This is a genomic window from Nocardia sp. NPDC051900, assembly GCF_044452545.1.
Classification (GTDB): Bacteria; Actinomycetota; Actinomycetes; order Mycobacteriales; family Mycobacteriaceae; genus Nocardia; species Nocardia sichangensis.
Window position 1 is genome coordinate 1 of the sequence record NZ_JBITBU010000025.1, and the last position, 55,821, is coordinate 55,821.

General features: G+C 66.6%; 54 protein-coding genes and 2 pseudogenes. 27 read left to right on the forward strand and 29 right to left on the reverse strand.

Annotated features, from left to right (window positions below; genetic code table 11):
- Positions 1–65: 65 nt before the first annotated feature.
- Genes ACIA5H_RS32525 through ACIA5H_RS32535 form a run of 3 tightly spaced genes read right to left on the reverse strand, consistent with a single transcriptional unit; the run spans position 66 to position 2,540 of the window.
- Positions 66–920, reverse strand: coding sequence for an FAD/NAD(P)-binding protein (locus ACIA5H_RS32525; RefSeq protein ID WP_397079647.1), 855 nt, complete (start codon positions 918–920; stop codon positions 66–68).
- The gene (locus ACIA5H_RS32530) at positions 917–1,426 is read right to left on the reverse strand and encodes a Crp/Fnr family transcriptional regulator (protein WP_379252233.1); all 510 of its coding nucleotides are present in this window, start codon (positions 1,424–1,426) and stop codon (positions 917–919) included. The genes ACIA5H_RS32525 and ACIA5H_RS32530 overlap by 4 nt, the downstream gene beginning before the upstream one ends.
- Entirely contained in the window at positions 1,413–2,540 is a 1,128-nt protein-coding gene (locus tag ACIA5H_RS32535; protein ID WP_379252234.1) for a 4Fe-4S dicluster domain-containing protein, read from the reverse strand. Before ACIA5H_RS32535 ends, ACIA5H_RS32530 begins: the two co-directional genes overlap by 14 nt.
- 272 nt (positions 2,541–2,812) lie before the next feature.
- Here ACIA5H_RS32535 and ACIA5H_RS32540 point away from each other — a divergent pair, with 272 nt between their 5' ends.
- The 3 genes from ACIA5H_RS32540 (at position 2,813) to ACIA5H_RS32550 (ending at position 5,966) form a co-directional block, all read left to right on the forward strand.
- Entirely contained in the window at positions 2,813–3,730 is a 918-nt protein-coding gene (locus tag ACIA5H_RS32540; RefSeq protein ID WP_397079650.1) for a universal stress protein, read from the forward strand.
- A 100-nt stretch (positions 3,731–3,830) separates the two neighbouring features.
- Entirely contained in the window at positions 3,831–4,316 is a 486-nt protein-coding gene (locus ACIA5H_RS32545; protein WP_397079652.1) for a DoxX family protein, read from the forward strand.
- A gap of 192 nt (positions 4,317–4,508) precedes the next feature.
- A complete protein-coding gene (locus ACIA5H_RS32550; protein ID WP_397079654.1) occupies positions 4,509–5,966 on the forward strand; it encodes an amidase in 1,458 nt (485 codons plus the stop codon).
- Between the two features lie 223 nt (positions 5,967–6,189).
- Here ACIA5H_RS32550 and ACIA5H_RS32555 read toward each other — a convergent pair whose 3' ends face one another.
- Positions 6,190–6,915: a class I SAM-dependent methyltransferase gene (locus ACIA5H_RS32555; protein WP_397079656.1), complete on the reverse strand. Its 726-nt coding sequence runs from the start codon at positions 6,913–6,915 to the stop codon at positions 6,190–6,192.
- A gap of 368 nt (positions 6,916–7,283) precedes the next feature.
- Between ACIA5H_RS32555 and ACIA5H_RS32560 the strand changes: the two genes are divergently transcribed.
- Complete coding sequence (locus ACIA5H_RS32560; protein ID WP_397079658.1) at positions 7,284–11,216, forward strand: TIR domain-containing protein; 3,933 nt, start codon at positions 7,284–7,286, stop codon at positions 11,214–11,216.
- Positions 11,217–11,407: 191 nt separating this feature from the next.
- Here ACIA5H_RS32560 and ACIA5H_RS32565 read toward each other — a convergent pair whose 3' ends face one another.
- The 4 genes from ACIA5H_RS32565 to ACIA5H_RS32580 form a co-directional block, all read right to left on the reverse strand.
- Positions 11,408–12,349 (reverse strand): hypothetical protein, encoded by a 942-nt coding sequence (locus ACIA5H_RS32565; RefSeq protein WP_397079660.1) that lies wholly within the window; start codon positions 12,347–12,349, stop codon positions 11,408–11,410.
- A gap of 2 nt (positions 12,350–12,351) precedes the next feature.
- Positions 12,352–13,296, reverse strand: coding sequence for a hypothetical protein (locus ACIA5H_RS32570; RefSeq protein ID WP_379252241.1), 945 nt, complete (start codon positions 13,294–13,296; stop codon positions 12,352–12,354).
- Positions 13,277–13,879, reverse strand: a complete 603-nt coding sequence (locus tag ACIA5H_RS32575) for a hypothetical protein (protein ID WP_379252242.1) — start codon at positions 13,877–13,879, stop codon at positions 13,277–13,279. The genes ACIA5H_RS32570 and ACIA5H_RS32575 overlap by 20 nt, the downstream gene beginning before the upstream one ends.
- Before the next feature lie 264 nt (positions 13,880–14,143).
- Entirely contained in the window at positions 14,144–14,821 is a 678-nt protein-coding gene (locus ACIA5H_RS32580) for a hemerythrin domain-containing protein (RefSeq protein WP_397079662.1), read from the reverse strand.
- 104 nt (positions 14,822–14,925) lie between these two features.
- Here ACIA5H_RS32580 and ACIA5H_RS32585 point away from each other — a divergent pair, with 104 nt between their 5' ends.
- Positions 14,926–18,219 (forward strand): BTAD domain-containing putative transcriptional regulator, encoded by a 3,294-nt coding sequence (locus ACIA5H_RS32585; RefSeq protein ID WP_397079664.1) that lies wholly within the window; start codon positions 14,926–14,928, stop codon positions 18,217–18,219.
- Positions 18,220–18,292: 73 nt separating this feature from the next.
- Entirely contained in the window at positions 18,293–18,748 is a 456-nt protein-coding gene (locus tag ACIA5H_RS32590; RefSeq protein ID WP_379252246.1) for a nitroreductase family deazaflavin-dependent oxidoreductase, read from the forward strand.
- Here the strand turns inward: ACIA5H_RS32590 and ACIA5H_RS32595 are convergent.
- From ACIA5H_RS32595 to ACIA5H_RS32615, 5 genes are all read right to left on the reverse strand, one after another.
- Positions 18,712–19,428: an SRPBCC family protein gene (locus ACIA5H_RS32595; protein WP_397079666.1), complete on the reverse strand. Its 717-nt coding sequence runs from the start codon at positions 19,426–19,428 to the stop codon at positions 18,712–18,714. The two genes, ACIA5H_RS32590 and ACIA5H_RS32595, sit on opposite strands and share 37 nt — an antisense overlap.
- Positions 19,429–19,547: 119 nt before the next feature.
- Positions 19,548–20,546: an Acg family FMN-binding oxidoreductase gene (locus tag ACIA5H_RS32600; protein WP_397079668.1), complete on the reverse strand. Its 999-nt coding sequence runs from the start codon at positions 20,544–20,546 to the stop codon at positions 19,548–19,550.
- 146 nt (positions 20,547–20,692) lie between these two features.
- Positions 20,693–21,466 carry a hypothetical protein gene (locus ACIA5H_RS32605; RefSeq protein ID WP_397079670.1) on the reverse strand — a complete coding sequence of 258 codons (774 nt, stop codon included), beginning with the start codon at positions 21,464–21,466 and terminating at the stop codon, positions 20,693–20,695.
- A gap of 119 nt (positions 21,467–21,585) precedes the next feature.
- The gene (locus ACIA5H_RS32610) at positions 21,586–22,233 is read right to left on the reverse strand and encodes a response regulator transcription factor (RefSeq protein WP_364425703.1); all 648 of its coding nucleotides are present in this window, start codon (positions 22,231–22,233) and stop codon (positions 21,586–21,588) included.
- A 155-nt stretch (positions 22,234–22,388) separates the two neighbouring features.
- Positions 22,389–22,916 (reverse strand): flavodoxin family protein, encoded by a 528-nt coding sequence (locus ACIA5H_RS32615; RefSeq protein ID WP_379252252.1) that lies wholly within the window; start codon positions 22,914–22,916, stop codon positions 22,389–22,391.
- Positions 22,917–23,168: 252 nt separating this feature from the next.
- Between ACIA5H_RS32615 and ACIA5H_RS32620 the strand changes: the two genes are divergently transcribed.
- The gene (locus ACIA5H_RS32620; RefSeq protein WP_397079672.1) at positions 23,169–23,504 is read left to right on the forward strand and encodes a spore germination protein GerW family protein; all 336 of its coding nucleotides are present in this window, start codon (positions 23,169–23,171) and stop codon (positions 23,502–23,504) included.
- Between the two features lie 150 nt (positions 23,505–23,654).
- Here the strand turns inward: ACIA5H_RS32620 and ACIA5H_RS32625 are convergent, their stop codons facing one another.
- The 4 genes from ACIA5H_RS32625 to ACIA5H_RS32640 form a co-directional block, all read right to left on the reverse strand.
- On the reverse strand, positions 23,655–25,307 hold the full coding sequence (locus tag ACIA5H_RS32625) for a SulP family inorganic anion transporter (RefSeq protein WP_397079674.1): 1,653 nt from the start codon (positions 25,305–25,307) through the stop codon (positions 23,655–23,657).
- Complete coding sequence (locus ACIA5H_RS32630) at positions 25,304–27,130, reverse strand: phosphoenolpyruvate carboxykinase (GTP) (protein WP_397079676.1); 1,827 nt, start codon at positions 27,128–27,130, stop codon at positions 25,304–25,306. Before ACIA5H_RS32630 ends, ACIA5H_RS32625 begins: the two co-directional genes overlap by 4 nt.
- A gap of 93 nt (positions 27,131–27,223) precedes the next feature.
- Entirely contained in the window at positions 27,224–27,544 is a 321-nt protein-coding gene (locus ACIA5H_RS32635; RefSeq protein ID WP_379252256.1) for an ArsR/SmtB family transcription factor, read from the reverse strand.
- Between the two features lie 554 nt (positions 27,545–28,098).
- The gene (locus ACIA5H_RS32640) at positions 28,099–29,028 is read right to left on the reverse strand and encodes a universal stress protein (protein ID WP_379252258.1); all 930 of its coding nucleotides are present in this window, start codon (positions 29,026–29,028) and stop codon (positions 28,099–28,101) included.
- Between the two features lie 443 nt (positions 29,029–29,471).
- Between ACIA5H_RS32640 and ACIA5H_RS32645 the strand changes: the two genes are divergently transcribed.
- Both ACIA5H_RS32645 and ACIA5H_RS32650 read left to right on the forward strand, forming a co-directional pair.
- Complete coding sequence (locus ACIA5H_RS32645; protein WP_397079760.1) at positions 29,472–30,227, forward strand: alpha/beta hydrolase; 756 nt, start codon at positions 29,472–29,474, stop codon at positions 30,225–30,227.
- Between the two features lie 188 nt (positions 30,228–30,415).
- Entirely contained in the window at positions 30,416–30,832 is a 417-nt protein-coding gene (locus ACIA5H_RS32650; protein ID WP_397079679.1) for a VOC family protein, read from the forward strand.
- A 274-nt stretch (positions 30,833–31,106) separates the two neighbouring features.
- Here the strand turns inward: ACIA5H_RS32650 and ACIA5H_RS32655 are convergent, their stop codons facing one another.
- Complete coding sequence (locus ACIA5H_RS32655; protein WP_379252260.1) at positions 31,107–31,559, reverse strand: MarR family winged helix-turn-helix transcriptional regulator; 453 nt, start codon at positions 31,557–31,559, stop codon at positions 31,107–31,109.
- An 88-nt stretch (positions 31,560–31,647) separates the two neighbouring features.
- On the opposite strand from ACIA5H_RS32655, the gene ACIA5H_RS32660 reads away from it, so the two are divergent.
- Positions 31,648–32,595, forward strand: coding sequence for a zinc-binding alcohol dehydrogenase family protein (locus ACIA5H_RS32660; RefSeq protein WP_397079681.1), 948 nt, complete (start codon positions 31,648–31,650; stop codon positions 32,593–32,595).
- Between the two features lie 74 nt (positions 32,596–32,669).
- Here ACIA5H_RS32660 and ACIA5H_RS32665 read toward each other — a convergent pair whose 3' ends face one another.
- Positions 32,670–33,866 (reverse strand): Ig-like domain-containing protein, encoded by a 1,197-nt coding sequence (locus ACIA5H_RS32665; protein ID WP_397079683.1) that lies wholly within the window; start codon positions 33,864–33,866, stop codon positions 32,670–32,672.
- 213 nt (positions 33,867–34,079) lie between these two features.
- Here ACIA5H_RS32665 and ACIA5H_RS32670 point away from each other — a divergent pair, with 213 nt between their 5' ends.
- The 4 genes from ACIA5H_RS32670 (at position 34,080) to ACIA5H_RS32685 (ending at position 37,823) form a co-directional block, all read left to right on the forward strand.
- Positions 34,080–34,628: an AAA family ATPase gene (locus ACIA5H_RS32670; protein WP_397079685.1), complete on the forward strand. Its 549-nt coding sequence runs from the start codon at positions 34,080–34,082 to the stop codon at positions 34,626–34,628.
- A 24-nt stretch (positions 34,629–34,652) separates the two neighbouring features.
- Complete coding sequence (locus ACIA5H_RS32675) at positions 34,653–35,870, forward strand: NAD(P)/FAD-dependent oxidoreductase (protein WP_379252530.1); 1,218 nt, start codon at positions 34,653–34,655, stop codon at positions 35,868–35,870.
- Between the two features lie 265 nt (positions 35,871–36,135).
- A complete protein-coding gene (locus tag ACIA5H_RS32680; RefSeq protein WP_397079687.1) occupies positions 36,136–36,981 on the forward strand; it encodes a helix-turn-helix transcriptional regulator in 846 nt (281 codons plus the stop codon).
- Positions 36,982–37,058: 77 nt separating this feature from the next.
- The gene (locus ACIA5H_RS32685; RefSeq protein WP_397079689.1) at positions 37,059–37,823 is read left to right on the forward strand and encodes a glucose 1-dehydrogenase; all 765 of its coding nucleotides are present in this window, start codon (positions 37,059–37,061) and stop codon (positions 37,821–37,823) included.
- Positions 37,824–37,888: 65 nt separating this feature from the next.
- Here the strand turns inward: ACIA5H_RS32685 and ACIA5H_RS32690 are convergent, their stop codons facing one another.
- A complete protein-coding gene (locus ACIA5H_RS32690; RefSeq protein ID WP_397079691.1) occupies positions 37,889–38,770 on the reverse strand; it encodes an alpha/beta fold hydrolase in 882 nt (293 codons plus the stop codon).
- Positions 38,771–38,784: 14 nt separating this feature from the next.
- Positions 38,785–39,360, reverse strand: coding sequence for a TetR/AcrR family transcriptional regulator (locus ACIA5H_RS32695; protein WP_397079693.1), 576 nt, complete (start codon positions 39,358–39,360; stop codon positions 38,785–38,787).
- 378 nt (positions 39,361–39,738) lie between these two features.
- Between ACIA5H_RS32695 and ACIA5H_RS32700 the strand changes: the two genes are divergently transcribed.
- From ACIA5H_RS32700 to ACIA5H_RS32740, 9 genes and pseudogenes are all read left to right on the forward strand, one after another.
- A complete protein-coding gene (locus tag ACIA5H_RS32700; protein WP_397079695.1) occupies positions 39,739–40,659 on the forward strand; it encodes an NADP-dependent oxidoreductase in 921 nt (306 codons plus the stop codon).
- A gap of 66 nt (positions 40,660–40,725) precedes the next feature.
- On the forward strand, positions 40,726–41,718 hold the full coding sequence (locus ACIA5H_RS32705; protein ID WP_397079697.1) for a D-alanyl-D-alanine carboxypeptidase family protein: 993 nt from the start codon (positions 40,726–40,728) through the stop codon (positions 41,716–41,718).
- Positions 41,719–41,941: 223 nt separating this feature from the next.
- Entirely contained in the window at positions 41,942–42,565 is a 624-nt protein-coding gene (locus ACIA5H_RS32710) for a TetR/AcrR family transcriptional regulator (protein ID WP_379252270.1), read from the forward strand.
- Between the two features lie 55 nt (positions 42,566–42,620).
- Positions 42,621–42,713, forward strand: a pseudogene (locus ACIA5H_RS32715) (SDR family NAD(P)-dependent oxidoreductase); the annotation flags it as partial.
- A gap of 19 nt (positions 42,714–42,732) precedes the next feature.
- Positions 42,733–42,958: pseudogene (locus tag ACIA5H_RS32720) on the forward strand (hypothetical protein); the annotation flags it as partial.
- Between the two features lie 22 nt (positions 42,959–42,980).
- Positions 42,981–43,433 carry a MaoC family dehydratase gene (locus ACIA5H_RS32725; protein ID WP_356964160.1) on the forward strand — a complete coding sequence of 151 codons (453 nt, stop codon included), beginning with the start codon at positions 42,981–42,983 and terminating at the stop codon, positions 43,431–43,433.
- Positions 43,433–44,458 carry a phosphotransferase family protein gene (locus ACIA5H_RS32730; RefSeq protein WP_397079762.1) on the forward strand — a complete coding sequence of 342 codons (1,026 nt, stop codon included), beginning with the start codon at positions 43,433–43,435 and terminating at the stop codon, positions 44,456–44,458. Before ACIA5H_RS32725 ends, ACIA5H_RS32730 begins: the two co-directional genes overlap by 1 nt.
- Positions 44,459–44,650: 192 nt before the next feature.
- The gene (locus ACIA5H_RS32735) at positions 44,651–45,874 is read left to right on the forward strand and encodes an acyl-CoA dehydrogenase family protein (RefSeq protein WP_355078148.1); all 1,224 of its coding nucleotides are present in this window, start codon (positions 44,651–44,653) and stop codon (positions 45,872–45,874) included.
- 45 nt (positions 45,875–45,919) lie between these two features.
- Entirely contained in the window at positions 45,920–46,243 is a 324-nt protein-coding gene (locus ACIA5H_RS32740; protein WP_379252272.1) for a putative quinol monooxygenase, read from the forward strand.
- Between the two features lie 186 nt (positions 46,244–46,429).
- Here the strand turns inward: ACIA5H_RS32740 and ACIA5H_RS32745 are convergent, their stop codons facing one another.
- A complete protein-coding gene (locus tag ACIA5H_RS32745; RefSeq protein WP_355078146.1) occupies positions 46,430–47,077 on the reverse strand; it encodes an HAD family phosphatase in 648 nt (215 codons plus the stop codon).
- A 286-nt stretch (positions 47,078–47,363) separates the two neighbouring features.
- Here ACIA5H_RS32745 and ACIA5H_RS32750 point away from each other — a divergent pair, with 286 nt between their 5' ends.
- Positions 47,364–47,876: a hypothetical protein gene (locus ACIA5H_RS32750; RefSeq protein WP_397079701.1), complete on the forward strand. Its 513-nt coding sequence runs from the start codon at positions 47,364–47,366 to the stop codon at positions 47,874–47,876.
- Positions 47,873–48,397, forward strand: a complete 525-nt coding sequence (locus ACIA5H_RS32755) for a thioesterase family protein (RefSeq protein ID WP_379252274.1) — start codon at positions 47,873–47,875, stop codon at positions 48,395–48,397. Before ACIA5H_RS32750 ends, ACIA5H_RS32755 begins: the two co-directional genes overlap by 4 nt.
- Positions 48,398–48,453: 56 nt before the next feature.
- Here ACIA5H_RS32755 and ACIA5H_RS32760 read toward each other — a convergent pair whose 3' ends face one another.
- From ACIA5H_RS32760 to ACIA5H_RS32770, 3 genes are all read right to left on the reverse strand, one after another.
- Positions 48,454–49,377, reverse strand: a complete 924-nt coding sequence (locus tag ACIA5H_RS32760; protein ID WP_397079703.1) for an alpha/beta fold hydrolase — start codon at positions 49,375–49,377, stop codon at positions 48,454–48,456.
- 179 nt (positions 49,378–49,556) lie between these two features.
- A complete protein-coding gene (locus ACIA5H_RS32765; protein ID WP_379252276.1) occupies positions 49,557–50,213 on the reverse strand; it encodes a maleylpyruvate isomerase N-terminal domain-containing protein in 657 nt (218 codons plus the stop codon).
- Between the two features lie 19 nt (positions 50,214–50,232).
- Positions 50,233–50,598 carry a hypothetical protein gene (locus ACIA5H_RS32770; RefSeq protein ID WP_397079705.1) on the reverse strand — a complete coding sequence of 122 codons (366 nt, stop codon included), beginning with the start codon at positions 50,596–50,598 and terminating at the stop codon, positions 50,233–50,235.
- An 84-nt stretch (positions 50,599–50,682) separates the two neighbouring features.
- Between ACIA5H_RS32770 and ACIA5H_RS32775 the strand changes: the two genes are divergently transcribed.
- Complete coding sequence (locus tag ACIA5H_RS32775; protein ID WP_355078141.1) at positions 50,683–51,273, forward strand: TetR family transcriptional regulator; 591 nt, start codon at positions 50,683–50,685, stop codon at positions 51,271–51,273.
- A gap of 308 nt (positions 51,274–51,581) precedes the next feature.
- Here the strand turns inward: ACIA5H_RS32775 and ACIA5H_RS32780 are convergent, their stop codons facing one another.
- Positions 51,582–52,361, reverse strand: a complete 780-nt coding sequence (locus ACIA5H_RS32780; RefSeq protein ID WP_397079708.1) for an NAD(P)H-dependent oxidoreductase — start codon at positions 52,359–52,361, stop codon at positions 51,582–51,584.
- Between the two features lie 138 nt (positions 52,362–52,499).
- On the opposite strand from ACIA5H_RS32780, the gene ACIA5H_RS32785 reads away from it, so the two are divergent.
- A complete protein-coding gene (locus ACIA5H_RS32785; protein WP_355078139.1) occupies positions 52,500–53,348 on the forward strand; it encodes a helix-turn-helix transcriptional regulator in 849 nt (282 codons plus the stop codon).
- Between the two features lie 199 nt (positions 53,349–53,547).
- On the opposite strand, the gene ACIA5H_RS32790 is transcribed toward ACIA5H_RS32785, so the two are convergent.
- From ACIA5H_RS32790 to ACIA5H_RS32800, 3 genes are all read right to left on the reverse strand, one after another.
- The gene (locus tag ACIA5H_RS32790; RefSeq protein WP_397079711.1) at positions 53,548–54,279 is read right to left on the reverse strand and encodes an alpha/beta hydrolase; all 732 of its coding nucleotides are present in this window, start codon (positions 54,277–54,279) and stop codon (positions 53,548–53,550) included.
- Between the two features lie 259 nt (positions 54,280–54,538).
- Positions 54,539–55,090 (reverse strand): dihydrofolate reductase family protein, encoded by a 552-nt coding sequence (locus tag ACIA5H_RS32795; protein ID WP_397079713.1) that lies wholly within the window; start codon positions 55,088–55,090, stop codon positions 54,539–54,541.
- Positions 55,091–55,197: 107 nt separating this feature from the next.
- Positions 55,198–55,635 (reverse strand): DoxX family protein, encoded by a 438-nt coding sequence (locus ACIA5H_RS32800; RefSeq protein WP_379252281.1) that lies wholly within the window; start codon positions 55,633–55,635, stop codon positions 55,198–55,200.
- Positions 55,636–55,821 lie beyond the last annotated feature (186 nt).

The window sequence follows — 55,821 nt, forward strand, 5'->3', positions numbered from 1 at the left end:
GAGCAAGGTGAGCTGACAACCATCGCAGGAAGTGAACTTCCACACCGCGAGTGTCGGTGTCTTCGTCATAGTTCACGCACCGCCAGCAATGGTTCGGCAGTCGCGTAGTCCACGATGGGGCCATCTCGGCACAGCAGCAGCGGACCGAGCTGGCAGTGCCCGCATCGCGCGACACCGCACTGCATGTTGCGCTCCAACGACACTTGGATGTCGCTGGCGGGAACGCCCTTGCGCAGCAGTGATCCCGCGCAAAATCGCATCATCGGTTCGGGGCCGCAGAGCAGGGCGGTGGTCTTGCCGGGTTCCACGGTCAGGTGGGCCAGGGGCTCGGTGACGAACCCGACGCGGCCGTCCCAATCCGGTGCGGGGTGATCGACGGTCTGATGGAGTTCGATCGCCCCGGCCGCCGGCCACAGTCGCTGGTCGTGCCGGAACAGGATGTCCGCAGGGGTCCGGGCTCCGGTGATCAGCACGACCCGCCGGTAGTCGTCGCGCGCGGCGAGCGCGGCGAGTATGGCGGAGCGCAGCGGCGCCAGCCCGACGCCGCCGCCCACGATGACGAGATCCCCTCCGGCCGCCGACGTCAGGTCCCATCCTGTGCCGAATGGTCCGCGGACACCGATCAGGCCGCCGACACCTGTGTCGTGCAGCGCCGCGCTCACCGCGCCTACCGCCCGGATAGTGTGTTCGAGGTTGTCGCCGACGGCCGTGGGATCTCCGCTGATCGAGATCGCGATCTCGCCCACGCCGAAGCTGTAGAGCATCATGAACTGTCCAGGCCGGAAAGGTTGCGCCGCATCGCGTACCGGTTCCAGGCGCAGCGTCACGGTGTCCTGGTTCTGCGCGATGCGACCGATTACGCGGTAGGGCAGCATCGTGTCACCGTGCGCCACCGTCCGGGTTCGCGTGTCCACGCTCATCGATCGCCTCGGTCGACGGCGATGCGGTGTGGACCGGCCGTGCAGGTCATGGTGGGGTTCCGGTAGAGGTCGAGCAGCCGGGCCCGGGTTGCCTGCAGTCGTTCCAGCAGCGCCTCGAACAGCATCATGGCCAGCGCGCGGCCGAATCGTGGATCCCGATCGGAGAGTTCGGCCAAGATCCCCGCGTCGAACTCGACGGCCTCGACCGGTTCGGCGGTCACCGCGCCGAAATGCCACCGGTAGGGCGGTACGAGCCAGGACCAGCCGAGCAGGTCTCCGCCGCCGAGGGTCTGGAGGACCACGGCGCCGCGCCCCGGCACCTGCGCGTCCAGCAGTATCCGGCCGTGGCGGATCAGCCAGCATCGGTCGGCCGGTCGGGCCTCGGTGATCACCCGGTGCCCTGCGGGGAAGGCCACATCGCGTCCGGCGGCGGCCAGCGTGCGCAGCTCTTCCTCGCTCAGCACCGCCAGCTGCCCGAACGCGGACAGTTCCTCAGCGGTGGGCATGGTGCGATTCCTCGGCCAGTTCGGCCAGCCGGGCCACCTCCGCGGTCAGGTCGATCTCGGCGGGGCACCAGGCGATGCACCGTCCGCAGCCGACGCACCCCGAGCTGCCGAACTGGTCGTACCAGGTGCTGAGTTTGTGGCTGATCCACTGCCGGTAGCGGCTTTCGCCGGATTGCCGCACGCTGCCGCCGTGCAGGTAGGAGAAGTCCGGTTCGAAGCACGACGACCAGTGCTCCCAGCGCTCGGCATGGTCGCCGGTGAGGTCGGTGACGTCCTCGGTAGTGGTGCAGAAGCAGGTGGGACACACCATCGTGCAATTCCCGCACGTGAAGCAGCGGGCGGCGACATCCTGCCAGTGCGGAGACTCCCGAGAGTCGCGCAGCAGAGCGCGGATGTCGACCTCGGGCATCGCGCGGCCCATCCGGTCGGCCGCGGCGGACACCTCAGCACGGGCGTTCGTGACCTCCGTCGTGTCGGCCGGACGTGTGGTGATCTCGCCGAGAATTTCGGCGCCGTCCGCACTACCCACGTCGACGAGGAATCGGTGGCCCTCGGCATCGATCCGCTCTGTGAGGGCCAGATCGTATCCGGACGAGACCCCAGGGCCGGTGCCCATTGAAGCGCAGAAACACACCCCGCCGGGCTCTGTGCAGTTCACAGCGACGACGAAAAGGTCTTTCCGGCGTGCGGCGAACGAAGCATCAGGATGTGCCCCATCGCCGAGCACGCGTCCGAGAATCGCGATCGAGGTGAGGTCGCACCCGCGGACGCCGAGAAAGGCGGATCGGACCGGCGGGTCCGTCACGGGTTCCATCTCGAGGTCCGGCCCGACCTGGGCTATCTTGCGACGCGGGGGATGTAGGAACTGCTTCCAGGAGCCCGGCCCCGCCGAATGGGCGAAGACCGCCTCGTCGTTTCGGCGGCGCAGCCGGTACCGCCCGGGCGCGGTCTCCACACCCCATCCGGCGGGCAGTCGCCTGCCGGAGTCCAGTTCGTCCAGGACGATCGCGCCATCGCGCACCTGCGGACCGATGACGCGGTATCCCCGGTCGTGCAGCACGTCCACCAGACGATCCAGACCGGCACGATCGATCACCATGGTGTCGTCAGGCATGGTCGAGACCCCTGTCAGGTTCGGATATAGCCGTCCGTTTTCGAGTCTCGTCAACCGGGAGATGCACCGCGAGGGACCAAGGTCCCGAATCGCGATTGCCGACGGCATCGGGCCCAGCGGCGACGGTCCAGAGGACCGGCCTACCTCGCTCGAGTGGTCTTTGGTCCCTTCTCCCGAGGACGATCAGCCCCATTCGAGCCTGTGCCGCGGCTCATACCGTTGAGGTCGGCGCCCGGCTGGGTGCTACGCGACCAGAGGCTCGGGAGGTCCTCATGACAGAGCAGCGATTCGACGACCCGCATCACCTCGCCACGGCGAAAATCGTAGTGGGCGTGGATGGTTCGGACGGGTCGTGGACCGCCCTCCGGTGGGCGGCGCGGTTCGCGGCCGATCGCGGACGCGAACTCGAGATCCTCCACGGCATGGACGCGGTGGGCAACGACTGGGTACTCGGCGACTACGAGGTCGTCATTCCCTCGGTCCTCGACGTCATCCGGCAACAGGGACAGGATGTGGTCGCCCGGGCCGAACGCGTGGCCCGATCGGTCGCACCCGAGTTGCGTATCTCGTCTCGCGCGACCACCGATACCGGGAAGCAACTGCTGATCGAGCACAGCGCGGAGGCGTACGCGGTCGTGCTCGGTGCGACCGGAAACGCGGGGACGTTCACCCATCTCGGCTCCACGCTGCTGGCCGTGACCGCCCACGCGCGCGGCGCCGTGGTCGTCGTGCGCCCCGACCCTGACGCCGACGGCGCGGTACACACATCCGGCCCGGTGGTGGTCGGCGTGGACGGTAGCCCCGTCGGCGACGCGGCTATCGAGGCAGCCTTCACCGAAGCGGCCGAACGCGATGTCGAGCTCGTCGCTGTCCATGTGTGGAGCGACTGGGACTCCGGGCGCTTCGCCGGTCACGCCCACCGGGCCGAGGCCGAACTCGACAACATCGAGCGGGCGGTTCTCGCCGAGCGTGTCGCGGGGTGGCAGGAGAAGTTCCCCGAGGTTCGCGTCGCACGGAAAGTCGAGGTTTCCGCGCCGGCGTCGCACCTGCTGTCCTGGTCGAACGTGGCGCAGTTGCTGGTCGTTGGCAGTCGCGGACGGGGCGGTTTCGCGGGCATGTTGCTCGGTTCCACCGCGAACACTCTGGTACAGCATGCCTCGTGCCCGGTCATGGTCGTCCACCCGCGATGACCGAGATCGGGCAGAGGGCGGTGTACCTTCGACGTACACGGCGGTAGCCGCCACGGTGCTGCTCGTCGGCGGACCATGTGATACCGGGAGGCGAGTGCCGATGGCGGCGACGGATCGGTGGTCGTGGCCGCGCATCCTCGGCGCGGACGGCCCGGCGGCAGCGATCTGTATCCGGTTGGCGGTGGGGCTGGTGTTCCTCAGTGAGGGGATTCAGAAGTACCTGTATCCGGGCAAACTGGGGCCGGGCCGGTTCGACAAGATCGGTATCCCCGCACCGACGTTCTTCGCGAACTTCGACGGTGTCATCGAAATCGTCTGCGGCGTCTTGATCGTCATCGGACTGCTGACCCGCTTCGCCGCGCTGCCGTTGCTGGTCGATATCAGCTTGGCGATCGTCTTAACCAAGTTGCGTGAGCTGCGCCCGGGCGGGTTCCAAGGAGTGGAAGGCTTCTGGGGAATGGTCCACGACGCGCGCACCGATGTCGCGATGTTGCTCGGGTTGATCTTCCTGATCTGGGCCGGGCCCGGCCGCTGGTCACTGGATGCGTGGCTCACCCGCCGTGTGGACCATCCATTGCCATCTTGATTCATGGTGTTTCGATATTGCGTCCTGTTGGCAAAGTCGCCCGATGTGTCCTGCCTCGTGCATGAATCACCCTCCGTCGTAACGGTTTTCGAACCTCGCCGAAGCATGTATAGAATCCGATCCGGTACAGCGAGTCCCGGCTGAACTTCGGCGAGGAGCCACCGAGCGCGAACCCTGGGGTGAGGAGACATCATGTCCGGACTGGAGTTCGCGACTCTACGTGATCAGGTGGCCGCGCTGCGGACGAAAACCATCTCGGCCACCGAACTGCTCGAGCTGACCATCGCGCGGATCGAAAAGTTCGACGACAAGGTCAACGCCGTTGTGGTGCGGGATTTCGACCGCGCCCGCGCCGCAGCGAAGCAGGCGGACGCGGCGCTGGCGCGCGGTGAGTACGCACCGTTACTCGGCGTGCCGGTGGCGGTGAAGGAATCCTTCAATGTCGCCGGTCTGCCGACGACGTGGGGATTTCCAGATGCCGAGGGTTGGCAGCCCGCCGAAGACGCAGCACTGGTGACACGAGTCAAGGCCGCGGGCGGGGTCGTTATCGGCAAGACCAATGTGCCGCGCGCCCTGCACGACTGGCAGTCCTACAACGACATCTACGGCACAACCAACAACCCGTGGGACCTGACACGCTCGCCCGGCGGCTCCTCCGGCGGCTCGTCCGCCGCACTCGCGGCAGGGTATGTCTCGCTGGCACTCGGCTCCGACATCGGCGGCTCGCTGCGGGTACCAGCGCATTTCTGCGGCATATACGCCCACAAGCCGTCACGGACGCTGCTGCCGGGCCGGGGAAATACGCCGCCTCGGACGCCTGCGCTGCCGGCCCCGCAAGACCTCCCCGTGGTCGGCCCCATGACACGCAGTGCCGCCGACCTGACGTTGGCGACCCTGTTGCTCGCCGGCCCCGACGAGGTGGAGGCGGTCGCATACAAGCTCGCGCTGCCACCGCCGCGCAGCGTCGAGTTCGACGACTTCCGGGTGCTGGTCATCGACACTCATCCGTTGTTGCCGACGTCGACCGTCATCCGTGACGGGTTCGACCGGATCGCTCGAGGGCTCGAAAAGGCTGGTGCCGCGGTCGCCCGGCACAGCGCGCTGCTGCCCGACCTCACCTTGACGGCGAACACCTACCTGACACTGCTGATGTCGCAGTTCGGCGCGGATGCGCCGGTCGATACCTACCGAGCGCTCCAAGCCGCCGTCGCCGATATTCCGCCGAACTCCGACCGCCCGGAGGATGTCATCCGCCGAGCGTTCGTGGCCGGCCACGGCGACTGGATCAGGGCGGACCGTGTCCGTATGGTCTTGGCCGACAAGTGGCGACGCCTGTTCGACGAATTCGACGTGGTGCTGTGCCCGATCACGCCGACGCCGGCCTTCCCGCATGACCATTCGGACATGGACACTCGCACTATCGATATCGACGGCACTACACACCCGTATAACTACCACCTGGTGTGGGCGAGTATCGCGACATTGCTCGGGCTACCGTCGACCGCAACGCCGATCGGGCGCTCGCCCGAGGGGCTGCCCTACGGCATGCAGATCATCGGCCCGTATCTCGAAGACCACACCACGTTGCGGTTCGCAGAGTTGATCGAGCAGGAGTTCGGCGGATTCAGCCCGCCGCCCGGTTTCGTATGAGTCTCCGGCGTGTTCAGGAAAACCCCACGTCTTTCGGAGCAGGACTCGTGGCCGCTCGCAGAGGACAGCAGTTCAGGGGAGGATACGCTTTCCGTTCTGATGCTTCGGTTCCCGCAATCGACGTGGAGGGGATCCGTGGTCTGCGGCAGCGTTTGGTCGCAGACCCGTCGACACTCCATGGGCGCGTCGAATGCCGGGGGTGCATCCGAGCGGTCCTGTCGGGTCAGGCAGCGCGCTTTGCGATGAACACGAATTCGCGACCTGGGCGGTCCGGGGCTTCTCTCACATCCTGCACGAGGTAGCCGTGGGCGGTCAGGTTCGATTCCACCTCGTCGCGGCTGCGGAACCGGAGTGTCGAGTGTGAGGTGATGACCATGCCGTCGGTCAGGAACGTGTAGGTGTGGCGGAAGGAGACGAACGGAAGCCGTATCGCGGTGACGTGAAGTTGCTGTTCCACCAGACCGGCCCCTGGAACATCGACGGTAGTCGGAGGCTCATCAGCCCATTCTTCCCAGGCCCTGCGTTCGGGACGTCTGGTCTCGAACACGAGGTGACCACCTGGGCGGAGAGCGGAGCGGATGCCTTGCAGCGTTTGTATCCAATCCGCATCGGTCAGGAAGACCTGCGCCACGTTCCCGGTCATCACCGCAAGGTCGGCGTCGATGGGCGGCATCGCGGTTGCATCGCCGTGGAGCCAAGTGATTCGTGCGGCTCCGTTCTTCGACTTGGCAACTTCGAGGGATGCCTCTGCTGGGTCGACACCCACTACGGTGCGGCCGCTTTCAGCGAGCAGGATCGCCAGGCAACCAGTCCCGCAACCGATGTCGAGTACGCGGTCCGCGCTCAACTCGTCTGCGATGTCGAGGTACGCCGTCAGGTCGTGGCGGTCGCCGCCGAAGGCGTCGTAGATGGATGCGAGGCGGTGGTCGGCAAAGATCGCATCGGGCACCCGGCGACCATATCCGCGTTCGAGGGCTCCCAGCGACGGAATATTGTCCCGCAACCTGGTCCAGTCGAGCTATCCGCTCGTACAACCATCCGCCAGGTGGCATCAAATTCGCGAACATCATCTTTCCCAACATGCTGAGTCAGGTCAGGATTTATGAACAGCTGTCCGGGATTCGGACAAACCACCCCGTCACGGATCGTGGTGGTTGAGGTCCGGATGTTCGATGGCGGAGCTGTATCGGGGTCCGGTGACGAACCGGTAAAACCGCTGTGCGCGTCGGCTGGAGCGGTAGCGTTGTTCCGGCACTCGGCTTTGTGCCTGCGCCCGGCTTTCGCCGGGACGACGGGATGGCGATCGCTGGAGGAGTGGTGGCTCGGGTATTCATCAGCCACGCCGGCACAGACCGGGTGTGGGCCGACGAGATCCACGGTTGGCTGGTCGCGGAGCGGCACGAGGTGTTCCTGGACCAGCATCCGGTCGACGGCCTGGCCGCAGGGGAGGAATGGGAGCAGCGGCTCTACGAGCGTTTGCGATGGGCCGACGCGGTGGTCTGCGTCATCACTCCGACATACCTTCGATCCGTCTGGTGCGCAATCGAAATCGGCATCGCGAAAACCCTCGGCAGCAGATTGCTGCCAGTGCGTGCGGCGGCGGGCGCGACACATCCGCTGCTGAAATCGATCCAGCAGCCCGACGCCGTGGCCGATGCCGAGGCGGCGCGGGCTGGACTGGCGCGATCGTTGCGAACACTGGACGAGGGCGGGGGATCGGGGTGGCCGGACGACCAGTCGCCTTACCCGGGCTTGGCGTCGTTCGAGACCGCCCAGCACCGGGTCTTCTTCGGGCGGGCACGGGAGGCGACCGCGATCGCTGAGCGATTGCGCGCCCCCGCCCTCCGATCCACCCCCTCGGTCTTGCTGGTCATCGGACCGTCAGGGTGCGGCAAGTCCTCCCTGGTGCGCGCCGGTGTCATTCCGTTGATCGCGGATGAAAACTATTGGCTGCCGCTGGAACCGATGACGCCCGGCGCGGACCCGGTGGGTGCGCTTGCCCGGACGTTGGCGATCGCCAGACGACGGACCGGACTCGACTGGCAGCTGTCATCGGTGCGCGACCGCCTGGCGAAAGACGGCTTGCGAGAAGTCTCGGATGAGATATTGATCGCGGACGAGTCGAGCCGCCGGCGCAAACTGCTGTTGGTGGTCGACCAATTCGAGGAATTGTTCCGACGCGCCGAGCCCGCGCAGCGCGCGGAGTTCACCGAACTGCTCGCCCCGGCGATCGGCGGCCCCGTGCAAGTGCTGGCCACCTTGCGGACGGAATTCCTCGACCAAATGATCGTCGATCCTGCGATGAGCTCATTATCGACCGAAACGTATCCTTTGCGCCCACTGCGGAAAGGCGGACTCCGCGAGGTCATCGAACGACCCGCGCGGGTGGCCGGTTTCCGTATCGACGACGGCCTCGTCACCGAGCTGCTCGCCGACACCGACAGCGGTGAGGCGCTGCCCTTGCTGGCATTCGCACTGGAGCGACTGGCCGACGGTGTGCACCGCGGTGGGACGCTCTCATTACAACGCTACGACGAAACCGGCGGTGTACGAGGCGCGCTGGTACGTCAGGCCGAAGTGGCGCTGGCGGAAGCCCGCGCGGCTACCACCCTCACCGATAGTCAGATCATCGATGTGATGCTGCGCCTGGTCACCGTGGACGAACGGGGCGTGCCCACCCGCGCCCGGATACCGCGCGACGAGCTGACCGAAACCGACGCCACCGTCGTCGACGCGTTCGTCACGCAACGCCTGCTCACCATCGATGAAGAAGACAGACGAATCGTCGTCTCGGCGGCACACGAAGCGTTTCTGCAACACTGGCCGCTACTGCGAGACGCGATCGAGAAGGAGGGCAAGGCGCTGCGCGCCCGCCGCGCGATCGAGGAAGCCGCCGCTGACTGGAAGCAGGACCGCGCGGCGACCAGGCTCTGGGAGCGTGGACGACTGGAGTCGGCGATGGACGACACCGGCGCACGCATGCGCGTCCAACGGAGGCCGAATCTGCGCACGTGGCCACCGCGCCTACGTCGACTGGCGACCAACCGTGTCGACCTCAGCTCCAGTGCGAAGGAATTTCTCGAGCGCAGCTATCGCAGAGATCGCTTCCGGCGTGGGCGCGCTACGGTCGTGCTGTCCACTCTGCTCGTCGCGGCGCTGGTCGCCGCCACGATCGCGGTGATCCAGCAGCGCAGGGCTGTCGACCAGCAACGCACAACTGTCGCACGCGCGCTGCTCACGGATGCGCGAGACGTGTTCGACGACGAACCGCGCACCACAATCCGACTCGCGCTGGCTGCCCACACCATCCACCCGAGTGTCGAAACCCGCAACTGGCTGGTGAAGCGGCTCGCCAGCACCTACTACGGGGGAACGCTCGAAGGCAACGGACGAGACGTGAGCCATACCGTGTTCTCCCCGGACGGTCACATGCTCGCGGTACAGACCTATGACGGCGTCATCGCACTGTGGGATCTCACAGATCCGCGCGGACCGCGCCGGTCCGGCGACCCGCTGACCGGCCCGAGTACCCTCGCGGAGCCTGTGTTTTCACCGGACGGACGCCGACTACTGACCGGCGCGGGGATCGATATCGACGCCAGGAACGCCAGACTCGGCATGGTCTCGCACGATCACACCTTCGACGGAAACGGCCTGGAAGGCGTCCTGGAGTGGGATGTCAGCGATCCGAGCCACCGGCTGGTCGGCAAACGCCTGCTGCCGGACATCGATGAGAAGACACGAATGGTGCTGGACTCCGGTGGGGCCTTCGCAGTCACTTTCGGCTGGACCCAGCCGACGCGGCTGTGGGACTTCACTGGTCCGCCGCGAGCGGTGACGCTGGCACCCCCGGAACAACACGCCGATGCGGTCGCGATTTCGCCCGATCGGCGGACGATCGCCGCCGGTGTTCCCGGAGGTGTATTGCTGTGGGACGCTTTCGATCTCGGCACACCACACCAGATCGGGAGAATCGAAGTCCAACTGCCCGGACGATCGCCACTCGGCCCCGACGGACTTGCCTTCTCACCGGGCGGGGGAATCTTGGCGGTCTATCTGGACTTCGCCGGGCTCACCCGCTGGGACGTGGGCGATCCCACCCACCCGCAACAGCTCGGTGCGGCTATGCGAGCGACCCGCCATTTCGCATTCGCGCCGGCGGGTCGACTCGCCGTAGCGTATGGCAACGCGGCATACCTTTACGATCTCGACGATCCAGCAAACCCGCGACAGTGGCGCGGGGCGTGGGTCGGCCAGCCGAGCGATGTCAGCGCTGTGGGGGTCTCCAGCACCGGCCGAGTTGCCACCGGTGCTCGTGATGGTCGAGTCACGTTGTGGGACAGCGAATTGCGTGTTCAGCCCAAGCCTGCCGGACCGTCGTTGCACGGAAGTTTCGATAGGAAGAGGCCACCCTGTTGTGTCACCACGGTCGGTGACCTGATGGCGGTCGGCGGCGCCAACGGCAACGTCGACCTCTGGGATATCTCGAACCCGCGAGTCCCGCTCCGACTCGCCACCTGGAATGCCGAGCACGTGGATTTCTCGAGGAACGATCGCCGACTGTCGGCGGTCGCCCTCTCCGCTGACGGCAAGACCGCGGCCACAGGCGGCCCGGACCGGACCGTATCGCTGTGGGACATCAGCGATCGCGCCCATCCTCGCCGTCTCGGACCATCTCTGACCGGGCTCGGCGGAATCGTGCGGGCGATCCTGTTCACAGCGGACGGTAATCGCCTCGCCGCGGGCTCCGACAAGAACTCGCTGGTGTGGGACATCAGCAAGCGGGAAACGCCGCGCCGGATCGGACGCGGCTTGCGCGACCGTCAGATAACAGGACTGACATTTACCGATGGCCGCCTACTCGCCCTCGGCTGGAACGGCGGGGATGCCGCCTTATGGGACCTCACGAATCCCGACGAACCGTCGTTGGCCGGCACGGCACCCACCAGAGTGATGGTCGGTAGGCTCGCATACTCGCCCGCCGCGCGAGTCCTGGCCACGAGCAGCACGGACAAGACCATACAGCTCTGGGACATGAAAGATCTCGCACATCCGCGTCGGCTCGGCGACCCGCTGCGGGACACCATGGGCGGCGATGTAGACGTGATCTTCGATCAGACCGGCCGCCTGCTCGCGGAACTTGGGTTGGATGGAAGGTCCTTCTGTGGGATATCACTGATCCAGCACGTCCAGTACAAGTCGGCGACCCGATCGACGCCGGGGCCGATGCGGTGGCCGGTGCTCAATTGAGCACGGACGGTGACACACTGGTCGCGGTGTACAGCGACGGCCCAGCGGTCATCTGGGACTTGAGCGCGCTGAACGAATTGCGTCGGCGAACGGTCGAAATCGCCTGCGCGACTGTGGGCACGGGGCTCGATCCCGCTGGCTGGCAGCAATATGTCCCGACGATCGAATACCGCCGGACTTGCCCGTGACGTTTACGGCTTGCGCGTCAGCCGCACCGCTCGGCCACCATTTCTGTCAGTGATGAGGATCTCGCCGTGCGGTTCGACGGCGATTCCGCTGATCGCGCCGAGTTCGGCGTACGGCAACCGAATCGGCGTCGTCGATCCGGCCGGAATCCGCCACAATCTCCCGTCCTGTGTGGACGCGCCGACCATACTGGCCGTGTCCGGAATCCAGGCGTTGTCGGCCAGCAGCAGCGCTCCGTCGTGATCGAAGGCGAGCGCGGCGACCGCTTCGCCGGCAGGCAGCGGAGTTTCGGTGGGCGTCACCGAACCCGGCGGGATACGCAGCAGTCGATTGACGGGGGCGGTGCTCGTCACCACCAACTCGCCGGCGTCGGAAACCGTGATCGGCGCACCGAGGTGATCGACCGTCAACAGCACAACCTGCGTACTGGAGCCTGCCGGGAACTTCAGGATTCGGGCGTTGTCCGGGTCGGTGATGTACACATTCCCCGTACGGTCGACCGCGACGCCGGCCCCGTTCGCACGTTCGGAACTATTGAGGTCGGCCGCGCCGAACCCCAATAGCGGCAACAACGCGACATTTTTCGTGTCGGCCGCCACCTTCAGCACCTGACCGTGCTGATAGTCGCAGACATAGAGCTGAGCGTCCTGTCCGATGGCGAAACCCGAGGGCCAGTGCAGATCCGGCAGACCGATGCGCTCCGGAGTGTATCGCCCGGCGGGCAGCCGCTGGATGCCCTCGTTCTCGGACACGTAGACGTCTCCGCTCGCGGAGATCGCGATACCACTCGGCCCCGAAACCGGCATCGGCAACTCGGTTTGCGCCGCCCAGCCCCACATGTCCCGGTTCGAACGTTGATCCGGCCACCACACCCAAACCGCCACACCCACCGCCACCACCACGACAACCCCCGCCGCGATCCACCCTCCCCCCGAACGCAGCCTCATATTCAGCATTTGGCCGGTACCGTGTCGCCCGCCAGGCGGAACTCGAACCGGATCGCGCCCGGGCTCTGCGCGGGCAGGACGATGGCCGCGCCGTGCCCGGGCCTCCAGGTCCGGGGAACCAGGACGTAGTGGTCACCGATGCGGCTCAGTGGCGCCAGCCCGTCGTAGCGGAACCGGTAGGCGGATCCGGTGCCGGGGTCGGGGTCGCAGGGCGTCGTTCGGACATCCGGCCCGGAAAGGTGCAACTCCTTTTCGCTGTAGATGATGACTTGGGAACTGGTGGGCAGTTGCGCGGCCCACTCCCGAGCTCGGGTCTGACCGACCGCGACCGAGTAATCGGTGGCGATCCAGAACAAATTGATGCCGACCATGAGAAACAGGATCACCCACTCCGCGACCGCTGCCGCCTGCGACGGTGGCGGCGCTGTCGCAGGCAGGCTTTCACGCAGACGTTTACGACGCAGCACGACCAGCAGCCAGAACACCAGCACCCCAGCGATGATCGACACCGGTGCCACGCACAAACCCTTGTTGATCGGGGTCACTACGTATATCCGGGACAGCCCGTTGACGAGGACCGCCCCGGCGACCAGCACGATCGCGGCGGTGGCCCACCGCCCCGGTCGACGGGTGCGGATCGAATCCGGAAGCGCGACGTACCCCCACAGCACCGCCATACCGATGAGACCGACGAGTGTCAGCGGCACGAACAGTGCGTCGACGGTGCGCATGAGGTACTCACGAATGCTCGGATTCAGCGTCGTCGAGTCGACACCGAAGTAGTTGAAGTACCAGTAGACATGCGCCCATCCGAAATAGAACAGGACGGCGGTGAGCAACGTAGTCGGTGCGACCAGTTGCCCGATGGATCGTGCGACGTGACCGAACCCGTCGAACGCCGAACCCGTTGCGGGTGTCGACGCCTGCTCATCTGGTGGTGGTGACACGTGGCTTGCTCGTCGCCGTCTCGGTGGGCGTTTGGGTTCGGGTGGTCGAGTCGGTTCCGGTAGGGGAGACGGTCCTCGTGGGGGAGGTGGTGTCGGAAGTCTTCGGTTCGAAGCCTTCTGTGCCGCAGGGAAGTATCTGCGGGGACAGTGTTCCGGTGAGCAGCGTCAGTGTCGAGCCGGACATCAGAATCAACGACCCGTTCACCGACTCTCCGCTCGGGGTCGAATCCTGCTTCGCGCCGGAGAATCCGGAGTACTGGCAAATGCTGCGGTAGGTGTCGGCCTTGTCCTGTGCAACGGCAACGCTCGCGCAGCCGCCGCACGCCGCGGCTATGCGCTGCACTGCCAGCTCTTTGACCGCGACGATTGGTGCGCCCTGGAGTTCGGTGAACGCCGGAATCCGGAAGGGCGCACCGGCGGCCTTACCGGCATCGGTTTTGCCTGGTCGCCCCGGCGCTTCATCACCAGGCGGGGCATCGGTTCCGGACAACAGTTGGGTCGTCGTCGCAGTGCCCGCTTGCGGGTCGGGTATCGACGTGGCGCATGCCGATAACGCGACCGCCGCCGCACCCACGACCATCATTCGCCGAGCCAACATTCTTTCCCTCCCCGCATTCCGGAACACGATTACGTCGGTGCTCAGTCAACGCGCAGGTTACCGACCGTGCCGCACCACTGATCATCTCTCAAAAGATCGGACGGCAGAGTGGATTTCCCTACACTGCCCAGGTGACGAAGCACCATTTCTGTCACTCATGACCCTGTGTGCGGCATGCGAATGCGCCGAATCTCGGCGGCTGGGGCATTTCTTCGACCAGGTGCAGCGACTTCGATTGTCGTTTCGCGGTCACCACTCCGGATCAGCGTGGTAGATCTCACGGTATTCCTTGGCGAAGACGCGGCGGCCGAGCAGACGCCACGCGAGCTGGGCGGGAAGTGGCATCTCGGCGAGGATTTTCCGGCGGTCGTCGTCGGAGACGCCCTGCAGAATGAAGCCGAGGAAGACCAGCTGGCGGTCCTTGGGCATGTGCTCGCGGCCGCGTTCGCCGAGAGCCTGCCATTCGAGCGCGGTCATGACGTTCTCGACCACGGGCAGGATGTGCCGCTCCTCCTCGGCCATGTGCTCGTCGAGGGTATCGGACAGCGCCCGCAGCGTGGCCGCGAGCCGGTCCCGAACCGACGGGTCGGCGGCGGTGGCGAACTCGGTCCCGTCGCGGTGGGCGCGCTCGGTGAGTTCGGCGATCCGTTCGTGTTGTTCCTCCATGCGCAGCACCAGAGCGGCGTCCGCGGAGGCGCGCTCGAGCAGGATCGGCCACATGAGCTCGTCCTCGCCGGTGTGATGGTGGTGCAGGCCGTCGCCGAGTTCGCCGAGGAAGGTGATCAGGCGCCGGGCGCGCTCGACGTCTCCGGGCGCCACCGCCGCGACGAGGCCGGGCAGAGCGCTGAAGTGTCTGCGGAAGGCGTTGTGCAGGACGACCATGTCGTAGGTGTCGGGGCGGCTGGGCGCGGTGCGGGTGGTGTTCATGCGGTGCTCCTGTCGCGGTGGTGAACTGCGACGACTGTGCGGCCCGCCGCTTGCAGCCCACTTGTAAGGCACTGCATGGGGGTCGGTCTTAGACTTGGCGCGTCATGGTTCGGATCCGGGTACTCGGCGCGCTGACCGCGGCGGACGAGCGGGGCGAACTCGATCTCGGCGGTCCGCGGCAACGTGGCGTGCTGGCGCGGCTGCTGGTCGCACGGGGCGATGTCGTGCCGGTCGATCGCCTCATCGATGACCTGTGGCGGGGTGAACCGCCGCCGCGGGCACTCGGCGCACTGCAGGCCTACGTCTCCAACCTGCGGCGATTGCTGGAGCCGCAGCGGGCGCCGCGCACACCCGCCACCGTTCTGATCAGCCGGACCCCCGGCTACGCGGTCCGTCTCGCCACCGAGGACGTGGACGCATGGCTCTTCGGCGCGGAACTAGACGCCGCTGGGCAGCAGGGCGATCCGCGCGAGCGACGGCGCACGCTGGACCGCGCGCTCGCCCGCTGGCAGGGCCCCGCCTACGCCGCCTACGCGGCGGAGCCGTGGGCGACCGCGGAAGCGGCGCGGCTGGAGGAATTACGGCTGCGCGCACGCGAGCAACTCGCGGCAGCCCTGCTCGAGCTCGACGAGCCGGCGCTCGCCGCTGCCGAGGCCGAGGTCTTGAGCAAGGAGCACCCGCTGCGGGAGGAGGCGTGGCGGCTGACAGCGCTGGCTCGATATCGGGCGGGCCGCCAAGCCGACGCGCTGAGCGCCCTGCGCCAGGCCCGCAACGTTCTCGCGGACGAACTCGGCATAGATCCGGGTCCGGCTTTGACCCGGCTGGAGGCGGACATCCTCGCGCAACGAATCCCGCTGCGCGAGCGGGCGATTCCACTCCCGCAGACACCGTCCACGTCAGCAGCGGCCGCGAGCGCCCCGCAGGCCGAGCCGAATCCGGGACTGTTCGGCCGAACCGGAGAACTCGCCGCGCTACGCGACGCGGCCGCCGGTGCCGGCCCTCGGTCGGCGACTGTGGCGGGTGAAGCCGGCAGTGGGAAATCCACTCTGCTGCAGCACTTCGGCGCGGCCTTACGCGCGAACGGGCACCGGGTGGTGATCGGACGCTGCCCGGAGGACGACGCCGCTCCGTCGGCTTGGCCATGGGTCGAGATCCTGCGCGCCCTGGCCCGCGAGCACGATCCCGGCGGCTTCGCGCCCGCCCTGGCGCCGCTGCTCACCGACGGCGCCGGTGCACAGGACGCCGACCGTGACCATGGCCGTTTCCTGCTACATCGGGCGGTGTGCGGCTACCTGAGCGCCGTCGCCGCCGTAGCCCCGTTGGCCATCCTGCTCGATGACGTACATCGGGGCGACAGCGAGACAGCGGCGCTGATCACCGCGGTGGCGACGCAGGTACCCGGGCTCGTCGTGATCGGCTACCGCCCCGACGAGGTGCCGCCTGCGTTGGCAGACGCGCTCGCGGCCCTTGCCACCACCGTCCGCGCCCGGGTTCGCCTGCGCGGCCTCGGCGTCGAGGACAGCGGTCGCCTGATCACCGCCCTGACCGGCAGCACACCGGCGGCCGCTGTGGTCCGGACGTTGCACGAGCGCACCGGCGGGAATCCGTTCTATCTCATCGAGGTCGCACGTCTGCTGCAGAGCGAGGGCGAGCTGGTCGCCGCGTCGGACGTTCCGGAGGGTGTGCGGGACGTACTGCGCCGCAGGCTTTCCCGGCTTCCCGAGACCTCGGTGGCGCTGCTGCGTCTGGCCGCGGTGATCGGCCGGGAGTTCGATGTCGCGGTGCTGGTGCGCGCGGCCGAGGTGCCCGAGGACGACGTGCTCGACGCGGTGGAAGCGGGGGTGCTCTCCGGGCTCCTGGACGAACCGGCCAGCGGCCGAGCGCGTTTCACGCACGTTTTGGTTCGGGACACGCTGCTCGGCGACCTCTCCCGGATCCGCCGTGACCGATGGCATCGGCGGGTCGCCGCCGCGATCGAGGAGATCGATCCGGGCGATCTCGCGGCTTTGGCCCACCACTACGGCGAGTCGGTGAACCCGGAGACGGCACGGCGGGCCGCCGACTACGCCGTGGCGGCAGCCGAACGGGCCGAGCGGCGCTACGCCCACGACGTCGCCGCGGCCGGGTATGAACGCGCGGCCGCCGCGCTCGAGCGTCACACCGGCGCCGGCACCGTCGAGGAACGGGTCGCGATGCTGTGCCGGGCGGGTCGCAGTCATCTCGCCGGTGGCGCCGGGCTCGCCGCTCGAACCGCTCGGCACCGGGCCGCGGCGCTGGCGGAGGAGGCAGGCCGAGTCGATCTGGTGGTACGGGCGTTCACCGCTTGGGACACACCCACCCCGTGGATGAATCGACAGTACGGCGTGGTCGAGCACCGGGTCGTCGGTTGGATAGAGGACGCACTGCGTTCCCCTGGCCTCGCTCCCGCCGACCGGTGCCGACTGCTGGTGACGCTTGTCGACGAGATCGGCGGCGAGGCCGGCGAACGCGCGGCGGTGGCCGCCGCCGAGGCCGAAACTCTGGCCCGCGAGCTCGGCGACGACGCCCTGCTCGCTCCCGCGCTGCAAGCGCGGGCCTCGCTGTACGACTCGCCGGAGCGCGGCCCGCTCGGAGCCGAGTTGATCGAGGTCGGGCGACGCACCGACCGGAGCGATTACCTGCTCCTCGGCCACACGGTCGCGGTTCAGGCCGCCGCGTCCGCGGCTGACATCGCCGCCGTCCGCGAGCATCTCCAGGCGGCCACCGTGCTGGCAGACCGCTATCAGTGGCGGCAGGCGCAGGTGGCGAACGCTATGGCGTGCGGGCTGGTGGCGCTCATGACCGGTGATCCCGACACGGCCGAGCAGCACTATCTGCGAGCCAACGAACTGCTGACCCGCGCGGGCATTTTCAATGCGGGCGGAATCCTGGCCATGGCGCTGTTCGTGGTGCGGCTGCACCAGGGCCGCGCCGGTGAACTGGCCGAGATGGCCGGCGCATTCGCCGATAGCGCCGTCCCCGCGACCGTCGACGCCATGGTGGATTTCCTGGTGCTGGCCCTGCTCTCGGCCGGCGATCGAGCGGAAGCGGCGCGGATCCGGCGCCGGGCCCGGCCGATCCGCGACGACGTGTTCCGATCGCTGTTCCTCACACTGCGCGGTATGGCGGTCGCGACACTGGGCACGCCCACCGAGGCCGCCGCGCTCTACCGCGATCTGCTTCCCTACCGTGACCGGCTCGGTGGCGCCGACACCGGTTCCTACGCGGTCGGTCCGGTCGACACCGTTCTCGGTGACCTGGCGGCCCGGCGCGGCGATGCCGAACTCGCCGCCGCGCACTACCGGGCCGCGCTCCACGTCGCCCAACGCTGCGGTAACTCCACTTGGATCGCGGCCGCGGCCGAACGCATCGAGCGCTGACGCTTCACTGGTCGCTCACAAGTCGGACCCGGACCATCGTTTCCGACGATCCGGACCGACCGAGGAGTACCCGATGTCGAATACCCGCCGCTTTCGCGCGGCCACCGATCTGTACCTCAAGACCGTGACCACCGCGCACCGCAAGCTGCTCGACATCAGCGGCGGCCGTGCCGGCACTCGATTCAAGAAGATGCCCACCCTGGCTCTCACCACGACCGGACGGCGAACAGGGTTGCCGCGCATCGTGATCCTCACCGTTCCCGTCGTGGAGGGCGACAGTTATCTGATCGTCGCTTCGCGGGGCGGAGACGACATCTCCCCGGATTGGTTCCACAACCTGTGTGCCGATCCCACGGTCGAGGTGTCGTTCCAGCACGGCGCGAAGCAACCGATGACTGCCCGCGTGCTCCCCCCACAGGAACGCGACCGGCGGTGGCCAGAGGTCGTCGCAGCGTACCCGGGGTACCAGACTTACCAGAAGCGGACCACCCGTCAGATCCCTTTGGTCTTGCTCAGCCCGCGCCGGTGAGCGGCGTCGTCGCGGGAAGCAGACTGAGCAGTGCCGTTGCTCCCTGCGAGTGAGCGTCCAGGTGCCAGCCGCTCGGCGCGCTGTTTGATGCCCAGCAGCATTTTGCGCTCCATTACCAGACTCCCCGGTTCCATAACGAGTTGGTAGAGCCCGCGGGTCAGCTTCGAGGAGCCGGTGAGCGCGATGCGGTTGCGACTCACCAGCCGGGTGGCTCCATCTATCGGGTATAGCCCGAATGCCCAGACCCAGTGGCCGTCATCGGAAGCGAAGACCAATGCGTGTTCGGGTTCCAAAGCCGCGACTCGCATACGCGGGCCCGACTTGCCGAGGGCGAGATCATCACCGATGGCGAGGTTTTGGAACTGTGGCAGGATCTGCTCGGCGCTATGCATGTCGAGACCGAGCATGTTCTCGAGCCAATCGTAGGTGTACGCGCCGCCACGGCCCGGTCCCAGCTGAACCAGCCATGGCCAGATCGCGTCCGCGGCGGTGCCGATCGTGATCGCCCGCGTCGTGACGATGTCGGTGTCGACCAGTAGTTCGTCGCCGGGCATGACTCGGGCAATCTCCTCCGCTGCGGCACCCCAGGTCAAGCATCTGGTGCGCCAGAAGGCCCGATAGGTTATCGCGAGCCCGGCGAGGGCCGATGCGCCGGCTGCGGCAATCGCGACTGTTCTCATGAGTTCCGACTCCTGGGTCGACGTGAGCGTTCGGGGATGAGGGGTGGTGCCGGTTGTACAGCGGCAGTCGACGAATCGAACCCGGCAACGTTCACGTGCTCGGCGACTCGGCTACGAGGTCACCGAGCCGGGCGTACGGATTCGGGCATATCCAGGATCTCGTGAAGCGGCCGACGCGGTGTCGCCGGCATGCTCTGTTCCGGTTCGGGCGCGATGCCGACCCGGATCAGCGCCTGTGGCAAAGCTGGATGGCGGATCAGCTCACGCACGACCGCTCGGCTTTGTGGCGTTTCGGTGAGATGCGTCAGTGGACATGTGGCATAGCCCGCGAGTGTGCACTCCAGCAACACAGTGGACAGGACCTCTCCGCAACGCACCATGTCGTCGGGGGTGTCACTGCTGGTCGACAGAACGAGAATGACCGAATGGTCGTCGGTGACCTGGCCGCGCCGGTCGCCGGTGGGGGCGGCGGGGAACGTGCGGGCCACACCGACTCGCTGCCGCTCCTCCGGCGAGACCAGGACCTCTTTCGGTACCCCTGCCTCGGCGACGACGTGCCCGGTCCACCACGACAATTCGGCGTGGTAGCCCGCATCGTAGCGGCGCAGGGCGGCGGTCATTTCCGAGGCGCGGGCCAGGGCGGGACGACTGTCGTCGCGGAGCACGTCGAGTGTGACTGCGGATGGTTCGAAGGTGGACCGAAGCACCTGTTCGAAGTCGGACCATCCGGAAGGCGCCTGGAACGGGAGCCGGTCGGTGTGCCGTCGCAGAATGGCGTCAGCGCGTGCACGGTCGCCTTCGGTGACGATTCGAGCCCGTTCGAACGTGATGTTGGTCAGGTGTTCCCGGCGGTTCGGATCGGGGAAGCGGGCGAGGTGGATGCGCCAGCCCGCGGCGGCCATCGCGGCGCGCAGATGGTCCAGAGCGACACCGCAGCTGATCAGCAGCTGCCTGCCCGATTTGTCCGTCGCTGGGAGCATGCGTCCGGGCACGGCGAACAGACGCAGGGTGTGACCGTCGTAAGTCCAATGCCAGGGTTGGCTGTTGTGCAGCGACGGCGCCCGGCCGGCGAGCAGGACGGCTTGCTGGATGGTTTCTCCGGTCGGTTGCTCGTTCATATTGTCACGGTAGGGGTCGAGGGCCGGTGTCCGAAGGGGCCGTAGGTCCCGTATTTCGCCGCGAACGGTCCTGATGGGCTGACCGGTCAGGAAGTCGGCGACCGCCATGATGGCCTGTGGGCGGTGAAGCCGGTACCGCGCCGCGGTTACGTGCGGCCCTGCGGGTTCGGCCGCGACTCGGCCCGAAGCGGGGAGCGGTGTCGAGCGAGACGACGCAGGCGCTCGTGCTCGAACCAGAACACCGCGACGCTGGCGGCGAAGCACAACACGGTGGCGGCGGCCCCGAGAGTCACCCAGCCGGTGAATCCCGATCCAGCTGTGGTGAGTGTGGTCGCCAGGATCGCTACTCCGGTGATGAACAGCACGATGCCCGGAATGTTGTACGGGTCGGCGAGGCTTTCTCCCGGCTCGGCGTGGTAGGGTCGGCCGGATGCGTTGTCGCTCATGATTATTCCCTCGTCTCGGTGGAAATGGGCTGCGGCTGGGCGGATGCCGCGCCCGTCATCACCATGCCCTGCCCGCAAACCGGCAAGCAGAGTCCTAGGTCCCTGTAAGACCGGACCAAGGTCGACGTGTGGCTCGGCCGCAGGACCGAAGTCCGGTGTGGCGTTGTAGCTCCGATCATCGGGCGGGTTGGCGATACTGAAGCTGCCACCGGCGGTTTCGGCCCGCGCGGCCAGCTTCGCCAGTCCACTAAGACGTGCGTTGTCTTCCGGAACGCCCGAGCCATTGTCCGTCACCTCGATCGTGACGTCGTCCTTGATCTGCAATTCGACCGCTACGGTGCTCGCGGCCGCGTGCCGCACCACGGCTTCGCGCATCCGGCGCTGGGTGTCGGCCAACTGCAGAGCCAGGGCCGCATGGTCGGCGAAGGCTGCCATCATGGCCTGGGTAGCGGTATCCAGAGGTGGACTATCCATTTCCGGGTTGCGGGCGATTGTCGAAACCGACCCCGTCTGTAGGGGCGCTCGTCGCGTTCACGCAGCTCGGAGGCGTGCCGGTGCCCATCGGACCGATCGGGGGAGACCGCACCGCCGATTCAGGACGGCTGTCGCGGCTGTTCCAATTTGGTGGCCAGCACTGCGGCTTGGGTGCGGCGTTCGACGCCGAGCTTGGCCAGCAGTCGTGACACGTAGTTCTTGACAGTCTTCTCCGCGAGGAACATCCGGCTTGCGATCTGCCGATTGGTGAGCCCTTCGCCCAGCAGGGCGAGCAACGTGCGCTCCTGGTCGGTGAGACCGGCGAGCGGTCCGGTCTTGGCTTCCGCTTCCGACCGCAGCTTCGCCATGAGCGCTGCGGCTGCACGGTTGTCCAGCAGCGAGTTACCGGCGCCGACGGCGCGGATGGCATCGATGAGCGCGAGACCCTTGATGTCCTTGACCACGTATCCGCTGGCTCCGGCGAGGATGGCGTTGAGCATGGCCTGTTCGTCGGTGAAGGAGGTGAGGATCAGGCAACGCAGGTCGGGGGCGGCCGAGAGCAGTTCGCGGCAGAGTTCGATGCCGTTGCCATCGGGCAGCCGCATGTCCAGCACGGCGACGTCGGGGCGGAGGGCGGGGATCCGGGCCAGCGCTTGCGAGTAGCTGCCCGCTTCGCCGATCACCTCGAGGTCCGGCTCGAGGTCGACGAGGTCGGCGACGCCGCGGCGGACGATCTCATGGTCATCGACCAGAAAGACCTTGACCATGGATGGCCCCTTTCGTCGCTCGGTCATGCTGTTCTCCTGAAGTGTACGAATCGAGGCTCTGTCACCACGGCTTCGGCCGCCGCATCACCCCGCAGCGGGCGTACGGGATTCCGATCCCTACACCGGCGGCACCGGTCGAGCGGCGGACCCGGATATCAGCTGCGGTGAGCGACCCGGTCGAGTTCGGCGCACGCCAGCCGTTGCGCCCATGCGCGTGCCCGCTCGAGTTCGCCATCAGCCAGTGGCCCGGTCATGTCGGTGACGAGGAAATCCATCGGATCGTCCGCGAGTTCGTAACCCGAACGGCGCAACCGTTTCGCCACGCCGCGCGCGGCCGACCCCGGCAGCCACGCTGGAGTGGCGGCTTTGGTGCCGAACGCCGCAGCTCTGCTGCCCGCCGGAACGGTGAACGCCGCGTCGAGCCATTCCCTGACTCCGATATCGACGGCTACTGCTGCTGTGGTCCGCTCGGCGGCGTCGCGTCGGGTGCGTGGTCTGCTCAGTCCGAAGGCATGCGTGGGCGCGCCGACCACCAGCAGATCCACCTGTACCGCGCTCATTTGGGCGGCCGCAGCGACGTCCATGACCTCGACTGTGGCGTATGCGCGCAGACCCTCGGCGATCGCCCCGGCGATGGCGGCGGTGTTGCCGAACATTGATTCATAGACGACTCGCGCCAGCATCTCGATATCCTCCAAGGGCCTACCTGCGGAACCTCGACGTTACGGAGAAGACGTCGGTGGCAGCAGTGCCGAAACGCCTCGCGCCGAGTGACTTTCGACCACGGTCGCTTCGAGGAGAGCGCGCTACCGACGAATGCCATTGCGCCCCAGCGAGGGGGTCGGAGGACTCTTTGCCCGGCCTGAGCCTCTCTCGAAGCTTGAAGTGGCCCGAGCGCGGGCGTTTCGACAGCAAGACGGACGGAGATCAGGCAGATGAAGGTCGCGGATGTACTGGCCACGGCGAAGGACTCCTTGACGGTCACGCGGGTGTATGCGGAGCCGGTCGAGCGGGACGGAACCACGGTGATCGCGGCCGCCGCGATCTCCGGTGGCGGCGGCTCCGGTGAAGGCACCGACAACTCGGGGCAGGAAGGGGCGGGTGGCGGTTTCGGTCTGGGGGCCAAACCGGCCGGCGCCTTCGTGGTCAAGAACGGTCATGTGCGCTGGACGCCTGCTGTCGACGTCAACCGGCTGGCGACGGTGATCGGCGTCGTGGCGGTCACTGCTCTCGTCGTCGGTGTTCGCATCGCAAAGATCCAGGCGAAGTAGCCGCCCGGGCCGCAAGGGGTCGACGGATGGCAGCGCGATGATGCCGTCGCGCCGAGGTCGTCGAGCACCTACGCCGACATCTATCCCGACGGCCTCGCGCCGCGCATGTCGGGGATGCGCTGCGCGAGTGTCGGCGTAGGCCAGACCGGCTCATATGTTTTGTCCGGCGGGGCTTCGTGTGTATCCGCGGGCGTGAGCGATGGCCTCGGGTGTGTGGGCGAAGATGTGCGCGTCGCCGCCTGCGGGCAGGGCGCCGATCGCGGCCAGGCGGCTTCGATGGTCTTGGCGTAGACCGGACATCAGGACGGTGATGTGGCGCTGTTCGAGTTTGCCGATGGCGTCTTTCAGCACGAGTGCGCCGGTGGTGTCCAAGGCGGTGATTCCGGACATGCGCAGGATGACCACGCGTACATCTGAAACGTCGGCCAGTTCCAGCAGGAACCGATGGGCGGCGGCGAAGAACACGGGGCCATCGATGCGATAGGCGACTATGTGGTCGTGCCGCAGGTCGTCTTCCTCGGCCAAGTGGCCGCTGTCGTCGTGCTCGAGTGGGACTTGCTGGAGCCGGGCTTCTTTCGCCACCGACCGCAGAGCGAGCACGGTGGCGATGCCGACGCCGACGGCGACCGCGGTCACCAGGTCCAAGGCGACGGTGACGCCGAAGGTGATCGCCATGACGACCGCATCCCCGCGTGAGGCGCGGGCGATCGCGGCCAGCGACGCGGTCTCCACCATCCTTACGGTCGTCGCCAAGAGCACACCTGCCAAGGCTGCCAGTGGGATCTTCGCCACCAGGGGTGCGGCGAGGTAGATGATCGCGGCAAGCACGACGGCGTGGGTCAGCGCGGACAGACGGGTGCGGGCACCGGAACGGACGTTGACCGCGGTGCGAGCGATCGCACCAGTGGCAGGCACCCCGCCGAACAGGGGAGCTGCGATGTTCGCCACGCCTTGCCCGAGCAGTTCGCGGTCGGGGTTGTGGCGGGTGCCCACGGCCATCGCATCGGCGGCGGTCGCCGACAACAGGGACTCGAGTGCGGCCAGCGCCGCCACTGCCAGTGCCGGCGCGACCAGCGACCCCAACTGATCGAAGTGTACGAATCCGAGTGTGGGTGCGGGCAATTCGGAGGGAATGGTTCCGATGGGGGTCAGGTCCAGATCGAGCACCTGCGCTGCGAGGGTTGCGGTGGCCACCGCGATCAACGAGAACGGCAGTTTCGGCAGATACCGCCCACCGGCCAGGACGACCGCGGCCACCGCCAGCGTGGTCGCGGGCGCCAAATGATGCGGGTGCGAAATGTATTGTCCCACAGCGTCGAATGCCGACTGCCACACCTTCTCGCCCTCGGCGTGCGCTACCTGCAGCGCGGACGGGACCTGTTGCAGCGCGATGACAACCGCGATGCCGGCGGTGAAGCCTTCGATCACCGGTGCGGGCATGTAGCGCACAGCCCGCCCGACCCCGGCGAAGGCCAGTACCACCAGCACAAGGCCGGCCAGCAGCCCCACGGTCAGCACCCCGCTCGCGCCGTGCCGGCCGACGATCGGCACCAGGACCACCGTCATCGCGCCCGTGGGCCCGGACACTTGGAAGCGGGATCCGCCGAACACCGCCGCGATCGCGCCCGCGACCACAGCGGTGGAGAGTCCAGCGGCCGCGCCCAGCCCGGAGGAGATTCCGAAGCCGAGTGCGAGGGGCAGCGCCACCAAGGCGACGATCAGACCCGACACCAGGTCCGTGCCGGGCGAGCGGAGCGCAGGTTTCCAGTCCGACCAGCGCGGCAGTAGCGCGAGCGCGTTCACAGTGCTCTGGCCAGACGCAACTTCAGCGCGGCCAGCTGTGCACGCAGTTGGTCGGGCAGCCGATTGCCGCCGATGGTGGCGTACCACTCGTCGATCGATGCGGTCTCGGCTACCCATTCGTCGATCTCGACCGCCAGCGCCGCGGTGACCCGTTCCCGGGCTCGCTCCGAGAGGCCGGTCAAGTCCAGGGCCTCGGCAGTTGGGACAAACCCGATCGGGGTCTCCACGGCACCGGCGGCACCGTCCAAGCGATCGAGGGCCCACGCGAGGACGCGCACGTTGTCGCCGAATCCTGGCCACAGGAAGCTGCCGTCGGCACTGCGGCGGAACCAATTGACCTGGAAGATCTTCGGCAGCATCGCGGGATCGGCGGCGGCGCCGAGTCTCAGCCAGTGCGCGAAGTAATCGCCGACGTGGTAGCCGAGGAACGGCAGCATCGCCATCGGATCCCGACGCACCACACCCACCGCTCCCGTCGACGCCGCAGTGGTCTCCGACGACAGCACCGATGCGGTGAACACCCCGTGTGCCCAGTCGAAGGTCTCGGTCACCAGTGGCACCGTCGAGCTGCGCCGGCCGCCGAAGAAGATCGCGGAGATCGGCACCCCAGCCGGGTCGTCCCACTCCGCCGCGACCGACGGGCACTGCTGGATCGGGGTGCAATAGCGGGAATTAGGATGAGCGGCCGCGCTTTCCGCATCCGGGGTCCAGTCGTGACCCTGCCAGTCGGTCAGGTGCGCGGGCGGAGTGTCGGTCAAGCCCTCCCACCACACGTCACCATCATCGGTGCGTGCGGTGTTGGTGAAGATCGAATTTCCGGCATTGATCGTGGCGATCGCGTTCGGGTTGGTCTGCGCTCCGGTTCCCGGAGCGACACCGAAGAACCCAGCCTCCGGGTTCACCGCGTACAGTCGGCCGTCAGCTCCGAACCGCATCCACGCGATGTCGTCGCCGATCGTCTCCGCTCTCCAGCCCGGGAGGGCTGGTTCGAGCATCGCGAGGTTGGTCTTACCGCACGAGGACGGGAACGCGGCGGCGATGTAGTGGACCTTTCCCTGTGGCGAGGTGAGTTTGAGAATCAGCATGTGCTCGGCCAGCCATTCCTCCTCACGCCCGAGCACCGAGGCGATGCGCAGTGCGAAACACTTCTTGCCCAGCAGCGCGTTGCCGCCGTACCCAGAGCCGTAACTCCAGATCTCCCGGCGCTCGGGAAAATGTGAGATGTACTTGGTCGCATCACATGGCCACGGCACGTCCGCCTCGTCTTCTCGCAGTGGCGCGCCGACCGAGTGCAGGCACTTCACGAAGCCTGTCCCATCGGTGAGCTTGTCCCACACCAGCGCGCCGGAGCGGGTCATGATCTGCATCGTCACCGCTACGTACTCTGAATCGGTCAACTGCACACCGTATTTCGGGTCTTCGGCATCCAACGGCCCCATGCAGAACGCGATCACATACATCGTCCGTCCCGCCATGGCCCCGCGATAGTGCTCGGTCATCACCGTGCGCATGTCCAGTGGATCGACCCAGTTGTTGGTCGGGCCGGCGTCCTCGCGATGTTCCGAGCAGATGAAGGTGCGATCCTCCACTCGCGCCACATCGTCGGGATCCGACGCGCACCAGAATGAGTTCGGCTTTGCCGCGAGCGGCACAAAGGTGCCCTTTTCCACCAGCAGTCCGGTGAGCCGATCCCATTCCGCCCGGGAGCCGTCGCAGAACACGATGTGATCAGGTGCGGTCAACTCCGCGACTTCGGCGACCCACGCCAGGATGCCCTCATGGTCGGTCGGCGCCTGCGCGGTCGCGTTCAGGTGACGGGTCACGATATATCACTCCTTCGAAAGCTGCTAGGTGGCTAGTTTAGAAAATATGCAATCAACGTCGAGCATCGCCCTCCCATGGCCACGGTCAGGCGGTCATTGGAGAGCTTCGACCTGGCCGGCGACGACGCCGGTGAGTATGGCCCGTGCGACGGCCAGTAGCTCGGCAACCTCGGGGGTTGTCAACTCGTAGGTCACCGACAGCCCTTCGCGGCGAGCTGTCACCAGGCCTGCGCGTCGCAGGATCGACAACTGCTGAGACAGGTTGGCCGCCTCGATCTCGATCTCGGCCAGCATCTCCGAAACGGCGTGCTCACGCTGGCTGAGCAGTTCGAGCACCCGCACTCGCACGGGATGCCCGAGTGTTTTGAAGAAGTCGGCCTTCATCTGATAGAGCGGGCGCTGCAGTCCCGGCATCGACGACCAATCCTTCCAGTCCTACCGACGGCATCTCGGCACCCACGATCGCACGTTGTTTGCAGAGTTTAGCAAACAGCATAACCACTGTTGTGGGGACGACTGTCCTTCACCAGGCGTACAACAAACCGCGAGGCTTGTGACCGGCGCTTCCTCTCCCGCCTCGGCGTCGCTCCCACCAGCCGAGGACCTCACCCCGCGAGTCGGCGTCGACGCGGTCCGGGCGGAGGCGGTGGTACCGCGTTCGACCGAGCGCCGTTCACCAAGGCGCTGGATCCTGCCCATGTCATTCCGCCTTCTTCGCGCCCACGCGGGCGACCATGACGGGCAATGCGCTCGCTGGGGATTCGCGCGAACGTATTGCCTGGCGTCGGTCCCGAATGCTGAGGCGCTTGGGCAGCATACGCAGGCGAGAGGCTCCGCCGCGGACGATATCGCGGCTCGCCGCTGGACAGATTTCCGGCGGACAGTGCCGACAGCGGGTTCACCGTGAACCCGCACGGCATGCGAAACGACGAGTGTGAGATCCGATGGTTCTGGATGAACGCTTCTCGTCAGTCGTCGGCCGAGGCGGGATGAACGACCATGACGGGGCAGGAGGCATGCTGAACGAGGTTGTTGGCAGTGGAGCCGAGGAGCATGCCCGCGAAACCGCCGCGTCCGCGGCTGCCCACGACGAGCAACTGCGCATCCTTCGACCACGACAGCAGATGCGGACCGGGGGCCGCCATCTCCACCTTGCGGGTGACGCGCACGCCGGGGAACTTCTCCTGCCAGCCCGCCAGCCGCTCGGCAAGGATCGCACGCTCGATGTCCTCGCGGACCGCGTCGAGTCGGCCGAGCTCGCCGGCGAACCGGCTGGAATCCCAATCGCTCCAGACGTGCACGGCGACCAACTCCGCATCACGGGCGGCGGCCTCTGCGAAAGCGGCCGCGATGGCGGATTCCCCGACCGGGCTGCCGTCCACACCGACCACCACCGGGCCAGAACGATGGACCGTTTCCGGTGTGGCGGAGTCTGCGCGCACGACGATCACCGTGCCCTCGGCGTGTGCGGTCACAGCCAGCAAAGTGGAGCCCAGGTGCGTCAATGTCCCGGTGTCGCCGGTCGCGCCGAGCACGACCGCGTAGGCCTCGGCGCTGTGGTCGATCAGCAGTTGCCTGCCGGTGTCGGTGGACGTACGCCTCGAGACACGCAGGCCGGGTGCAAGCGACAGCGCGACATCCTCTGCGCGGGCGAGCATTTCGTTTCCCTGCTCGCGGACTGCGTCGACAATCGACGGGACCAGCACCTCGTAGTCGCCGAGTATCCAGCTGGTACCGACCAGGTCCAGCCCGTGCACGATCTCGAGTTCGCGCCCGCGGTCGGCGGCGAATTCCGCTGCCCACCGTAGGGCTGTCCACGAACCCGCCGAACCATCCACGCCGACGACAACCTTGGCGGTGGCGACATGATGCGGATCGTCGAATTGCTGCTGGCCCATGGAATTCTCCTTGCCCCTGATCGTGGCGTGCCCCGGCGGGCACCCCCGAAGCGTATGACCGGTGTGGCGGGCCTCGGTGCGGCTGATCGTCACCTCGAGTGGGGCCGAAAGACCATCTTCCGCACACCACACACACCGATCGGCCGTCCACGAGATCGGAGATCTGTTGCGCACAATGGCGACCTGACACGCCCGCTACTGGAACGACGCCGCACTGGAGCGACATCAGTGGTTGAAGCCACCGCAGGCGCTATAAAGGTTGGCCGCCATGCCGCCCGGCTGGTAGCGTCCGGGAGTCCGTGACACTGCCCCAGGAGGTGAGACCCATCAACGCTGTATTAAGTGGGTGCTCCACATCTTCTTCACGGTTGGGCGATTGACGTAGGTGTCGCCGGGAGCGCCGCGAACATGGCAATCCCGAAAGGCAATAACCTATGCGTTCTGTGAATTTCACTGCGGAGACATCGTTGAACGGTGTCATCGAACGCGACTTCACTGTGGGTGAGGTACCCGGCGTGCTCTTCTCGCCCGCATCCGGCTCCGGCCCCGCACCCTTGGTGCTCATGGCGCACAGCGGCGGCCAGCATAAGAGGGCGCCGGGCATCGTGGGCCGGGCGCACCACTTCGTGACCGGCTACGGTTTCCACGCCGCCGCCATCGACGCACCCGGACACGGCGACCGGCCGCGAACGACGGAGGACGAGCAGCGGATCGCAGTCCTCCGGCGTGCTCAGGCTGCGGGCGAGCCGATCGGCCCTATCATCGTCGAATTGCACACCTACCTGGCCGAGCGCGCCGTGCCGGAATGGCAGGTGACGCTGGACGCCCTGCAGGAACTGCCGCAGATCGGCGCCGACGGGCGGGTCGGGTTCTGGGGCATCATGCAGGGTACCGGGATCGGGGTGCCGTTGACGGCCGTCGAACCCAGAATCGCCGCGGCGGTCTTCGGCTGCCTGGGGCATGAATCCCTGGTCGAGGCGGCGGCACAGATCACCGTCCCGATCGAGTTCCTGCTCCAGTGGGACGATGAGCTGCTCGACCGTCGATCCGGTCTCGCGTTGTTCGACGCCTTCGCCTCGAAGGAAAAGACGTTGCACGCCAACGCGGGCGGGCATTTCGAGGTACCGAGGTTCGAGGTCGACAGCGCCGCACGGTTCTTCGCGCGGCATCTCGGCCAGGTCGACACGTCACCGGCCTGACGGGACAGGTATCGGCGGGCCGGGCACGAGCCGGCCTCCGATGCCTCAGCCGTAGACCGCTCGCCTGCCGGCTGCGGACCTCGCTCGGGGCGTCACGGTGGATGCGCGAGATCGCCGGCGGCGGAGTGACAAGATCACGCGGTCTGGTCGCCTGAACCGAGCCGGGTGATCATGACATGATCTCGATCATGCCGATCTCCACCAGTTCGTTCGACCATGTCCGCTTGACAGTGACCGACGTCGACAGATCCCGGGCCTTCTATGACGCTGTCTTCGGATGGCCGATCGCTTGGGAGTGTCCCGCGGACGCGGACGAGGCCACCCGTGCACGATATGGGTTCCTCTTCGGCGGTGTGATCTACCAGATGGGCGATGCACTGCTCGGACTTCGCCCGGTCGCCAGTGACGAGTTCGACGAAGATCGAGTAGGACTCGACCACCTCGCCTTCGCCCTCGCCACTCGGTCGGATCTCGATTCGGCGGCTGCCTTGCTCGACGAACTCGGCATCGCGCACGCGGGAGTGAAAGACCTGGGCCCCATGTACATTCTGGAATTCCGCGATCCGGACAACATCGCGCTGGAACTGGTTGTGCGCAAGCACTAATCGCCACTTCCGTTGCAGCGGTCCCTCCACACTGGGATGGCCAGGACCGTGTCGATATCCCGGCGCCCTCGAACGAACAGCCCGCCGACGTCTTCGACTTGCCGTAGGCGCTCGTCGTGAGTGATGTGCCGCCCAGTCCCTGCCACGACAGTGCCCGCCGACAGTCTGGCCGGCGGCAACCCCACCAAGATCACGATCCGTGACCTGTGGGACCGGTCATCGGCGCATGCCCGGCGTCGCCCGAGCACCCCCACGTGCTACTGAACCTGCTCAGCTAGCGAAGTGTGGTGTGGGTCTGCTCGATGAGGGTCGCGGTGGCGCGATCGAGGAATTCGCAGAACTGTTTGTGTTCGTCGGGGGTGAATCGATCGGTGAGGGCGCGTTCGAGCACGATGACTTCCTGATAGGCGCGGTCGAGCAGGTCGCGGCCGGTCGGGGTGAGGGTAGCGATCATGACTTTGGCGTGGACGGGCGACGGTTGCCGGTCGATGAGCTCTTTGTTCTGCATGCCGGTCAAGACAGTCGCCATGCTCTGCTGCGTGACCCCGCACGCGCGGGCCAGTTGGGCGCCGGACATGGCGTCGTCGCGGGACAAGATCAGCAGCACCGTGTATTGGGTCATGGTCAGTCCGTAACCGCGTAGCACCGCCTCATGGTGGGCCATGAGCGCCTGCTCGGCTCGGCGAATGCGCGTGCACACGTATTCCTCGACGGGCACGTCGACCATGTCACAACTCCCTAAGTTGACTCAGTATCCTGATACTGCTTAAGTGCTCAGTATCAGGATACTGAGTCAACACAGAAAGTTGTATGTGATGAAGGCTGTTGTGCTGGACACCGATGACACCTTCCGGATCTCGGAGATCGACGAGCCCGTGGCCGCGCCGGGCGAGGTCGCGATCCGCGTCGCCTATGCGGGGGTGCAGTACGGTGACGTGCTGGTGCGTGGCGGGCACTTTCCGGTGCCGCGCCCGTTCGTGCCGGGCTTCGAAGCCGCAGGCCAGATCATCGCGGTGGGCGAGGGCGTGGACGAAGGCCGGATCGGTGAGCAGGTCGTCGCGCTGGTCGGCGGGGGCGGTTACGCCGAGGTCGCGACCGCGCCTTCGGTGCTGGCGATCAATGCCTCGCGCGTCGACGCACGCACCGCGGCAGGGTTCGGATGGGTGACTTCGACCGCCTACGACCTGATCGATTCCGTCGGCGGGGTCCGGGCGGGGGACCGTGTGCTGATCCACGCCGCAGCCGGTGGTGTCGGATCACTGGCCGGGCAGTTCGCCGCTGCCGCAGGCGCGGAACGGATAGTCGGCGTGGTCGGCAACTACGGTCAGGTCGATTACGCGCGTCAGTTCGGTTACCACGAGGTGCTGACGCGAGAACAGTTCCCCGATGGCATCGGTGCGGAAACCTTCGACGTGATCCTCGACCCGATCGGAGGACCGACGCGGGTCGCGAGCCTGGCCCGGCTGGCTGCCCATGGCCGGATCGTGGTCTACGGCAACATCGCCACCTTCGAACCGGTCACCGTCTCGGCCAACAACCTGCTGATGCACGGCCAGTCGCTGATGACCTACAACAGCAATCTGGGCAGCCAGACCCACCCGCAGCGACTCGCCGACAGCGCCACTCGCGCGATGGCGCTGGTCGCCGACGGGTCGGTGCGCATCGATATCACCGCCGAATACGGCCTCGCCGACGTCGAGACCGCGATCGCGAACCTGGCCGGCGGAGTGACCCGCGGCAAGAGCGTCGTCCGCATCGGATGAATCACCGTCGGCGATCCGGCCGGGACACCTGCTCGCGTGTCGTGCGCCGGATCAGCCGCCTTTTCTCGTTCGGGTCACGTGTGGCCGCCACCCCGGAGCCAGTCGGTCCACGGGATGCTCCAATCGCCGTTGTGCCAGATATCGAGGGGTTCGCCGCCGGTGTTGCGCACCTCGACCACGTCGCCGGGGATGACGAAGTCGTAGAACCATGTGGCGTCGGCGGGGGAGAGGTTCAGGCAGCCGTGTGAGACGTTGGTATTGCCTTGGGCCCACATGCTCGCGGCCAATTCGTGCACGAAGATTCCGTCGTGGCTGATGCGGACCGCGTGGTTGATGCTCGTGCGGTAGCCGAGCGCGGAATTGGTGGGCAGGCCATAGGTGGCGGAGTCCATGATCACCGGGTCGTTTCGGTCCAGCACGGTGTAGATGCCGGGGCGAGTCCAGAACGACATGACTCTGCCGCCGACGACCGCGGTGCCGCCCATGCCCATCGATGTGGGCATGGTGCGCACGAGGTTTCCGTTGTCGAAGACCTCGATCTGTTTGGTGTCGTCGTCGGCGACCGCGACGTGCGCAGGTCCGATGGTCACTGAAACTTGTTGGTCACGTGAGCCGTAACGGCCGTCGCCGAGCGCGCGGCCGAAGAACTCGGCCGCGATCGTGATCCTGGTTCCCGGTGCGTGATAGTGCTCCGGCCGCCAGTGTGCGTTCTGATCGTCGAGCCAGTACCAGGCGCCGGCGACGGCGGGCTGGGTGGTGACCTTCAGGTAGCGTTCCGCGGCGGTCCGGTCCACGGGTTCGTCGAAATGGGCGACGAGCACGAAACCTACTCCGTAGGTGTCGTTTTCGGCCAGCTCGACGAGATTCGACGAGCGTAGTGAGACGTCGATGATCTGTTGCGGTCGCACCGTGGTGCAGGTTGTCGTCGCGGCGACGTCGCCGGTTTCGCCCTGAGCGACGGCTTTCGCGGTGTAGGTGTGTCCGTAGCCGAGTGGTTCGGCACTGGTCCAGGTTCGATGATCGGGTGCCGATACGCCCGGCAGCGATCTGCCCGTTTCATCGATCCATTCGACCGATCGCAGCGTCCCGTCGGTGACGGTGACCGTGCCGAGACTGCGCGGTTCGACATCGTGGGTGCCGGGTGTGGGGTCGAATCGGATTGTGGCAGGTGTGGGTGGCGGCGCGAGTTCTCGCGCCCACCCCCATCCGGCCAAGGCGAGACCACCCGCACCGGCGAAGCCGATCAACAGCCGACGACGTCCCAATGCCACCGTCTATCTCCCTTCTCCGGGGGTGCTGGGGCCGACCTCTGTCCGCCAGCATGCGACAGCTACGCGCCGCCCGTGAGACCGACGACCAGCATCTCCACCGATCCGCCGCACAACCGATACCGTTCCTCGATTGATCGGGGTCCTCCCGAGTGTGGATCGGCAGCGATTGTCGGCAGCTCTGGTCGGCTGCGGGCCGCTGGCAGGATGGGTCGCATGCTCATCGTCATCGGCGGACTTCCGGGGGCAGGTAAGACCACGTTGGCGCGCTTATTGGCGGCGCGGATCGGTGGCGTGCATCTGCGGGTCGACACCATCGAGCAGGCGATCGTTCGATCAGGTCTGGCCGAGCATCCCGTGGGGCCTGCCGGTTATGTAGTGGGGTACGCGCTGGCCGGGGAGCATCTTCGGCAGGGGTTGACCGTGATCGCCGAATCCGTGAACCCACTGTCGATCACTCGCGACAGCTGGCTGGGCGCTGCCCGAGATGCCGGTGTCGGCGCGGTGGAAATCGAGGTGATCTGCTCGGATCCGGCCGAGCATCGGCACCGTGTCGTTTCGCGATCGGTCGACATCCCTGACCTGCCGCTGCCGGAATGGCAGCAGGTGCTCGACCGCGAATATCAGCCGTGGGATCGGGACCACATCATCCTCGACACGGCTGGCGAGAGGCCCGACCAGTCGTTGCGCCGCCTGCTCGGGCGCCTCCGTCACCTCGGGGCTTCCAGCGTCCTGACCAGCGGCAGCAACGATCACGGAGTTTAGAATGACGATGTGCAGCGCGCTGCAGTGACCGATCCGTCGCGTGTCGTGGTCCTCGGGTCCGGGTTCGCGGGTCTGTGGGCGGCGCTCGCGGCGGCCCGGCGGCTCGACGAGCTCGGTGTGGCGGGCGGGACCGTCGATATCACGATGATCAGTTCCACGCCGTACCACGACATCCGCGTGCGTGACTATGAGACCGATCTGAGCACATCCCGCATCCCGCTCGGCGTTCTTCTCGATCCGGTCGGAATCGAGCACATCATCGGCGAAGTGACGGCGATCGACGCTGTGGCGCGAATCGTGGAATCCACCGCGGGCGCTCACGGCTACGACCGGCTGGTGCTCGCGTTGGGCAGCCAGGTGGTCAAGCCCGATATCCCTGGCCTGCGGGAGTTCGGGTTCGACATCGATACCCACGACGCAGCGACGAGACTGCAGGCTCACTTGCGCCGGCTCGCCGAGGGTCCCGCTGACCCGGCGGCCGCCACCGTAGTCGTCGTCGGGGCAGGTTTGACGGGGATCGAAGAGGCGACCGGGCTGCCCGCGATGCTCGCCGACGTCTTTGCCCCGCGTGCCGTCGCACCGCGGGTCATCCTGGTCGACCGCAACCCGTTCGTCGGCTCGGACATGGGTGTATCGGCCCGACCGGTCATCGAGGCGGCGTTGGCCTCCAGCGGTATCGAGACCAAGTTGGGCGTCGGGGTGGTGTCCATCGATGAACGCGGGGTGACGCTTTCCTCGGGTGAAATGGTGCCCGCCGCCACTGTCGTCTGGTGTGCGGGCATGCGGGCCAGCCTGCTGACCGCGGACTTCGGCGTCGACCGTGACCGGCTGGGGCGACTGCCCGTCGACGATTATCTGCGTGTCTGCGGTGTGCCCGGGGTATTCGCCGCAGGTGACGTCGCTGCCGCGAAAATGGACGACGAGCATATGTCGGTGATGTCCTGCCAGCACAGCCGCCCGATGGGCCGATGGGCGGGATACAACGTCATCGGCGATCTTCTGGGCAAGCCCATGAAGCCGTTGCGGATCCCTTGGTATGTAACGGTTCTCGATCTGGGACCGGCAGGAGCGGTGTATACCGAGGGCTGGGACCGCCATGTGGTCGCGTGCGGCGAGGAGGCCAAAGACACCAAGCGCGCCATCAACACTCGCCGTATCTACCCTCCGCTGAACCGCGACCGCGACGCGTTGCTGGCCGCCGCCGCACCCGACTTGCAGGCCGCACCCGAGTACGGACACTGAGGTTCGGTATCCCGATCGAGGGAAAGGCCAAGCCGCGATATTGGGGTCCAGCGAATAGAGCCGACCCGCAGCAGTTCGGGGACAACGGCAACAATCCCGACTCGTGGGAGTCCGCACATGCTGCATGAGTGCACCGATATTCGCTGCTGAGCCGGTCATCGGTGATTGCAGGTGGCGGTGTATCCGGCCGGGGTCTGGTAGCCCACGGCGGAATATCTGCGGTGGTGGTCTGACGCGACGCTGCGGGCGCTTGTTACCGTGGCTTATGACGAGCGAAGCCGTGCCACGACGCCGCGAGTTGCTACGTGACTTTTTGCGTGCCAGGCGGGCGCGGGTGAGGCCCGAGGATGTCGGGATTCCGGCGACGGGCCGGCGGCGCACGCCTGGATTGCGGCGAGAGGAGCTCGCCGTGCTGGCCGGAGTCGGAGTGTCCTGGTACACCTGGTTGGAGCAGGGGCGCGACATCACCGTCTCCGACGAGGTGCTCGATGCGATCGCCCGAGTCCTGATGCTGAGCGAACCCGAACGGATCCATCTGTACCTGCTGGCAGGACTCAATCCGCCCACCCTGGAGTGCGCGCCCGTAACAGCCGTCACGCCGGAAGTGCAGCAGTTGGTCGATGCTTGGGACGGGCGGCCTGCGGTACTGCGCGATCGGTACTGGAACGTGCTGAGGTTCAACGACACCGCCCGGATGGTGTTCGGCTACGGCGACGGCGAACACAATTGCCTCCTCACGTATTTCACCAATCCTCGCTATCGCGCCATGGAGGAGCTGTGGGCGGCGAACGCACCCGCCATCGTTGCCGCCTATCGCGCAAGCGCGGGCATTTGCCCTGGCGACACCGATTTCCGCAGGGTGGTCGACAATCTCCGGTTGATGAGCCCGGAATTCACCGAACTGTGGGAGCGGCAGGAAGTCGGAGTTCCGGAGCAGGCGGTGAACGCGCTGCGTCATCCCGACCTCGGTGAATTGTTCTTCGACGCGACGACGTTGACGGTCGCGGACCATCCCGAATGGCAACTCGTGCTGTACAACCCGCGGCCGGGCACCGCGACCGGTGAGCGCCTGGAACGGCTACACCGCGGTCGAGTCGCCTCGCCCGCCTGACGGCCGCAAGGTGGTGGTGCCACACCCACCATAAATGCGCACTGTTTGCTTCGGGGCTGGGTCGGCACGCTGGAGCCATGACGCACGACAGTTCCCGATACAACGGCAAGATCGCACTCGTCACCGGCGGCACCAGCGGCATGGGGGCGGCCACCGCGCGGCGGCTCATCGCCGAAGGAGCGAGGGTGATCGTCACCGGGCGCGACAAGGCCCGGCTCGACGCGGCGGTCGAGGAACTCGGGCATCGGGCACTCGGAATTGCTGGTGACGCAACCGACCTCACCGATCTGGACACCTTGGTGACGACTATCCGCGACCGGTTCGGCCGGTTGGACGTGGTGTTCGCGAACGCGGGCATCGGCGCGTTCCAGACCATCGAGGAGGTCACCGAAGGCGAGTTCTACCGTGTCCTCGACTCCAATCTCAAGGCCGCGTTCTTCACTATCCAGAAGACGCTGCCCCTCCTGCCGGACGGTGCGGCGATCGTTATCAACGCGTCCTTCGCCGCGTATCGCGGCGCGCCCGCCGCCGCCCTCTACACCGCGAGCAAAGCCGCGGTGCAGAGCTTGGCCCGGACCCTCGCCGCCGAGCTGACAACCCGGCGCATCCGCGTCAACTCCGTGAGCCCTGGGTACATCGACACCCCAGCCTTCCAAGCCGAAGCATCCGCCGAGATCAAGTCCACGATCACTACCACGGTTGCCGCCGGCCGGGTCGGCACCCCGGAGGATGTCGCGGCGGCGGTCGCTTTCCTCGCGTCGGACGAAGCGTCCTACATCAACGGACAGGACATCCTCGTCGACGGCGGACTGATCTCGGTCATCCCGGCAGCGGTGCTGTAGCCGAGTTTCGGCAGGAAAAGCTTGTCCGAAGACGGGGTCACTGTGCCGTCGGTCCCGGTCGTGACCTATCGGGTCAAGAGCTGCCGGACGAACTCAGCAATCCGGGCGGGATTCTCTTCAGCCATGAAATGCCCGGCGTTGATCGGTTCGTAGGTGAAGTCGGGTGCCCATGCGCCCCAAACCTCGGTGGGATCGAATCCGAGCCGGCTGCCCCAATCTTGGGAAATCGCGGCCACAGGCATCGTGAGCTGCCGCCCCTGGGCGCGGTCTGCCCGGTCCATGTCGAGGTCGATGCTCGCCGTGGCTCGGTAGTCGGCAACGATGGACGGCACGGCCGCCATGGATGCGCACACGTAGTGACGGCGCAGCTCAGGGGAGAAGGTGGAGCCGGTGGGGTCCCAGGCATCGAGGAACGAGGTGAAGAACTCTTCGGCGACAGCGTCGATCATCTTCTCAGGGAGCCCCTTGGGTTGCGCCATGAGGTAGAGGTGCCAAGCGACTTTTGCCTCGACGCCCTGGAGGACATCCCACGTGTCCATCGTCGGGAGCACGTCCAAGATCCCGATGTGGGTGACCGTCCCGGGGTGATCGAGGCCCGCGCGAACGGCGACGAGCGCGCCACGATCGTGACCGATGACGGCGAATCGGTCATGGCCCAGCCGCGCGGCAACCTCGACGACATCTGAGGCCATGGTGCGCTTCGAATACGTCTCCGGCGTTGCGGCGTCCGGCTTATCGCTCTCCCCGTAGCCGCGCAGATCCATGGCGAGCACGGAGTGGTCGCGGCTGAGGTCACTGGCGACGGCACTCCACATCAGATGCGTCTGCGGGAACCCGTGCAGGAAAACCACGGGCGAGCCTTGCCCCGCATGCGCGACGTTGAGCTCGACTCCGTCCACGCCGGTGAGGCGTTCGTAGGTGAATCCGGGAATCGTGAGGTCGGTCAAGGGGTCTCTCTCGTTCATCGGTGCGGGTGGGGGGCTGACCGTGTCGGTCTGCCGGAGAAGATGCCGTGCTGGCCGGCGTTCACGCCGCTGCAGAGCGCGGGGATCAGCACTGCGTCGACCAAGGCTTCGCGGTAGGTTGCATCAGTTGACAGTCCATTGAGCTTGCGGATGACGAGTGCCGCTGCGGCGACTTCCTCGTAAGCGAAGCGGTCCGCTGTTGCCGGTAATTCACCGCGCTCTATTGCTGATCGCAGGACGGTATCGGTCAACCGGGCACCCGTGGGGCCGGCTGAGGCCTCGATGTGCTCGCACAGTTCGGGGTCACGTAGTCCCGCCTGCATGATCGTCAGGCTGATCGGCTCGCCGGCATTCATCGTCGCCTCCAACCGCTCGAGCAGGGCAAGCAGATCTCCCCGCAGGGAGCCTGTATCGATCGGCTCAGGCTTGTTGCCCGCGGCGGGGCCTGCCTTGATGGCGGCGACGATCATCTCCTGCTTTGTCGCCCACCGGCGATACAGAGTCCTTTTCGATGCCTGAGCACGTCGAGCGACTTCCTCGAACGTGACACCATCGACACCCGAATCACTCATAACTTCGAGGACGATGCGAAGAATCTCGCCCTCTCGGGCGACGTCACGTGGCCGGCCAGGACTTCTCGCTGTGACACCACTGTTTGAATACGGCACGGTTCGTATCCTAAAGGTCCTCAGCGCCACCGCGCGAGCCGGCCCAAGCTCAGTCACTCGAGCTGTTGCCCCTTCGCCACTGTCAAAAACCTCCTGGCCAGCAACAACTAGTTCTCATCGGGCGTGTGCTCGGAACCGGCGTCGAGGGGTTCGCGGCCATTCTGACCGCTAGGCCCGACCTGAAGGTGGCCCCCCGCTACACCTCCAAGTGGACCGCCGATGGCGGAGCTCGAGTGCGTAACGTCGAAGCCGACCAGTACTCCGACGACCGGAAGGACCTTCATGCGAGCCATCACAGTCCGGGATCGCGAAGCTGGCATCGGCGGATTGACCCTGACCGATCTGCCCCACCCGCACGCCGCTGAAAACGACGTCATCGTGCAAGTCCACGCCGCCGGCTTCACCCGCGGCGAGCTCGACTGGCCAGGGACGTGGACCGATCGCGCCGGTCGCGACCGCACCCCGAGTGTCCCCGGCCACGAACTGTCAGGTGTAGTCGTCACGCTCGGCTACGGCACCACTGGCCTCACGGTGGGCCAGCGCGTCTTCGGACCGACCGACTGGGCGCGCAACGGTTCGCTCGCGGAGTGCACCGCCGTGGAAGCCCGCAACCTGGCCCCGCTCCCCGCTGACGTCGACCACGTCGCCGCGGCCGCGCTACCGATCTCCGGTCTGACGGCCTGGCAGGCGCTGTTCGACCACGCTCACCTCGAATCCGGCCAAACCGTCCTCATCCACGGAGTCGGTGGCGCCGTCGGCTCCGTCGCCGCACAACTCGCCCAGGAGGCGGGAGCTCACATCATCGGCACCGGCCGAGCCTCCGACCGGGACGCGGCCCGAGATTTCGGCGTCCACGAGTTCGTCGACTTGGACGGAGAGCTCCTGGAGGACGTCGGCGAGGTCGACGTGGTACTCGACGTGATCGGCGGCGACATCCGCGACCGCTCCACCGCGCTACTGCGCCCCGGCGGCACCCTCGTCACCATCGCCGGTCCACCCGCCATCCACCCTCACGACGGCCGAGCCATCTTCTTCGTCGTCGAGCCCAACCGCGAGCAACTGGCCCAACTGGTCACTCGCCTCCGTCATGGCCGTCTCATCCCGCTCGTCAGCGGCGTCTGCTCCCTGGCCGGCGCCCCCGCGGCCTTCAGCCCCGACGGGCGCACCCGCGGCAGAACGATCGTCAAGGTGACCACGGACTGACGAGACCAGCTGTTTCGGCCGTCGACCGAAGCGTCCAGCTCGGAGGCGCTTGGATTAGCTCATTAGATGCTGTCGCCGAAGTTGCGCGGCAACTCGACCGATGAAATGCCGTTAATCAGGGAAACGCCACGGCAGAATGTGGCGATGCGGACATTTGCTCGATTGTTGCACGCTGTCGTCGCCGGGGCGCTGGTTGTGGTAGCCGGTCAGGGTGTCGCGGCCGCCCCCGCCGCGAGCGACGCCCATATCCAGTTGCCCTGGCTGACGTCTGGGCCGGATGCGGTGCAGGCGTCGGGTGCGGCGCTGGCAGACGGAATCACCGGCACGGTGCTGTGGTCGCGACAGCCGAACACCCCGGTCCCGATAGCCAGCATCACGAAGGTGATGACGGCACTGGTCGTGATCAATGCCGGCGACCTCGACCGGGCCATCACCGTGCCGCAGGAAATCATCGCCTACGACACCGAATACGACGGAAGCACCGCGGGCCTGGTCCCCGGCGAGGTGCTCACCGCGCGACAGCTCCTGTACGCGATGATGCTGCCGTCCGGCTGCGACGCCGCCTATACCCTTGCCGAAGCCTACGGGCCCGGACAAGACGGTTTCATCGCCAAAATGAACGACACCGCGCGTCAGATGGGCCTGGCGGGAACATATTTCGCCGACCCCAGCGGGCTGCCTGCCCCCACCGACCACTCCACCTACTCCACACCGGCGGACCTGGTCGCCCTCGGCCTGCGCGCGATGAGCCTGCCGGTGTTCCGGGAGATCGTCAGTTCGCAGAGCTATCACGTGCCCGCCGGCCCGGGCAACCGCGCTCACCTCTGGCAGACCACGAACAGGATGCTGCACGACTATCCCGGCACCATCGGCATCAAAACCGGATACACCGACGCTGCGGGAACCTGCCTGCTGTTCGAGACGGTCAGGGCAGGAATACCGCTGATCGGTGTGGTCCTGCACAGCTCACCCGACAGCGGCGCTGCCGCGAAGGATGACGCCGAGCGCATGGTGAGCTGGGCCTACAACCCGATCTTCAGCGCGCTGCCGATCAGTTAGCGCCGAATGCGGTGAGCCCTCTGCTGATCCGGTTCCGATGTCGGACTCCAGCTGTGGCCATGCCGCTTCGAGGACCGGATCCGTTCGGCGACGAAGTGCCCTGCGGTGGTGGCGGTGCGCGCCGCCTCGACCACCTGTTCGCGCTGTTCGCGGTGATACCGTGAACGCGACAAACGTCCCGTCGACCGACAGTGAGTGGCCAGCGTTGGTGTCCGAGTCCGTTGTGAGTGAGGCCGAGTCTCGTAAAGGACTTCCGCGCACCAAGCGCGGCGAACGCACACGCGCCGCGCTGATCGCCGCGGCGCGCGAGGTATTCGAGCGCGACGGATACCTCGATGCCAAGATCTCCGATATCTCCAAGGCCGCCGGGACGGCGTCGGGGTCGTTCTACACCTATTTCGACGGCAAGGAAGAGATCTTCGCGGCGGTGGCGGAACAGGTGCAGGAAGAGATGCTGCACCCCCACGTTCGCGAGCGCACGGGCGTCACCGACCCGCGCGACCTCATCGAGGCGGCCAATCGGGACTACCTTCGCTCCTACAAGCGCAATGCGCGCCTGATGGCCGTGCTCGAGGAGGTCGCCCTGATCAACGAGGATTTCCGCGGGCTGCGGATGGAACGAGGCAAGGCTTTCGCGGAACGCAACGCGAAGATGATCAGCGCGCTGCAGGAATCCGGCCGGGCCAGCGCGGACCTCGATCCCATGATCACCGCGCACGCCTTGTCGGTGATGGTGAGCCGGATGGCCTACCTGGTCTTCGTCCAGAATCAGCGCATCCCGTTCGAGAAGCTCGTCACCACCCTGACGCAGCTGTGGGTCAACGCGCTGCGGCTCGAATCGGACTGAGCTATCACGCAAGGTGGGCAGCGTTGATAAGTGATCGTTCGAAGGAAAGACCGCCATCGTCACCGGCGCCAGTCGCGGCATCGGTCTCGGCATCGCCCAGCGGCTGGTCGACGAGGGCGCAAAGGTCGTCATCACCGCACGCAATCAAAGGCGCTCGACGAGGCCTGACGGACATGACCGCGGCCACGGCCGAACAAATGGGTGGGTCCTTCGAGGAATTGAAGAAGGCGGTTATCGCACAGATCCCGGTCGCTCGCGCGGGGACGCCCGAGGACATCGCGCACACGGTGTCGTTCCTGGTGAGCGAGCGCGCACACGGTGTCGTTCCTGGTGAGCGAGGGAGCGGGATTCGTGTCCGGCCAGGTCGTCTATGTGGCCGGCGGACCTCGGGACAAGGACGGAAGGACAGCGACCGATGAAGGTATTCCAGGGCTTGGCCGAGCTGGAGAAGGCCATCGGAACTCACCTCGGATACAGCGACTGGTACACCGTGACCCAGGAGCAGATCGACCGTTTTGCCGACGCGACGGGCGATCACCAGTGGATTCACGTGGATCCGGTGAAAGCGGCGACGGGACCGTTCGGCACGACCGTCGCCCACGGATTTCTTACGCTGTCTCTCATTCCGATGCTGACCCGGCAGATCTATCGCGTCGAAGGGTTGTCGATGGGCGTCAACTACGGCGCCAACAAGGTGCGGTTCCCCGCGCCCGTTCCCGTGGGGTCCCGGCTGCGCGCGGGAGTCGAGTTGCTCTCGCTCGCGCCTGCGAACCTGGGATTCCAGGCGGTCAGCCGCGTCACCGTCGACATCGACGGCGCCGCCAAGCCCGCGTGTGTCGCCGAGACGGTCGCGGTGCTGGTGCCTTGATGAGCGACCGTAACCGCGAGGATCTGCCCGGCTTGGATCTGGATCGCCTGGCGGCATGGCTGGCCGATGTCGAGCCGGATCTGCTCGCCGGGCCGCTCACCGGCCGCCTGATCGCAGGCGGGAAATCCAACCTGACCTACGAGATCAGCGACGGCAGGTCGGCGTGGATCGTGCGGCGACCCCCGCTCGGTCACGTGCTGGCAACCGCACACGACATGTCCAGGGAATACCGGGTGATGACCGCGCTGGCCGGCACCGGCGTACCCGTTCCCGCCACCTACACGCTCTGCGAGGATCCCGATATCCTCGGCGCGCCCTTCTATCTGATGGAGCGGGTGATCGGGACGCCTTACCGCACGGCGGCCGAACTCACAGCGATCGGCGCCGACCGGACGCGAACCATCTCGACCGGAATGGTCGACGCTCTGGCCGCTCTGCACGCCGTGGATCCCGCGGCAGCCGGACTCGCGGATTTCGGACGTCCGAGCGGGTTCCTGGTGCGGCAGGTGCACCGCTGGAAGAAGCAATTGGACGCCTCCTACTCCCGGGAACTGCCGGGTGCGGACGCGCTGTACGGGAGGCTCGCGGCCCACCAGCCTCCGCAGTCTCCGGATGGAATCGTCCACGGCGACTACCGGCTCGACAACATCCTGATGGACTCGGAAGACCGCGTGGTCGCCGTAATCGATTGGGAGATGGCCACTTTAGGTGATCCGCTCACCGATGTGGCGCTCCTGCTGCTGTATCGCCGCCTCGGCGAGATCGGCGTCACCGGTGTCAGCGACGTGGCGCTCGCGCCCGGGTTCCTCACCGAGGCCGAACTGCTCGACCGCTATGCCGAACACAGCGGCCGCGACCTCGCGCACTTCGGTTTCTATCTGGGGCTCGCCGCCTTCAAACTCGCGGCGATCCTCGAAGGCATCCACTACCGCCATCTCCACGGGCAAACCGTGGGATCCGGCTTCGAGACCGTGGGATCCGGGGTCGAACCGCTGTTGCGCATCGGGATCGAAGCACTCGAGTAGAACAACCGATGACCGGCACAGCTCTCGACGCCCCGGTGAGACCGTCGTGGGCGGGCGCCGGTCGGCTCGGCAACTGGGCAGATCGCGCGCGTCGTCGGCATTGCGGGCGGACGCGGCAATAAGCGAAGTTGAATCTGAAGTCGAATTCAAATACGGTGCGTAGGCAGCCGTCAGTCAGCACGAGGAGTCGCCATGTTCGAGCTCTCGGAGCGATCTCGCCGATACCGCGAGGATCTGCTCGCCTTCATGGACGAGCACGTCTACCCCGCGGAGGCGGTCTACCACGCACAGATGACGGAGTCCGGTGATCCGCACTTCCACCCGCCGATTCTCGAAGAACTCAAGACCGAAGCGCGCAAGCGCGGTCTGTGGAATCTGTTCCACCCCCATCCGGAGTGGGGTCCGGGCCTGACGAATCTGGAGTACGCGCCGCTCGCCGAGATCATGGGACGAAGCGCGCATCTGGCGCCGGAGGCGACCAACTGCAACGCTCCCGACACCGGGAACATGGAAGTGCTGACGCTGTTCGGCACGCCCGAGCACAAACAGACGTGGCTGCGTCCGCTGCTGGACGGCGAGATCGCCTCGGCTTTCGCGATGACCGAGCCGGCGGTCGCCAGCTCCGATGCCACCAATATCGAGCTGCGCATGCGGCCCGACGGCGACGAGTACGTGCTCAACGGCCGGAAGTGGTGGACCTCCAACGCCTTGCACAAGAATTGCAAGGTTCTCATCGTGATGGGCAAGACGGATCCGGATGCGCCCGTGCACCGTCAGCAGAGCATGATGGTCGTCCCGATCGACACCCCTGGCGTGACGGTGCTGCGCAACCTGCCCGTCTTCGGGTATCAGGACCGGGAAGGGCACGCCGAGGTGGTGTTCGAGAACGTCCGAGTGCCGCGCACCGCGCTGCTGGCCGGTGAGGGCGACGGGTTCATGATCAGCCAGGCCCGGCTCGGGCCGGGACGGATCCACCACTGCATGCGAGCAATCGGCATGGCCGAACGGGCGCTGGACCTGATGATCGACCGAGCGCAAGCGCGGACGACGTTCGGCGCGCCGCTGGCCGACCGCGCCAATATCCAGGATTGGATTGCCGAGTCCCGCATCGAGATCGAGATGGCGCGGTTGCTGACACTCCAGGCCGCCTATCTGATGGACACGGTCGGAAATCGCAACGCGCGGGTCCAAATCGCCGCGATCAAGGTGGCCGCGCCCCAAGTCGCGTTGAAGGTGATCGACCGGGCCATCCAGGTCCACGGCGGTGGTGGTGTCTCCGACGACTTCCCTTTGGCGAACATGTACGCGCATCTGCGCACTTTGCGTCTGGCGGACGGGCCGGACGAGGTGCACAAGCGCACGATCGCCCAGATGGAGTTGCGCCGCCGCGACCCTTCATGGGGCAAGCGACCGTAGCCGGACAGGACGAAGCGGCACAACCCACTTCAAGAGGAGGAACGTATGGCCGAGCCCTGTGTGGTGGTGGCGACCATGATCGCGAAGCCGGGCCAGGAAGAGCTGGTGGAGCGGACGTTGCGGACGGCCGCGCCCGCGGTGCACGCCGAGCCGGGCTGTCTGCTCTACGCACTGCATCGACGGATCGGCGAACCAGGTCGATTCGTGATGATCGAGAAATGGGCGTCGAAAGAAGCGTTGCGCGCCCACGGCCAGAGCGCGGTGTTGCGTGAGGTCAACGAGGCCTTGGGCGACGCGCTCAGTCATCCGGCCGAAGTGCTGGTCTTCGACGCGCTGCCCGCGGGCGATTCCGAACTGGGAGCGCTCTGACGCACGAATGACTGCCCGACACGATGTTCACCGGAGCGAATATCGGAAAGTTCGTGCTGACGCTCTGAATTGGATGCGTCCGGGCTCGCATTCTCGGCCAGCACGGCGTCGGTGGATTCCTTGGTGCTCGGGCACCTTCGGGGTGCCCTTCGTGGTTCTCGCTGAACAGGTGCTTGCGAGCCGAACTCACGACGGGCCGAGAGCGGCCCACAGCCGCTCGATGGTGTCCGCCGCGTCGCGGTGCAGGACGCCGGTGAGCCCCGCGTGTTCGGCCGCGACGATGTTCTGTGGCAGGTCGTCCACCATTACGGTGGCTCCCGGCTCCACATTCAAACGGGCGCAGGCGATGTCGTACGCGCGCCGCGATGGCTTGCGTACACCGATCTCGCCGGAGATGGTGACGGCGTCGAACATCGAAGCGAGGTCGAATCCGGCGTAGCAGTCGTCGCCGAGTGAGTTCGACAGCAGCCCAACACGGAATCCCGCATTCCTGACTTCGGTCACCAGCTCGATCATGGCGCTGTCGGCTCGCAGGCCGGACTGGATGCGGTGAACGAGCCCGGCTCCGTCCACCTCGACCCCGTGCGCACGCAGCCGCGCCGCGAAGCCCTGTTCGAACTCTCGCTCGCCCATGCGTCCCTCCTCGTGGGCGACCAGCAGCGCCCGGGCCTCCACGTCATCGCTGAACAGGCGCAGCGGTAGGCGGGGATCGCAGCCGATCGACTCGCCGAACTCTCGGAACGCCTCGAAGACGCTGGACGTCAGCACACCCCCGAAGTCGAACAGCACGGCGGTCGCCCGGTGCTCGGCGGGTACGGAGGTGGGACCGGTCATGAGAGTTCCTTTCCGCTCCGTGCCGCCGGACGCGGCGTCACGTTGTCGAATGCGTGCAGTTGTCAGCGGCGCGGCCGAGCACTGGCGATTGTCCGGCAATCCGGGCATGCTTTCGCAACCCGAGCGTAGTTGAATCTGAGTTCATGTTCAATATGAAACGCTGGGCTTACCGCACGAGGCGCCGACGAAGAGCGGCCCTACGCCTACCCATATCTTGAACTTGACATCGGATTCGGGTAACTATCGAAGTCGAGTTTTCAGCACCACGAGATATCGGAGCAGTCTCTTGACCACGGTCTCCCCGCGGAGTGCTCGTCTGACCTTCCGCGCCCTCGAGCCGATCCACGGTATGATCTACTTCACCCCGCACGGCCCCGAGGCGTATCGCGACCTCGGCCTTGAGGATCCCGGCCATGTGGCGCTACTGGCGACGGAGGGACTGGACGGTATCGAAGCACTGATCACGCACAGCGCGACCGGCGAGGTCGCCGCCGAGGTACTGCGCCTCAGCCGATCCTGGAGTGAGCAGGACTGGGCATCCGGCGTCGACCGGCTTCGTGCCCGCGGGTGGTTGGCAAACGGCGCTCTGAGCGAGCACGGCGCCGCCCGGCGCAGGGCGATCGAGGACAGGACCGACGAGCTGGCGGTCTATCCGTACGAGGCGATCGGCGAAGACGGGTGCGCACGTCTGCGCGCTCTGGCCTCGTCGTTGGCGGTACGGGTCATCGAAGGCGATCTGGGATTTCCGTCCGTGCTGTCGGAGCGCTACCGGCAGGCGATCCAGGCCGAATCTCGATGAGCCGGGTGAAGGTGGCCGCGGTGCGGCCGGAGATCACCCGGGTACTCGCGGTCCCCGCCGCGTTCACCAGGGAGATTCCGCCGGAGTTCGAGGACGGCAACCGGCACATGAACGTGACGCACTACTTTCGGCTGCACGGCGAGGCGATGTGGCAGCAACACCGTGCGCTCGGCTACACCGGGTCCGGCGAGTTCGGTCTGTTCGCGATGGAGCAGCACGTCGCCTACTACCGGGAAGTGCTGGTAGGACATGAGGTCTCGGTGCACGTCTGCGATCTCGGGCGCACCGACAAGGTCGCGCGCGGTATCTCGTATCTGGTCAATCGCACCGTCGGCGAGGTCGCGAGCTCGTTCGAGTTCCTGAGCATGAACGTCGATCGGGTGTCTCGCCGCCCGGCGGAATTCGCCGACACGGTCGCCGCGGCCTTGGACGAATCAATCGCGCGCGCTCGATCACTCGGTTTCGGACCCGACGACGGGGTGCTCGAATTGCGCCCATCGATGGCCCGCGAGCGGGACTGAGCAGCTCCGGCCGGGCGGCGTAGGTCTTCACGGCGCCGCCGCCCCGTTTCTTCGGCTCAGTCGAGGCTGCGGGCGAAGTCGATCAGGGCGGCGTTCACTTCGGCCGCGCGTTCCTGTTGAATCCAGTGCCCCGCGCCGTCCAGCATGATCGACCCGCGCAGGTCCGACAGCACGGCGGTCATCTTGGCGGTCGGGGTGAACCGGATGACCGGATCCCGCGACCCCGCGATGAACAGCGCGGGCTGGTCGATCTTCGCTTCGGCCAAGTGCGCGGTGAGTTCCCAGTTCCGGTCCAGGTTGCGGTAGTAGTTGAGACCGCCGGTGAAGCCGGTGGCGGTAAAAGTCTGCACGTAATAGCCCAGTTCGGCTTCGCTCGACCAGTCCGGGACCGCCTGCTTCGCGCCTTGCAGATCGCGAGCGCTGATGACGTCGTCCTGCAGCAGGGTGCGGCGCACGTCCGACGCCAGTGCTGCGTCGGCCGGCCCAGGTTCCTGGAACCAGCACATGTAGAAGTCGTCGCCCAGCCGAGACCGCAGGATCGCCACCGGCGGGGCCGAGGAGCGCGGAGTGGCCGGGACGCTCAGGCCCGCGACCGCCCGCACCCGACTCGGATAGTGCAGCGCGAACTGCCAGACCACCGACGCGCCCCAGTCGTGGCCGACGAAGATCGCGTCATCGAGGCCCGACTCGTCCAGGAGGCCGACCAGATCGGCGCAAAGGGTGACGATGTCGTAGTCCTCGATCCGATCCGGGCGGGAGCTGCCACCATACCCGCGCATATCCGGGGTCAGCGTACGGAATCCCGCCTCGGCGAACGCGAAGACTTGATGACGCCAGGAGAACCCGAGTTCGGGAAAGCCGTGGCAGAAGACCACCGCAGGGCCTTCGCCGTGGTCGACGACGCGCAACTCGATCCCGTTCGTCGCGACCTGGCGGCTGCCGAGCCGCAGCCACCGGTCCAACGGATCGCGTGTTTCCATCCCTGAGTCCACCTCGTGTTCGGATGCTGTGGCGGCCACCGACAGTATTCAATTCTGACGTCGAATTCAACTTTCGGCCGAGCTCATCGGCTCGACTGGAGCAATACCTCGAAATTCCTCTCGGAGAGTGGCATTCGTGCCGCGAAAGTCATCGGTGGACGAGTGGGTGGAGGACGTCCCTACCCGAATTGATGCCAGGGTATCCGGGCGCGGGCGAGTTCGGACTGTTCGTCGGCGGTGAGTGGTGCACGCCCGCTTGCTTTGGCCAATGTGGTGGTTCGGTCCCAGCCAAGGCGCGTGGCGGCTGCGCCGACACCGAGAAAGTCGGTGACGGCGGCTGCGGCCGCGGGTGTGGTCCAAGCGGGGGTGCTGAGGGCGTTGGCCAGGTCGAGGCCGTGCAGGGCCAGTTCCACGACGCGGGTGAGCAGGAATTCCCGCAGAGTCATGCCGTCGCCCCATCGGGTGACGAGGAGCCGCTCGGGCGGTTGTCCGGCGATGGCGCGCAGAGCGCGGCGGCGTTGATGGTCGAAGGCGGCGACGAGCGCCGCTGGATTCGGATGTGCCGCTGCGGCGTCCTGGGCCGCCGACACTCGTGCGGCGTTGGCGGTCGCGTCGAAGATGCGCGGGTGGTAGTAGCCGGCGGCATCGAGGTTTGCGCGGGCGGGCGGGGGAGCGGCCAAGCCGTCGGGGACGCGAGCGATCGCGGCTGTGACGTGCGCGATGAGTTCGGCGACTGTCCATGGTGGACATGGGGTTGGCAATGTGAACTGGTGTGCCGTCAGTGTGGCGGTGGCCCGTGCCCAGGCGGTGCACTCTTCGTCGAAGGCTCGGGCCACGAGGTCATCCGTAGGAGCGTCAGGCATCGACTGGCCCTCGGCGCTTCGCGTGACGCAGTGTCGCGAAGACCGCGAGGGCGGCGGTTATCGCGAGGGTTGGATGCACGATGCGGTCGCGCATGTCGACCGGGATGACGCCGAGAATGGCGTCGCCGCCCACGATGCCCAGGGCGGTTTCGATCGCGTAGAGGATTCCGACTCCGGTGACCACCGGGATGGGCCGGGTGCGCAGCCCGGCGAGCAGGGTGATGCCGACTACCGCTTGCAGGGCCGCGCGCCATCCCGATCCAGGAAGGGAGAATGCCGGATCGCCGAGCAGTGTGGTGAGCGACCGGATGAGAAGGAACAGTCCGACGACGGAGCAATACCACTGTGTGGCAGTCATCTCCGCTGATCTTCGAAAGGTATGGGCGACCACGCGACTCCTTATTGCCAGGGTGGCAGTAACTGTATTGCTTATACTGCCACTGTGGCAATAGCGGAGGTGAAACGGCGTAGGCGCACCGTGGCGGAGGCTCGTGCGGAGATTCTGGGAGCGGCCGGCGCGCTGCTGCGTGAGCAGGCATCCGAAGCGGTGACCGTGAGCGCGATCATGGCCCGGACGACGTTGTCGCGGAAGTCGTTCTATGTGTACTTCCCGGATCGGGTCGCATTGCTGCGCGAACTACTCGCTCCGTTGCGCGCCGAGACCGATGCCGCCATCGCCCGGTGGCGCACTGCGGCCGATCCCCGCCCGGCCGCGCGTGCCGCGCTGGAATCGGCCGCGCGGATGTATCAATGCGACGGCGCCTTGTTGCGCACCCTGGCCGTGGCCTCGCAGCGGGACGCGGAGGCCGCCCAGTTGTGGCAGGAGTTCCTGGCTCCACTGGAAGAGGTTGCGGCCGAGACGATCACGCGAGCCGACGAGCGGCTTCCCGCTGTGTCGGTTGCCCGGGCCCTGGTCGCGATGAACGTGCACTATCTGCTCGACGAGGTCGTCGGCGCCGCACCCGAGTCGGTGGACGCGGCCGTCGACACGGTCGCCGTCATCTGGGAGCGCACCCTCTATCCCCACGACTGAGACGGCGGTCGTTTCCGGCTCGACATGACCAACCCCAGAATGACCAGCAGGCTCAGGACCTATCGGTGCGGTGTCCGCGCAGCCGGAATTCGGCTGTCGCCCCCCTCCGGGGCGCTCAGGGCAGGTACCCGACCAGAGTCTCGCTGAGACGACGCGCCGCCACACACGCTTTTCGAGGTGCATCGGGCTCGGAGATTTCGGGTCACGAATGCGACGAGGCCGCCCGGAACTGTAACGGCGACGTAGCACCCGAGCTTGTTCGTGCCGCACCGGCGAGGAGGGCTGCAGGCGCGGGTTGCCCCCTTCGGTCAGCCGCGCACGTGCAGCCCGAAACCCGTGCGGCCCGAGGGCTCCAGCCCTTCCTTCAGCTGCAGCGAGGGGATCTCATAATCACCGAAGTTTTGCCGCCGGAACGCGATCGGCTCGGTCGAATCCAGGGTGAGCAGGCGTTGCTGCCAAGCCTTGGCGACGTCCGGGTAGTCCTCGCCGGTCATCCGGTCGGTCCCGTACAGCACGAACGGCGGCAGCACTTCGATGCCCGGGTAGTAGAGGATGCCGTGGTGGATCGGGAACAGTAGATCCTCGATCGGGCCGTTGATGCCGCGGGCGGCGTAATGCGACTCCGGGCCGCCGGCGGTCACCGACAGCAGAGCTTTCCTGCCCGCGAGTGTGCCTTCGCCGAAGCGCTCACCGTACTTCTTGTCGTTGTGCTCGCCGACGCCATATGCGAAGTGGTAGGTGAACACGCGGTCTACCCAGCCTTTGAGGATCGCGGGCATCGTGTACCACCACAGCGGGAATTGGAAAATGATCATGTCGGCCCACAGCAGTTTCTCCTGCTCGGCCGCGACGTCCGGGGTAAGCGTCCCGGCGTCGAAGGCCCGGCCGGAGTCCAGGGCGACCTTCAGCGGACTCGAGGCGTGGGGCCCGTAGTCCGCGGCGTCCACGACCGCCTTCCAGTTCATCGCGTACAGATCGCTCACTCGTACCTCGTGCCCGGCTGTCTCCAATGTGGACACAGCGAGGTCCTTCAGCGAGCTGTTGAGCGACTTCGGCTCGGGGTGGGCGTAGACGATCAGCGCCTTCATGGGAACTCCTTCGGATCAGGTGCCTTCGATCCTGGGCACCGCTGCGCCCGGTGTTCAGAGACGCTTCTTCCGTCGGACGGGACTTCCTGGTAACGGCAGGACCACCTTCACGAGCACCACCGAGGCCATACTGGGGACGTGGACGATCTTGCGGGCTACCTGCGGACCCGGCGTTCCCGGGTCGACCCGGCGACCGCCGGCATTCCCATCGACAGGCGCCGCCGGGTCGAAGGGCTTCGCCGCGAGGAGGTCGCGCACCTGTCCGGGGTCAGCGTCGACTATTACGTGCGCCTGGAGCAGGGCCGCGCGACCCAGCCTTCCGAGCAGGTCCTCGACGCGCTCGCTCGCGTCCTGGGCCTCGATGAGACCGAACGCGGGCACCTCTACCGGCTCGCCCGGCAGCGCCGCCGCCGCGCGAAGGCGCCGAGCGGACGGGTCCGACCGGAGCTGTTACGCGTCCTCGACCTGGTCGCCGACGCGCCCGCGCTGATCATGGACCACCGCATGGACGTGCTCGCCGGAAATCGGCTCGCCGGCCTTCTCTACGGCCGACCGATGCCGGGCCTGAACACCGCCCGGCACATCTTCCTCGAGGAGGCCGAGCGCGGCCTCTACGCCGACTGGGAGAATTGCACCCTCGACGTGGTCGGGCACCTGCGCCTGGCCGCAGGCAAATACCCCGAGGACCCCCGCCTGGCCTCGCTTATCGGTGAGCTGGCGATGGGCAGTGAGCGCTTCCGCCGCCTCTGGGCCCGCGCAGACGTGCGCGCCCGCACGCATGGACGCAAGGCGTACCGGCACCCGCTGGTCGGATTGCTGGAACTGCATCAGGAGAACTTCGCACTACCTGACGAAACGGGCATGGAGCTGCTGGTGCTGTCCGCGCTCCCCGGCAGCCCCGCCGAGGACGGGCTGCGTCTGCTCGCAGGGCTGGACGCGGACAGCGGTGACACGCATCCCACGATGAACGCTCAGGTTCGCGAGTAACTCAACCCCGCCCCCGGGAACACCTAGCTGAGGAAATTTCGGGAGGCGAGTGGGGAGCTGAGTCGGGCCCGGAGATGCGCTTGATCATCGCCGGGCCCAACACTTCAGTTTGAAGCAGCCGTCACCCCCATAACCCGAGAATGCGCGGATTCGACGAGTCGGCCGCTATCCGCCTCCATGTCGGCCTGTCGGGCCGGCTTCACTTCAAGTGCCGGGCGAAGAACCGGTTTGCCTCCTCTCCCGCGACCTGCGGGACGCCGGTGTGCCCGCCCATATTGGCGTGCAGCGTCTTCTCCTTGGAGCCGAAGGCGTCGAACAGGTCCAGGGCCATCTGCCGGTCGTTTCTCTCGTCGTCCCACTGCAGCAGGACATGCAGTGGAATAGTGACCTGTCGGGCCTCCTCGAATATGGCGCGCGGCACGAAACTCCCGGCGAACAGAACGGCGGCCACGATGCGCGGCTCGACCGCCGCCAGCCGGGTGCCGATGGAGATCACCCCGCCTGAATACCCGACCGGCCCGCCGATCTCGGTCAGCGCGAGAAGGGCGTCCAGGGCGGCCCGCCATTCTGGGACCGCCTGGTCGACCAGCGGGAGGACGAGCCGGTCGACGATGTCGTCGGTGACCGGCTCGCCAGCCCGTAGCACCCGGTGCAGGTCGGCGCGGACCTGCTCGGCGGCAGCCGAACGGGGCCGGTCACCGCTGCCGGGGAGCTCGATGGTGGCGGCGGCGAAGCCCTCCGCCACGGAGTGCCGGGCCCGGGCAACCAGTCGGGGGTACATCTTGTCCAGTCCGCCTGGGTGGCCGATCAGGATCAGCGGCGCCGGCGCGGATGCTGATCCGGGCGTCCACAGGATGCCGGGGATCTCGCCAAGGGTGAATTCGCGCTCGAGGATTCCGTCGTCGAGGCGCTGTTCAGAAGTGAATTGCACGATCGTGCCTTTCGGGAGTGCTCTTGAACGGCGCTCCCGGACGATCTATCGCCCGACCGTGACCCCAGAGGGGAGCACCCATGTAGATACTGCGTTCACGGGTACCACCTCCTCGTTCACTGGCACGGCTTCCGGAAGGCTAGCAGTGGTCGCCGCGGTCGACCAACAGGTTTTGCGGAGGCTCCGGGGCCGATGCCGCGGAGCCACTCGCTTACGGTGTCGGCCGTGTCTGGTGACGAGGGCCGCGGTCGAACGGAGCTCAGTCGGCGAGATAGCGCAGCATCACTGCGGTGTCGAAGTGCCTCGTCTCGACCAATCGGAGCTGGATGCGCTTGTCCAACGATGGGAACAGCGGTGTGCCGCCGCCGAGCACCACGGGCAAGACGAACAGTTGATACTCGTCGATCAGCCCGTGTGGTATCAGCGAAGCCGCGAGGCTCGCGCCACCGATCTCCATGACGCCATCGCCTCCCGCCTTGAGCCTGCGGACCTCCTCGACCGCGTTCTCGCTGATCAACGTGCTGTTCCAGTGGACCTCGGTGAGCGTCCGGGAAAAGACGACCTTCGGCTTCTCCGTCCAGAGCCTGCTGAACTCCCGCTCGATGCGCGGCGCGTCCGCGGGCACACGAGGCCAGTACTCGGCCATCAGCTCGTACAGGCGACGGCCATGCAGCGAGACCTCGATCTCGCGGTAACGGTCGTTGTGAAACTGGTGTAGCTCCTCGTCGGGGTTGGTCCAGTCGATGCTGCCGTCGCGGTCGTTGATGTAGCCGTCCAAGGTCACGCTGAACCCGTAGATCAGTTTCCTCATGACGGGGTAGACCTCCTACACGCTCGAAACTCATCGGCGCTCATCGGATGGAGGCAGGCTTCAGGCTCTGGGCCTGCCGCCAACGCCCGGTCGCACTTATGGATTCGTCATCGCGACAGCGAGTTGCGCAGTTCCGTGATGGTGGCGCGGCGCTCGTAGGCGATCCAGGCGAAGATCGCGGCAAGCACCAAAGGGAAGATTCCCATCAAGGGCTTGTCCGCGATGAAAGCCTGCGTCGCTGCGGCGAGCACGGTGAGAACGGACAGGCCTGCGGCAGCCAGGGCACTGAGCCGTGGCACCATCAGGCCGATACCGCCCGCCACCTCCGCAACTCCGATGAAGACGAGCAACCCGAGGGGGATGGTCAGATTCTCGGGAGCGTTGTCCGTCAAGGCGCTCGGCATAACGAGTTTCGGCCCGCCGGAGGCGATGATGAAGAACAGGCCGAGCAGGATCTGCAGGGCCCACAGGACGCGGTTGCGGACCTTGCCGGGACGGTCGGCGACGTCGCTGGAGAAGTTGGTGGTGGGGTCGGCGGTGGTCATTCCTGGTCCTTCTGGTCGGTGCGCCGCGTTGGTAGCGCGTTCACCGGATAGGACGGAGCACCGTCGGAGAACTCATCGCTGTCCACAAAGATTCTCCGGACCGCTTTACGTAGAGCAGTTTTGCTTCGATAGTGCGAGATCGTGGGTCTCACTCCGTTGATACCGCATGCGAGTAGTCCGCTACGC

What these genes read in the sequence shown, in the direction of transcription:
- ACIA5H_RS32755 (WP_379252274.1), top strand. Translation starts at nt 47,873, where the DNA reads ATGAGCCGGGTGAAGGTGGCCGCGGTGCGGCCGGAGATCACCCGGGTA.
- ACIA5H_RS32620 (WP_397079672.1), top strand. Translation starts at nt 23,169, where the DNA reads ATGAAGGTCGCGGATGTACTGGCCACGGCGAAGGACTCCTTGACGGTC.
- ACIA5H_RS32695 (WP_397079693.1), bottom strand. Translation starts at nt 39,360, where the DNA reads ATGAGTGATTCGGGTGTCGATGGTGTCACGTTCGAGGAAGTCGCTCGA.
- ACIA5H_RS32615 (WP_379252252.1), bottom strand. Translation starts at nt 22,916, where the DNA reads ATGCTGGCGCGAGTCGTCTATGAATCAATGTTCGGCAACACCGCCGCC.
- ACIA5H_RS32700 (WP_397079695.1), top strand. Translation starts at nt 39,739, where the DNA reads ATGCGAGCCATCACAGTCCGGGATCGCGAAGCTGGCATCGGCGGATTG.
- ACIA5H_RS32530 (WP_379252233.1), bottom strand. Translation starts at nt 1,426, where the DNA reads ATGCCCACCGCTGAGGAACTGTCCGCGTTCGGGCAGCTGGCGGTGCTG.
- ACIA5H_RS32795 (WP_397079713.1), bottom strand. Translation starts at nt 55,090, where the DNA reads ATGAGGAAACTGATCTACGGGTTCAGCGTGACCTTGGACGGCTACATC.
- ACIA5H_RS32770 (WP_397079705.1), bottom strand. Translation starts at nt 50,598, where the DNA reads ATGACTGCCACACAGTGGTATTGCTCCGTCGTCGGACTGTTCCTTCTC.
- ACIA5H_RS32600 (WP_397079668.1), bottom strand. Translation starts at nt 20,546, where the DNA reads ATGAACGAGCAACCGACCGGAGAAACCATCCAGCAAGCCGTCCTGCTC.
- ACIA5H_RS32525 (WP_397079647.1), bottom strand. Translation starts at nt 920, where the DNA reads ATGAGCGTGGACACGCGAACCCGGACGGTGGCGCACGGTGACACGATG.
- ACIA5H_RS32585 (WP_397079664.1), top strand. Translation starts at nt 14,926, where the DNA reads ATGGTTCGGATCCGGGTACTCGGCGCGCTGACCGCGGCGGACGAGCGG.
- ACIA5H_RS32565 (WP_397079660.1), bottom strand. Translation starts at nt 12,349, where the DNA reads ATGAGGCTGCGTTCGGGGGGAGGGTGGATCGCGGCGGGGGTTGTCGTG.
- ACIA5H_RS32650 (WP_397079679.1), top strand. Translation starts at nt 30,416, where the DNA reads ATGCCGATCTCCACCAGTTCGTTCGACCATGTCCGCTTGACAGTGACC.
- ACIA5H_RS32800 (WP_379252281.1), bottom strand. Translation starts at nt 55,635, where the DNA reads ATGACCACCGCCGACCCCACCACCAACTTCTCCAGCGACGTCGCCGAC.
- ACIA5H_RS32640 (WP_379252258.1), bottom strand. Translation starts at nt 29,028, where the DNA reads ATGGGCCAGCAGCAATTCGACGATCCGCATCATGTCGCCACCGCCAAG.
- ACIA5H_RS32540 (WP_397079650.1), top strand. Translation starts at nt 2,813, where the DNA reads ATGACAGAGCAGCGATTCGACGACCCGCATCACCTCGCCACGGCGAAA.
- ACIA5H_RS32595 (WP_397079666.1), bottom strand. Translation starts at nt 19,428, where the DNA reads ATGAGAACAGTCGCGATTGCCGCAGCCGGCGCATCGGCCCTCGCCGGG.
- ACIA5H_RS32545 (WP_397079652.1), top strand. Translation starts at nt 3,831, where the DNA reads ATGGCGGCGACGGATCGGTGGTCGTGGCCGCGCATCCTCGGCGCGGAC.
- ACIA5H_RS32660 (WP_397079681.1), top strand. Translation starts at nt 31,648, where the DNA reads ATGAAGGCTGTTGTGCTGGACACCGATGACACCTTCCGGATCTCGGAG.
- ACIA5H_RS32535 (WP_379252234.1), bottom strand. Translation starts at nt 2,540, where the DNA reads ATGCCTGACGACACCATGGTGATCGATCGTGCCGGTCTGGATCGTCTG.
- ACIA5H_RS32730 (WP_397079762.1), top strand. Translation starts at nt 43,433, where the DNA reads ATGAGCGACCGTAACCGCGAGGATCTGCCCGGCTTGGATCTGGATCGC.
- ACIA5H_RS32580 (WP_397079662.1), bottom strand. Translation starts at nt 14,821, where the DNA reads ATGAACACCACCCGCACCGCGCCCAGCCGCCCCGACACCTACGACATG.
- ACIA5H_RS32605 (WP_397079670.1), bottom strand. Translation starts at nt 21,466, where the DNA reads ATGGATAGTCCACCTCTGGATACCGCTACCCAGGCCATGATGGCAGCC.
- ACIA5H_RS32590 (WP_379252246.1), top strand. Translation starts at nt 18,293, where the DNA reads ATGTCGAATACCCGCCGCTTTCGCGCGGCCACCGATCTGTACCTCAAG.
- ACIA5H_RS32780 (WP_397079708.1), bottom strand. Translation starts at nt 52,361, where the DNA reads ATGAAGGCGCTGATCGTCTACGCCCACCCCGAGCCGAAGTCGCTCAAC.
- ACIA5H_RS32655 (WP_379252260.1), bottom strand. Translation starts at nt 31,559, where the DNA reads ATGGTCGACGTGCCCGTCGAGGAATACGTGTGCACGCGCATTCGCCGA.
- ACIA5H_RS32740 (WP_379252272.1), top strand. Translation starts at nt 45,920, where the DNA reads ATGGCCGAGCCCTGTGTGGTGGTGGCGACCATGATCGCGAAGCCGGGC.
- ACIA5H_RS32550 (WP_397079654.1), top strand. Translation starts at nt 4,509, where the DNA reads ATGTCCGGACTGGAGTTCGCGACTCTACGTGATCAGGTGGCCGCGCTG.
- ACIA5H_RS32705 (WP_397079697.1), top strand. Translation starts at nt 40,726, where the DNA reads ATGCTGTCGCCGAAGTTGCGCGGCAACTCGACCGATGAAATGCCGTTA.
- ACIA5H_RS32575 (WP_379252242.1), bottom strand. Translation starts at nt 13,879, where the DNA reads ATGATGGTCGTGGGTGCGGCGGCGGTCGCGTTATCGGCATGCGCCACG.
- ACIA5H_RS32735 (WP_355078148.1), top strand. Translation starts at nt 44,651, where the DNA reads ATGTTCGAGCTCTCGGAGCGATCTCGCCGATACCGCGAGGATCTGCTC.
- ACIA5H_RS32670 (WP_397079685.1), top strand. Translation starts at nt 34,080, where the DNA reads ATGCTCATCGTCATCGGCGGACTTCCGGGGGCAGGTAAGACCACGTTG.
- ACIA5H_RS32745 (WP_355078146.1), bottom strand. Translation starts at nt 47,077, where the DNA reads ATGACCGGTCCCACCTCCGTACCCGCCGAGCACCGGGCGACCGCCGTG.
- ACIA5H_RS32610 (WP_364425703.1), bottom strand. Translation starts at nt 22,233, where the DNA reads ATGGTCAAGGTCTTTCTGGTCGATGACCATGAGATCGTCCGCCGCGGC.
- ACIA5H_RS32635 (WP_379252256.1), bottom strand. Translation starts at nt 27,544, where the DNA reads ATGCCGGGACTGCAGCGCCCGCTCTATCAGATGAAGGCCGACTTCTTC.
- ACIA5H_RS32725 (WP_356964160.1), top strand. Translation starts at nt 42,981, where the DNA reads ATGAAGGTATTCCAGGGCTTGGCCGAGCTGGAGAAGGCCATCGGAACT.
- ACIA5H_RS32760 (WP_397079703.1), bottom strand. Translation starts at nt 49,377, where the DNA reads ATGGAAACACGCGATCCGTTGGACCGGTGGCTGCGGCTCGGCAGCCGC.
- ACIA5H_RS32685 (WP_397079689.1), top strand. Translation starts at nt 37,059, where the DNA reads ATGACGCACGACAGTTCCCGATACAACGGCAAGATCGCACTCGTCACC.
- ACIA5H_RS32680 (WP_397079687.1), top strand. Translation starts at nt 36,136, where the DNA reads ATGACGAGCGAAGCCGTGCCACGACGCCGCGAGTTGCTACGTGACTTT.